Source organism: Microbacterium sp. PM5, from assembly GCF_003293595.1.
GTDB lineage: Bacteria > Actinomycetota > Actinomycetes > Actinomycetales > Microbacteriaceae > Microbacterium.
In genome coordinates, this window is sequence record NZ_CP022162.1 from 281,853 (window position 1) to 337,680 (window position 55,828).

50 protein-coding genes, 1 tRNA gene and 1 pseudogene (2 of these 52 only partly in view) are annotated in these 55,828 nt (G+C 70.3%); 23 read left to right on the plus strand and 29 right to left on the minus strand.

The features are described 5' to 3' along the window. The 3 genes from CEP17_RS01365 to groL all read left to right on the plus strand — a co-directional run. Positions 1-342, plus strand: the 3' portion of a protein-coding gene (locus CEP17_RS01365; protein WP_112930977.1) for a LytR C-terminal domain-containing protein. Its footprint begins 231 nt before the window's first position; 342 of the gene's 573 nt are visible here — the last part of the coding sequence; its start codon lies beyond the left edge, outside the window; the stop codon is at positions 340-342. A 161-nt stretch (positions 343-503) separates the two neighbouring features. After that, positions 504-707: a cold-shock protein gene (locus tag CEP17_RS01370; RefSeq protein WP_005051075.1), complete on the plus strand. Its 204-nt coding sequence runs from the start codon at positions 504-506 to the stop codon at positions 705-707. A 133-nt stretch (positions 708-840) separates the two neighbouring features. Beyond that, positions 841-2,460, plus strand: coding sequence for a chaperonin GroEL (gene groL / locus CEP17_RS01375; protein ID WP_039411874.1), 1,620 nt, complete (start codon positions 841-843; stop codon positions 2,458-2,460). A gap of 71 nt (positions 2,461-2,531) precedes the next feature. Here the strand turns inward: groL and CEP17_RS01380 are convergent, their stop codons facing one another. The 3 genes from CEP17_RS01380 to CEP17_RS01390 form a co-directional block, all read right to left on the minus strand. Further along, on the minus strand, positions 2,532-2,819 hold the full coding sequence (locus CEP17_RS01380) for a WXG100 family type VII secretion target (RefSeq protein WP_036316606.1): 288 nt from the start codon (positions 2,817-2,819) through the stop codon (positions 2,532-2,534). A gap of 139 nt (positions 2,820-2,958) precedes the next feature. Next, a complete protein-coding gene (locus CEP17_RS01385; protein ID WP_112930978.1) occupies positions 2,959-4,686 on the minus strand; it encodes a HAMP domain-containing sensor histidine kinase in 1,728 nt (575 codons plus the stop codon). A 10-nt stretch (positions 4,687-4,696) separates the two neighbouring features. Beyond that, complete coding sequence (locus tag CEP17_RS01390; protein WP_036286419.1) at positions 4,697-5,389, minus strand: response regulator transcription factor; 693 nt, start codon at positions 5,387-5,389, stop codon at positions 4,697-4,699. Positions 5,390-5,446: 57 nt separating this feature from the next. Here CEP17_RS01390 and CEP17_RS01395 point away from each other — a divergent pair, with 57 nt between their 5' ends. After that, positions 5,447-6,475 carry a type II CAAX endopeptidase family protein gene (locus CEP17_RS01395; RefSeq protein WP_239498559.1) on the plus strand — a complete coding sequence of 343 codons (1,029 nt, stop codon included), beginning with the start codon at positions 5,447-5,449 and terminating at the stop codon, positions 6,473-6,475. Between the two features lies 1 nt (position 6,476). On the opposite strand, the gene CEP17_RS01400 is transcribed toward CEP17_RS01395, so the two are convergent. The 3 genes from CEP17_RS01400 to CEP17_RS01410 all read right to left on the minus strand — a co-directional run bounded on the left by CEP17_RS01400 (position 6,477) and on the right by CEP17_RS01410 (position 10,225). Then, the gene (locus CEP17_RS01400) at positions 6,477-8,120 is read right to left on the minus strand and encodes a DNA repair helicase XPB (RefSeq protein WP_112930979.1); all 1,644 of its coding nucleotides are present in this window, start codon (positions 8,118-8,120) and stop codon (positions 6,477-6,479) included. A gap of 70 nt (positions 8,121-8,190) precedes the next feature. Next, a complete protein-coding gene (locus CEP17_RS01405) occupies positions 8,191-9,933 on the minus strand; it encodes a helicase-associated domain-containing protein (protein WP_112930980.1) in 1,743 nt (580 codons plus the stop codon). A gap of 1 nt (position 9,934) precedes the next feature. Next, complete coding sequence (locus CEP17_RS01410; protein ID WP_112930981.1) at positions 9,935-10,225, minus strand: multidrug ABC transporter ATPase; 291 nt, start codon at positions 10,223-10,225, stop codon at positions 9,935-9,937. Positions 10,226-10,363: 138 nt separating this feature from the next. Here CEP17_RS01410 and CEP17_RS01415 point away from each other — a divergent pair, with 138 nt between their 5' ends. Together CEP17_RS01415 and CEP17_RS01420 are read left to right on the plus strand one after the other, a co-directional pair. After that, the gene (locus CEP17_RS01415) at positions 10,364-10,747 is read left to right on the plus strand and encodes a cold shock domain-containing protein (protein WP_005051055.1); all 384 of its coding nucleotides are present in this window, start codon (positions 10,364-10,366) and stop codon (positions 10,745-10,747) included. Next, complete coding sequence (locus CEP17_RS01420; RefSeq protein WP_112930982.1) at positions 10,731-11,330, plus strand: DUF3027 domain-containing protein; 600 nt, start codon at positions 10,731-10,733, stop codon at positions 11,328-11,330. The genes CEP17_RS01415 and CEP17_RS01420 overlap by 17 nt, the downstream gene beginning before the upstream one ends. Positions 11,331-11,375: 45 nt before the next feature. On the opposite strand, the gene CEP17_RS01425 is transcribed toward CEP17_RS01420, so the two are convergent. The 6 genes from CEP17_RS01425 to CEP17_RS01450 form a co-directional block, all read right to left on the minus strand. Beyond that, complete coding sequence (locus CEP17_RS01425) at positions 11,376-13,637, minus strand: glycoside hydrolase family 3 N-terminal domain-containing protein (RefSeq protein WP_112930983.1); 2,262 nt, start codon at positions 13,635-13,637, stop codon at positions 11,376-11,378. Then, positions 13,634-14,656 carry an ABC transporter permease gene (locus CEP17_RS01430; protein ID WP_112930984.1) on the minus strand — a complete coding sequence of 341 codons (1,023 nt, stop codon included), beginning with the start codon at positions 14,654-14,656 and terminating at the stop codon, positions 13,634-13,636. Before CEP17_RS01430 ends, CEP17_RS01425 begins: the two co-directional genes overlap by 4 nt. A gap of 2 nt (positions 14,657-14,658) precedes the next feature. Then, on the minus strand, positions 14,659-15,726 hold the full coding sequence (locus tag CEP17_RS01435; RefSeq protein ID WP_112930985.1) for an ABC transporter permease: 1,068 nt from the start codon (positions 15,724-15,726) through the stop codon (positions 14,659-14,661). Then, positions 15,723-16,535, minus strand: a complete 813-nt coding sequence (locus CEP17_RS01440; RefSeq protein ID WP_112930986.1) for an ATP-binding cassette domain-containing protein — start codon at positions 16,533-16,535, stop codon at positions 15,723-15,725. The genes CEP17_RS01435 and CEP17_RS01440 overlap by 4 nt, the downstream gene beginning before the upstream one ends. Continuing rightward, positions 16,532-17,356 (minus strand): ABC transporter ATP-binding protein, encoded by an 825-nt coding sequence (locus CEP17_RS01445; protein ID WP_112930987.1) that lies wholly within the window; start codon positions 17,354-17,356, stop codon positions 16,532-16,534. The genes CEP17_RS01440 and CEP17_RS01445 overlap by 4 nt, the downstream gene beginning before the upstream one ends. Positions 17,357-17,458: 102 nt before the next feature. Beyond that, positions 17,459-19,132 (minus strand): ABC transporter substrate-binding protein, encoded by a 1,674-nt coding sequence (locus CEP17_RS01450; RefSeq protein ID WP_112930988.1) that lies wholly within the window; start codon positions 19,130-19,132, stop codon positions 17,459-17,461. A 127-nt stretch (positions 19,133-19,259) separates the two neighbouring features. On the opposite strand from CEP17_RS01450, the gene CEP17_RS01455 reads away from it, so the two are divergent. After that, complete coding sequence (locus tag CEP17_RS01455) at positions 19,260-19,892, plus strand: TetR/AcrR family transcriptional regulator (RefSeq protein ID WP_036316557.1); 633 nt, start codon at positions 19,260-19,262, stop codon at positions 19,890-19,892. Between the two features lie 24 nt (positions 19,893-19,916). On the opposite strand, the gene serC is transcribed toward CEP17_RS01455, so the two are convergent. Next, entirely contained in the window at positions 19,917-21,035 is a 1,119-nt protein-coding gene (gene serC, locus CEP17_RS01460; RefSeq protein WP_039411892.1) for a phosphoserine transaminase, read from the minus strand. 99 nt (positions 21,036-21,134) lie between these two features. Between serC and CEP17_RS01465 the strand changes: the two genes are divergently transcribed. From CEP17_RS01465 to CEP17_RS01475, 3 genes are all read left to right on the plus strand, one after another. After that, complete coding sequence (locus tag CEP17_RS01465) at positions 21,135-21,842, plus strand: metal-dependent transcriptional regulator (RefSeq protein WP_036316554.1); 708 nt, start codon at positions 21,135-21,137, stop codon at positions 21,840-21,842. Between the two features lie 228 nt (positions 21,843-22,070). Further along, on the plus strand, positions 22,071-22,973 hold the full coding sequence (locus CEP17_RS01470; RefSeq protein WP_036316553.1) for a M23 family metallopeptidase: 903 nt from the start codon (positions 22,071-22,073) through the stop codon (positions 22,971-22,973). A 330-nt stretch (positions 22,974-23,303) separates the two neighbouring features. Next, positions 23,304-23,801 (plus strand): HNH endonuclease, encoded by a 498-nt coding sequence (locus tag CEP17_RS01475; RefSeq protein WP_036289890.1) that lies wholly within the window; start codon positions 23,304-23,306, stop codon positions 23,799-23,801. 31 nt (positions 23,802-23,832) lie between these two features. On the opposite strand, the gene CEP17_RS01480 is transcribed toward CEP17_RS01475, so the two are convergent. Genes CEP17_RS01480 through CEP17_RS01490 form a run of 3 tightly spaced genes read right to left on the minus strand, consistent with a single transcriptional unit; the run spans position 23,833 to position 26,665 of the window. Then, a complete protein-coding gene (locus CEP17_RS01480; protein ID WP_036316552.1) occupies positions 23,833-24,489 on the minus strand; it encodes a pyridoxamine 5'-phosphate oxidase family protein in 657 nt (218 codons plus the stop codon). Beyond that, on the minus strand, positions 24,486-25,295 hold the full coding sequence (locus CEP17_RS01485; protein ID WP_112930989.1) for a creatininase family protein: 810 nt from the start codon (positions 25,293-25,295) through the stop codon (positions 24,486-24,488). The genes CEP17_RS01480 and CEP17_RS01485 overlap by 4 nt, the downstream gene beginning before the upstream one ends. Beyond that, a complete protein-coding gene (locus CEP17_RS01490) occupies positions 25,292-26,665 on the minus strand; it encodes an FAD-binding oxidoreductase (RefSeq protein WP_112930990.1) in 1,374 nt (457 codons plus the stop codon). Before CEP17_RS01490 ends, CEP17_RS01485 begins: the two co-directional genes overlap by 4 nt. 34 nt (positions 26,666-26,699) lie before the next feature. On the opposite strand from CEP17_RS01490, the gene CEP17_RS01495 reads away from it, so the two are divergent. After that, entirely contained in the window at positions 26,700-27,311 is a 612-nt protein-coding gene (locus tag CEP17_RS01495; RefSeq protein WP_036316547.1) for an XRE family transcriptional regulator, read from the plus strand. Between the two features lie 8 nt (positions 27,312-27,319). On the opposite strand, the gene CEP17_RS01500 is transcribed toward CEP17_RS01495, so the two are convergent. Together CEP17_RS01500 and CEP17_RS01505 are read right to left on the minus strand one after the other, a co-directional pair. Continuing rightward, complete coding sequence (locus CEP17_RS01500) at positions 27,320-28,399, minus strand: methylenetetrahydrofolate reductase C-terminal domain-containing protein (protein WP_239498560.1); 1,080 nt, start codon at positions 28,397-28,399, stop codon at positions 27,320-27,322. A gap of 5 nt (positions 28,400-28,404) precedes the next feature. Then, on the minus strand, positions 28,405-29,559 hold the full coding sequence (locus tag CEP17_RS01505; protein ID WP_112930992.1) for a methylenetetrahydrofolate reductase C-terminal domain-containing protein: 1,155 nt from the start codon (positions 29,557-29,559) through the stop codon (positions 28,405-28,407). A 152-nt stretch (positions 29,560-29,711) separates the two neighbouring features. On the opposite strand from CEP17_RS01505, the gene CEP17_RS01510 reads away from it, so the two are divergent. Beyond that, a complete protein-coding gene (locus CEP17_RS01510) occupies positions 29,712-30,320 on the plus strand; it encodes a cyclodeaminase/cyclohydrolase family protein (RefSeq protein ID WP_112930993.1) in 609 nt (202 codons plus the stop codon). A 57-nt stretch (positions 30,321-30,377) separates the two neighbouring features. Here the strand turns inward: CEP17_RS01510 and CEP17_RS01515 are convergent, their stop codons facing one another. The 4 genes from CEP17_RS01515 to CEP17_RS01530 all read right to left on the minus strand — a co-directional run bounded on the left by CEP17_RS01515 (position 30,378) and on the right by CEP17_RS01530 (position 34,692). Beyond that, on the minus strand, positions 30,378-31,583 hold the full coding sequence (locus CEP17_RS01515) for a hypothetical protein (RefSeq protein ID WP_112930994.1): 1,206 nt from the start codon (positions 31,581-31,583) through the stop codon (positions 30,378-30,380). An 84-nt stretch (positions 31,584-31,667) separates the two neighbouring features. Continuing rightward, positions 31,668-32,612, minus strand: a complete 945-nt coding sequence (locus CEP17_RS01520; RefSeq protein ID WP_112930995.1) for an ABC transporter permease — start codon at positions 32,610-32,612, stop codon at positions 31,668-31,670. After that, positions 32,609-33,403: an ABC transporter ATP-binding protein gene (locus CEP17_RS01525; protein ID WP_112930996.1), complete on the minus strand. Its 795-nt coding sequence runs from the start codon at positions 33,401-33,403 to the stop codon at positions 32,609-32,611. Before CEP17_RS01525 ends, CEP17_RS01520 begins: the two co-directional genes overlap by 4 nt. Next, positions 33,400-34,692, minus strand: a complete 1,293-nt coding sequence (locus tag CEP17_RS01530) for an amidohydrolase family protein (RefSeq protein ID WP_112930997.1) — start codon at positions 34,690-34,692, stop codon at positions 33,400-33,402. Before CEP17_RS01530 ends, CEP17_RS01525 begins: the two co-directional genes overlap by 4 nt. Positions 34,693-34,888: 196 nt before the next feature. Between CEP17_RS01530 and CEP17_RS01535 the strand changes: the two genes are divergently transcribed. Beyond that, positions 34,889-35,890, plus strand: a complete 1,002-nt coding sequence (locus CEP17_RS01535) for a PDR/VanB family oxidoreductase (protein WP_112930998.1) — start codon at positions 34,889-34,891, stop codon at positions 35,888-35,890. Positions 35,891-35,917: 27 nt separating this feature from the next. Here the strand turns inward: CEP17_RS01535 and CEP17_RS01540 are convergent, their stop codons facing one another. Beyond that, positions 35,918-37,273 carry an amidohydrolase family protein gene (locus CEP17_RS01540; RefSeq protein ID WP_112930999.1) on the minus strand — a complete coding sequence of 452 codons (1,356 nt, stop codon included), beginning with the start codon at positions 37,271-37,273 and terminating at the stop codon, positions 35,918-35,920. Positions 37,274-37,409: 136 nt separating this feature from the next. Between CEP17_RS01540 and CEP17_RS01545 the strand changes: the two genes are divergently transcribed. Genes CEP17_RS01545 through CEP17_RS01555 form a run of 3 tightly spaced genes read left to right on the plus strand, consistent with a single transcriptional unit; the run spans position 37,410 to position 43,169 of the window. Beyond that, positions 37,410-38,111 carry a hypothetical protein gene (locus CEP17_RS01545; protein ID WP_036316531.1) on the plus strand — a complete coding sequence of 234 codons (702 nt, stop codon included), beginning with the start codon at positions 37,410-37,412 and terminating at the stop codon, positions 38,109-38,111. 1 nt (position 38,112) lies between these two features. Continuing rightward, positions 38,113-39,711 (plus strand): DNA polymerase Y family protein, encoded by a 1,599-nt coding sequence (locus CEP17_RS01550; RefSeq protein WP_112931000.1) that lies wholly within the window; start codon positions 38,113-38,115, stop codon positions 39,709-39,711. Beyond that, positions 39,711-43,169 (plus strand): error-prone DNA polymerase, encoded by a 3,459-nt coding sequence (locus CEP17_RS01555; protein WP_112931001.1) that lies wholly within the window; start codon positions 39,711-39,713, stop codon positions 43,167-43,169. Before CEP17_RS01550 ends, CEP17_RS01555 begins: the two co-directional genes overlap by 1 nt. Positions 43,170-43,314: 145 nt before the next feature. Here the strand turns inward: CEP17_RS01555 and budA are convergent, their stop codons facing one another. Together budA and alsS are read right to left on the minus strand one after the other, a co-directional pair. Next, positions 43,315-44,046 carry an acetolactate decarboxylase gene (gene budA / locus CEP17_RS01560; RefSeq protein WP_112931002.1) on the minus strand — a complete coding sequence of 244 codons (732 nt, stop codon included), beginning with the start codon at positions 44,044-44,046 and terminating at the stop codon, positions 43,315-43,317. Between the two features lie 52 nt (positions 44,047-44,098). Further along, positions 44,099-45,856 (minus strand): acetolactate synthase AlsS, encoded by a 1,758-nt coding sequence (gene alsS / locus CEP17_RS01565; protein ID WP_112931003.1) that lies wholly within the window; start codon positions 45,854-45,856, stop codon positions 44,099-44,101. Positions 45,857-45,966: 110 nt separating this feature from the next. On the opposite strand from alsS, the gene CEP17_RS01570 reads away from it, so the two are divergent. Together CEP17_RS01570 and poxB are read left to right on the plus strand one after the other, a co-directional pair. Further along, positions 45,967-46,896 carry a LysR family transcriptional regulator gene (locus tag CEP17_RS01570; protein ID WP_239498561.1) on the plus strand — a complete coding sequence of 310 codons (930 nt, stop codon included), beginning with the start codon at positions 45,967-45,969 and terminating at the stop codon, positions 46,894-46,896. A 187-nt stretch (positions 46,897-47,083) separates the two neighbouring features. Next, entirely contained in the window at positions 47,084-48,823 is a 1,740-nt protein-coding gene (poxB, locus tag CEP17_RS01575; RefSeq protein ID WP_112931004.1) for a ubiquinone-dependent pyruvate dehydrogenase, read from the plus strand. Here poxB and CEP17_RS01580 read toward each other — a convergent pair. Then, positions 48,731-49,732: a DMT family transporter gene (locus CEP17_RS01580; RefSeq protein ID WP_112931005.1), complete on the minus strand. Its 1,002-nt coding sequence runs from the start codon at positions 49,730-49,732 to the stop codon at positions 48,731-48,733. The genes poxB and CEP17_RS01580 overlap by 93 nt on opposite strands. A gap of 71 nt (positions 49,733-49,803) precedes the next feature. Between CEP17_RS01580 and CEP17_RS01585 the strand changes: the two genes are divergently transcribed. Beyond that, positions 49,804-50,700: a LysR family transcriptional regulator gene (locus CEP17_RS01585; RefSeq protein WP_112931006.1), complete on the plus strand. Its 897-nt coding sequence runs from the start codon at positions 49,804-49,806 to the stop codon at positions 50,698-50,700. Positions 50,701-50,724: 24 nt separating this feature from the next. Beyond that, positions 50,725-50,943: a PLDc N-terminal domain-containing protein gene (locus CEP17_RS01590; protein ID WP_036317189.1), complete on the plus strand. Its 219-nt coding sequence runs from the start codon at positions 50,725-50,727 to the stop codon at positions 50,941-50,943. Positions 50,944-50,955: 12 nt separating this feature from the next. On the opposite strand, the gene CEP17_RS01595 is transcribed toward CEP17_RS01590, so the two are convergent. Beyond that, a complete protein-coding gene (locus CEP17_RS01595) occupies positions 50,956-51,519 on the minus strand; it encodes a hypothetical protein (RefSeq protein ID WP_112931007.1) in 564 nt (187 codons plus the stop codon). A gap of 173 nt (positions 51,520-51,692) precedes the next feature. Here CEP17_RS01595 and CEP17_RS01600 point away from each other — a divergent pair, with 173 nt between their 5' ends. Next, positions 51,693-54,113, plus strand: coding sequence for an acyltransferase family protein (locus tag CEP17_RS01600; RefSeq protein ID WP_112931008.1), 2,421 nt, complete (start codon positions 51,693-51,695; stop codon positions 54,111-54,113). A gap of 13 nt (positions 54,114-54,126) precedes the next feature. Continuing rightward, positions 54,127-54,198 (plus strand) — tRNA-Arg (locus tag CEP17_RS01605). A gap of 207 nt (positions 54,199-54,405) precedes the next feature. On the opposite strand, the gene CEP17_RS15355 is transcribed toward CEP17_RS01605, so the two are convergent. Further along, on the minus strand, positions 54,406-54,660 hold the full coding sequence (locus CEP17_RS15355) for a tyrosine-type recombinase/integrase (protein WP_343234085.1): 255 nt from the start codon (positions 54,658-54,660) through the stop codon (positions 54,406-54,408). A gap of 577 nt (positions 54,661-55,237) precedes the next feature. After that, a pseudogene (locus CEP17_RS15360) lies at positions 55,238-55,537 on the minus strand (site-specific integrase); the annotation flags it as partial. 249 nt (positions 55,538-55,786) lie between these two features. On the opposite strand from CEP17_RS15360, the gene CEP17_RS01615 reads away from it, so the two are divergent. After that, a protein-coding gene (locus tag CEP17_RS01615) for a hypothetical protein (RefSeq protein WP_112931009.1) crosses the window boundary here: on the plus strand, positions 55,787-55,828 show its 5' end (the start). It continues 276 nt past the right edge of the window; the window shows 42 of its 318 coding nt (coding positions 1-42); its start codon is at positions 55,787-55,789; the stop codon falls past the right edge of the window.

The following is a 55,828-nucleotide window of genomic DNA, read 5'->3' on the forward strand; positions in this document are numbered from 1 at the left end:
GCCGAGCCGGGCATCGACACGTCCTACGCGGTGACGGTCCTCAATGCGACGACGCAGTCGGGTCTGGCCGGCTCCCTCGCGCAGACCATCGTCGCGGCCGGATGGGCGTCCGACAGAGTCACCGCCGGCGACGCCAGCTCCAAGGACTTCCCGACCACGACGGTCTTCTACTCCGACCCCGCCGAAGAAGGGGCGGCGCGCGGCCTCGCCCAGGTGATCGGCGGCGCGGCGGTGACCCTCAGCGACGCCTACGCCTCTCTTGCGGGTGGCGACGGCAGCAAGCTCCTCGTCGTCGTCATCGGCGCGGATCGCACGGATGCCGGAGCCACTCCGGCCGGCTGACCCCACCGCCCGGTGATCACGAGCGTGGTCATGAGCGCCGAGCGTGTTTCGCGCGTGTGAACAGTTCGATGCGCCCGTGTCAACAGTTGCCGGAACGGCGATTTCGCCGCTCTCGCGCTGGTTAGCATTGCGACGTCCCACCGCAGCATCAGGAGATTCGCATGGCCCAAGGCACCGTCAAGTGGTTCAACGCCGAGAAGGGTTTCGGCTTCATCACCGTGACCGACGGCCAGGACGTGTTCGTCCACTACTCCAACATCGACATGTCGGGATTCCGCGTCCTGGAGGAGGGGCAGACGGTCGAGTTCACCGTCGGAGCCGGTCAGAAGGGCCCCCAGGCCGAGTCGGTCCGCGTCGTCGCCTGACGCCGTCCGGCCCTCCCATCGCGCCCGCTCGGCGCGGCTTGCACTCGTCATGCCAGAGTGCCAGAATGAGTTAGCACTCAATCATCGCGAGTGCTAAAGACTCATCCTCACGTCCGGGAGGGACGACACACTTATGGCAAAGATCATCGCTTTCGACGAGGAGGCCCGCCGTGGCCTCGAGCGTGGCCTGAACATCCTGGCCGACGCCGTCAAGGTGACCCTGGGCCCGCGCGGTCGCAACGTCGTGCTCGAGAAGAAGTGGGGCGCCCCCACGATCACGAACGACGGTGTCTCGATCGCCAAGGAGATCGAGCTCGACGACCCGTACGAGAAGATCGGCGCGGAGCTCGTCAAGGAGGTCGCCAAGAAGACGGACGACGTCGCCGGTGACGGCACCACGACGGCCACCGTCCTCGCCCAGGCCCTCGTGCGCGAAGGTCTGCGCAACGTCGCAGCCGGCGCCGACCCCATCTCCCTGAAGAAGGGCATCGAGAAGGCCGTCAAGGCGCTCTCCGACGAGCTGCTCGCGTCCGCCAAGGAGGTCGAGACCAAGGAGGAGATCGCCGCCACGGCATCCATCTCCGCCGCAGACCCCGAGATCGGCGAGCTCATCGCCGAGGCGATCGACAAGGTCGGCAAGGAAGGCGTCGTCACCGTCGAGGAGTCGAACACGTTCGGCACCGAGCTCGAGCTCACCGAGGGCATGCGCTTCGACAAGGGCTACATCAACCCCTACTTCGTCACGGACCCGGAGCGCCAGGAGGCCGTCTTCGAGGACCCGTACATCCTCATCGCGAACCAGAAGATCTCCAACATCAAGGACCTGCTGCCGATCGTCGACAAGGTGATCCAGGAGGGCAAGGAGCTCGTCATCATCGCCGAGGACGTCGAGGGTGAGGCTCTCGCGACCCTCGTGCTCAACAAGATCCGCGGCATCTTCAAGTCGGTGGCCGTCAAGGCTCCCGGCTTCGGCGACCGTCGCAAGGCCCAGCTGCAGGACATCGCGATCCTCACCGGCGGCCAGGTCATCACGGAGGAGGTCGGTCTCAAGCTCGAGAACGCCACCACCGACCTGCTCGGCAAGGCCCGCAAGGTCATCGTCACCAAGGACGAGACCACGATCGTCGAGGGCGCCGGTGAGTCGGCGCAGATCGAGGGTCGCGTGACGCAGATCAAGCGCGAGATCGAGAACACCGACAGCGACTACGACCGCGAGAAGCTCCAGGAGCGTCTCGCCAAGCTCGCCGGCGGCGTCGCCGTCATCAAGGCGGGCGCGGCCACCGAGGTCGAGCTCAAGGAGCGCAAGCACCGCATCGAGGATGCCGTCCGCAACGCCAAGGCGGCCGTCGAGGAAGGCATCGTCCCCGGTGGTGGCGTGGCCCTCATCCAGGCCGGCAAGAACGCGTTCGCCAAGCTCGAGCTCACCGGTGACGAGGCCACGGGTGCGAACATCGTCAAGGTCGCCATCGAGGCGCCCCTGAAGCAGATCGCGCTCAACGCCGGCCTCGAGCCGGGCGTCGTCGCCAACAAGGTGTCGGAGCTCCCCGTCGGCCAGGGCCTGAACGCCGCGACCGGCGAGTACGTCGACATGTTCGCCGCGGGCATCATCGACCCGGCCAAGGTGACGCGCTCGGCTCTGCAGAACGCCGCGTCGATCGCCGGTCTGTTCCTCACGACCGAGGCCGTCGTCGCCGACAAGCCCGAGAAGGTTGCGGCTCCGGCCGGCGACCCCACGGGTGGCATGGACTTCTGAGTCCGGATCTCCACAGAAAGGCCCCTCTTCGGAGGGGCCTTTCTGCGTGACGGAGCACGATGACGACCGCGTCAGCGGAACATGCTCGCGGCGGAGCTCTCGGTCTGCGCGTACTGGGCGCCGGCGTTCCCCAGGGCGGTGCCGATGTCGCCGAGCGCGCTCTCCAGCTCGGTCTGTGCGGCCCGCCACCGATCGACCAACCCCTGGAAAGCAACGGCGGCGCTGCCCGTCCACGCACTCTGCAGCTGGGTGAGCTGGCCGAGCATCGCGGCGGTCTCTGATTGCAGGCGATCGGCGGTCGCGCGAATCGCCCCGGTGGCGCTGAGTACGGCATCCGAATCCACACTGAACGCGGTCATGGTGAGCTCCTTTCGTCGGTGTGGCGCCACGCTACCCAGCGGTGCAAGGGCGCGCGATGACGGCGAGTGCGCGCGTGCAGAATGCGCTCAGGAGAGGCGCTGGGGAGGAGCCGGCGCGCGGCGTCGCCGGCTCGGCGTCTCAGGGCTCGATGTGCAGCCGAGGCAGGGGCTGGGTCTCGATGAAGAGGTGCTCGGCGGCGTCGCGGCTCTGCGCGAGCGGGAAGGCGACGCGGAAGGTGGCACCCCCGCCGGGCGTCTCGCTCACCACGATCGATCCGTGCAGCGCGTCGACCACCGACGCCACGATGGACAGACCGAGACCAGAGCCGCCGGTCTCGCGCGTGCGTGAGGTGTCTGCGCGCCAGAACCGCTGGAAGATCTTCTCCCGCAGTTGCGGAGCGATGCCCTCGCCGTGATCGATGACCGAGATCCATCCCATTCCGCCCGGTTCGTCGACGCCCACGGCGAGCTCGATCGGCGAGCCGTCGGGTGTGTAGCGGCGCGCATTGCCGAGCAGGTTCGCGACGACCTGGCGGATGCGGTTCTCGTCGCCCAGGACGATGGGTTCCCGCTCGGAGGGCAGGGGCACCGCAGGGGCGGGGGAAGGTGCTGTGACCGTCTCGCCGTCGGCGCGCGGCCGGCGTCGCAGCAGTGCACCGATCGCCGCGGTCGGGGGCCGTCGACGCGTCGGGGCGCTGGCCGTGGGCGGCGCGGATGCCGGACGCAGCACCGCCGGGCGTGAGTCGTCGTCGACGAACGAGACGGTCCGTTCCGGCGAGGTCGCGCGCGCATCCAGCACCGCGTCGCGGGCGATCGGGCGCAGGTCTACGGGAGCGACGACGATGTCACGGCGCTCGTCGAGGCGGGCGAGGGCGAGCAGGTCCTCGACGAGGCCGCCCATGCGGATGGCCTCTTTCTCGATGCGTTCCATCGATTGCGCCGTCTGCTCGTCGCCCGAGATGGCGCCCATCCGGTACAGCTCCGCGTATCCGCGCACGGTCACCAGGGGTGTGCGCAGTTCATGACTGGCGTCGCCGATGAAGCGTCGCATCTGCAGCACGGTGGCGTCGCGCTGGCCGAGCGCCTGATCCACGCGGTCGAGCATGGCGTTGATCGCCGTCTTGAGCTTCCCGACTTCGGTGCCGGGAGCGATGTCGCCCATGCGCTGGCCGAAGTCGCCCCGCGCGATGGACATCGCCGTCTGCTCCACCTGCCCGAGGCTCCGGAACGCCAGCGTGACGAGCCAGCGGGTGAGCAGGGCGCTCACCAGGATCGTCATGAGCGCCAGAATCGTGTAGATGCCGACGAAGCTCGCCACCGTCTGATTCACGGGCGTCAACGGCAGGGCGAGCAGCTGGACGTTGTTCTCGCGTGCTCCCGGGATCTGCAGGATGTCGACGGCGGCATGGAAGGTCGTCTTGCCGTCGGCCGAGGTGAGATCGAACGGAGTCGTGCCCTGCATGAGGGTGCTGTCGAGACCGAACGTGGCCGGGAACACCGGTGGGTTGTCGGAGGGCGGGCCTCCGGTGGCCAGCCTCGTGCCGTCGGGCCCGTAGACGGCGATGTAGAAGGATGTCAGCGGCGGATAGTCGGCGGGCTCGAATTTGGCGACCCCGTCGACGACCTCGACGTTGAGCAGGCTGCTGGCCTGATCGAGCGTCACCGTCTGGCTGATCGACTGGTCGCGCTCGGCGATCTGGGCGTTGCGCAGGAACACCGCTGTACCGAACCCGGCGACGAGCAGTCCGCCGGTCAGCACGGCCACGGTGACGCCCGTGACCTTGGCCCGCAGGCTGATGCCGCGCCACCACGAGGTGAGGCGGTCGTTCTTCTTCGCGTGTGCCGCGTACACGCCGTCCGCCGTCATCGCCCCGCGATCAGGCGGTCTTGCCGGCCTTCAGCATGTAGCCGAAGCCGCGCTTGGTCTGGATGAGCGGCTCCGAGGAGTACGGGTCGATCTTGCGGCGCAGGTACGAGATGTAGCTCTCCACGATGCCCGCGTCGCCGTTGAAGTCGTACTCCCAGACGTGATCGAGGATCTGCGCCTTGCTGAGCACCCGGTTGGGGTTGAGCATGAGATAGCGCAGGAGCTTGAACTCGGTGGGGGACAGGTCGATCGAGACGTCTCCCACCGTGACGTCGTGCGTGTCCTGGTCCATGGTCAGCTCGCCGGCGCGGATGGTCGACTCCTCGTCGGCCTGCATGGTGCGTCGGAGAATCGCCTGGAGTCGCGCGACGATCTCGTCGAGGGAGAAGGGCTTGGTGACGTAGTCGTCGCCACCGGCGTTCAGCCCTTCGATCTTGTCCTCGGTCTCGTCCTTCGCCGTGAGGAAGAGGATGGGCGCCGTGTACCCCGCGCCGCGGAGGCGCTTGGTGACGCTGAACCCGTTCATGTCGGGGAGCATCACGTCGAGGATGATGAGGTCTGGTTCCTCTTCGAGCACGGCCGAGATGGTCTGCGCGCCGTTCGCGACGGCGCGCACCTGGTAGCCGGCGAACCTGAGGCTCGTGACCAGCAGGTCCCGGATGTTCGGTTCGTCGTCCACGACGAGGATGCGCGGTGCGGTCATAGCCCCATCCTGGCATCGCAACCCTTCCCTTTGCTGGATATCGGAGAAGATGGATGGATGACGACGCCCGCGCCGCAGGTCCCCGTCCCCCCGTCGGCACCGCTGTTCGCACCCCCGACGCCGCCCGTCCCGCCCACGATCGTCCGCACGGCCCGCGCCCTCCCGGTCGACGCCGTGATCGGTGGTCTCGCCTTCCACCGGCTGAACTTCGCGCGCCGTCGGTCGGGATGGTGGACCCCGCTGGTGACCGGCATCCTGGGCCTCGCGATCTACCTCGGGTTCCTCGTGTTCGTCATGGTCGTCATCGGGATCGCGCTCTTCCGCGACCCGGAGCGCCTGGACGACCTCGCACGCCTCGGTCAGTCGGGCGGCGTCGACATGGGCGACCCCCTCATGGTCGCGATCCTGCTCGGGACGATCGCCCTCATGCTTCCGGCCTACATCCTCGCGTCACTGATCGTGAACGGACGCCGGGTCGGGCTCGTCTCCTCGGCCGCGGGACGGCTGCGCTGGCGCTGGATGCTGCTGTGCGGTGCGCTCGCCGTCGGCGTGTCCGCCGTGCTGACCGTGGTCGGTCTCCTCCTCCCCGGCGGCACGGAGGAGCCCGCGACGGGCGGCCCGGCCCCGACCTGGCCGATCACGCTCGTGGTCGTGCTGCTGCTCGTTCCCGTGCAGGCGGCGGCGGAGGAGTACATCTTCCGCGGGTACCTCATGCAGAGCATCGGGCGCTGGCTGCGGCATCCGGCGTTCGCGATCCTCCTGCCCGTGCCGCTGTTCGTCCTCGGGCACGGCTACGACCTGCTCGGTCAGATCGGCGTCGGCCTGTTTGCCGTCGCTGCCGGCTGGCTCACGTGGCGCACCGGAGGACTGGAGGCGGCGATCGCCCTGCACGTCGTGAACAACCTCTCGGCGTTCCTGCTCTCGCTCGCCTCCGGCTCCAGCCCCACCGAGAGTTCGACGGGACTGGTCAGTTTTCTGTGGTCGTTCCTGCTGATCGCCGGATACGTCGCGATCGTCGAGTGGATGCTGGCGCGTCGTCCGCTGCCGCGCACGCTCGTCCTGCCGCCACCGGCTCCCGTGTGGTGAGCTACGCGGCGGCGATGCCCTCGGCATCCAGGATCGTGTAGCTGTAGCCCTGCTCGGCGAGGAAGCGCTGCCGGTTCTGCGCGAAGTCCTGGTCGACCGTGTCGCGCGCGATGAGCGTGTAGAAGCTCGCCGTGTGCCCGTTCGACTTCGGACGCAGCAGTCGTCCGAGCCGCTGCGCCTCCTCCTGGCGCGAGCCGAATGATCCCGACACCTGGATCGCGACCGAGGCGTCGGGCAGATCGATCGAGAAGTTCGCGACCTTCGAGACGACGAGGACAGGCAGGCGCGCCTCACGGAAGGCGGCGAACAGCTCCTCGCGCTCGTCCACGGGCGTCGCTCCGGTGATCTTCGGTGCGTCCAGAGCCTCGGACAGCACGTCGATCTGATCGAGATACTGGCCGATGACGAGGATCTGCTCTCCCGCGTGGCGGGCGACGAGATCCTTCACCACGCCGATCTTCGCGTGGGCCGTGGCGGCGAGACGGTAGCGCTCGTCGTCGGCGGATGCCGCGTACTCCATGCGGTCGGACGGCGGGAGGTCGACGCGCACCTCGTAGCAGACGGCCGGAGAGATGAAGCCCTGGGCCTCGATCTCCTTCCACGGAGCATCGAAGCGCTTGGGGCCGATGAGGCTGAAGACGTCCCCTTCGCGCCCGTCCTCTCGGACGAGCGTCGCGGTGAGTCCGAGTCGGCGACGCGCCTGCAGGTCGGCGGTGAGCTTGAAGACCGGTGCGGGAAGCAGATGCACCTCGTCGTAGACGATGAGGCCCCAGTCCAGCGCATCCAGGAGCGCGAGGTGCGCGTACTGGCCCTTTCGCTTCGCCGTGAGGATCTGATAGGTCGCGATGGTGACCGGCTTGATCTCCTTGGTCTGTCCCGAGTACTCGCCGATCTCCTCGGGGGTCAGCGTCGTGCGCTTGAGCAGCTCGTCGCGCCACTGGCGCGCGCTGACGGTGTTGGTGACGAGGATGAGGGTCGTCGTCTTCGTCTCGGCCATCGCCGCGGCCCCCACGAGCGTCTTGCCGGCGCCGCAGGGAAGCACGACGACACCCGAGCCGCCCTCGCTGAAGATGTCGACGGCCTGGCGCTGATACGGACGCAGGGTCCAGCCGTCCTCGTGCAGATCGATCTCGTGCGGGGTGCCGGGGGTGTAGCCGGCGTGATCCTCCGCCGGCCAGCCGATCTTCAGCAGTTCCTGCTTGATGTGCCCGCGCGCCCACGCGTCGATCACGTACGTGTCGGGGGAGGGGTGGCCGATCAGCAGGGGCTGGATGCGCTTGTTCTTCGCCATCTCGGCGAGAACCGCGGGGTCGGAGCCTCGCAGCACGAGTGCGCCCTCGGCATCCCGTTCGATGACCAGACGTCCGTAGCGGTTCACCGTCTCACGGATGTCGATCGACACCGATGCGGGCACGGGGAAGCGCGACCAGCGGTCGAGGGTGGCCAGCATGTCGTCGGCGCTGTGCCCCGCGGCGCGCGCGTTCCAGAGCCCCAGTCGGGTGACCCGGTAGGTGTGGATGTGCTCGGGTGCGCGCTCGAGCTCGGCGAAGATGGCGAGCTCGTGGCGCGCCGTCTCCGCGTGGGGGTGCGCGACTTCGAGCAGCACGGTGCGGTCGCTTTGCACGATGAGGGGGCCGTCAGCCATAGCGTCCCAGTCTACCGACCTCGCAGCGGCGGGGGCTCGCGTCACCAGCCGTGCGTGCGCGTGCGGACGGTCAGAGGGGGCGGATGCCGCTGATGCTGGATACCGGCAGGGTGCGCTCCACATCGACCGCCCGGTCGAGTCCCCGCAGGCGTCCGCCGCCGAGGCCGGTCGCCTCGATCGTGAACTCGCGCTCGGTGCCGTCGGGCATGCGGACGGCGACGACGATGGTGGCGCGCGCCTTGACCGCGTGATCCAGTTCGCGGCCGAGCCAGGCCGCGTCGGCATCGTCAGCGGGCGCGGCGCGCAGTCGTGCGAGGAGCGCGGCATACGTGTCGCGCGCGGGCGCGGGCTGCGACGGCGACGGCGCCAGGCGGTGGCGGTCGAGTCGTCGGCGCTCGCCGTCGGCATCCACCGCGACGACCGGGTAGCGGGCGTCGGCGATCATCCAGAACGCGGTGTCGACTCCGCTGCGGGTCACCAGTGCGTCGGCATCCGGTACCAGCCCGAGGGGACGCAGCGCCTGGTCGACGGCGAGGGTGCGCAGCAGGGCCTCGTCGTCGCTCGAGACCCGGGTGCGACCCTCCTGGTCGGGGCCGACGCGAACCATCCCGTGCGTGCGAGCCGTGCGTTCGATCTCGTACGCCAGCGGCTGGGGCACACCGGTGAGTGACAGGTCGGAGAGGAAGGCCCGCAGCGACTCGGCGCTCTCGCCCGCCGTGAGTGCATCGGCGATGCTCTCGGCGGTGAAGCGGTAGCTCGACGCCTGTGCGCGCGACTCCCGCCGCGCCATGGAGCGCAGTCGCATGTCGAGGTGCGGCGAGAGAGGTCCGGGCGCAATCGCGGTCAGATCGTTCTGCAGGTACACCCTGTCGACCTCGCTGGGCAGCAGCCGCGCGAGGGTGTCGAGGGCGGCGGCTGGGAACGGCGATCCCGCGCCGTCGAGGAATGCACCCCGCGCCCACGAGGTGGGGCGCCCAGCGTCGTCGAGGACGCCCCAGCGTCGCAGGAGCCCACGAAGATCCGCCGCTGTCTCCGGCCAGAGCACGTCCCACGGGTAGGCCTGCGCCCACGCGGCGGGCGCGATCCAGCCGCCGGTCGGTCGCCGCAGTCCGCGCGGCAGCGTTTCGAGGAACGCGGTGGCGACGGCGCTCCACCGTGCGATCGTGTCGGAGTGCAGCCACTGAGCACCCGCGGGCGTCACGAGCCAGCTCTTGTCCTGACCCGACAGCAGACCCGTCCGCTCGGCGATCTCGACGAGGTCATCGGCGGTGGCGCCGTCGTCGACGATCCCGTCCTCCATCAGCCGGCGGCGGTCGGCGGCCCCGAGCGCTCCGGAACCGATGCGGCCGAACGGGTGCGTGAGCGCAGCATGCAGGAAGTCGCCGAGTGAGCCGAGCGAGGAGAACGCCCGCTCGGCGGCAGCGGCGTCGTCCGGCCGTGCCGCGGCATCCGTGTCCTCGGCTTCGTCGACGTCGGCCGCGGGCGTGGATGCCGCGGTGAGGGCCGTCAGTGCGGACGACACCGCCTCGTACATCATTCCCTGCTCGTCGACGAGCGCCAGCTGCTGCAGCCGCGAGCGGGCAGCGTCGTCCGTGTCGACGGCGGCGTCGGCGAGGGCGGAGATCTCGCCCGAGGTCAGGCCCCGCAGGGCGCGCTCGATCGACGAGGGCTCCAGAAGCGCCTCGGCGGCGTCGAAGGCGTCGTTCCAGCTGGCGGTCGGGGATACGTGGCGTGCCGCGAACAGGGCCGCCAGTGCGTCGTCGCTGCGCTGCACGAGGTGCTGTGCGAGAGCGCGCGCGTCCGACCCGGTCACGTCAGCGGCCCTTGCCGACCCGGGCCTTCCGCACGAAGGTCATGATGAGCACTGCCATGAGGAGGATGAACGCGACGATCGGCGCGATGTACACCAGCGTGCCGACCAGCGGCCACGCGCCCTGTCCGAAGTCGTCGTGCTTCATGCCCGCGGCCGAGCCGATCATGATCGCGACGAAGCAGATCACGGACAGCAGCAGCAGACCCAGGGACATGAACGCGAGGACGCGGTCGATGCGGCGGACGGGGAGATCGTCGGCCGAGTCGGGTGTGCGAGAAGACGAAGAGGGCATCGGGATCACCCTACTGCGTCCCCGCGCCGGGCGTGGGGGTGTCGTAGGCTGGAGTGGGCATGATGCCCACCCTCGTGCCCTCACGGCACGGGTCACGATGTCACCGCGCGCGAAGGCGCCGACGAGCGAGGTTTTGCGATGCCCACCGGCAAGGTCAGGTTCTACGACGACGAGAAGGGGTTCGGCTTCATCACCACCGATGACGGTCAGGACGTCTTCCTGCACGCCACGGCCCTCCCCGCGGGCACCGAGGGGCTGAAGGCCGGGACGCGCCTCGATTTCGGCGTCGCCGACGGCAAGCGCGGGCTGCAGGCGCTTGCGGTGCGGGTGCTCGACGCTCCCGTCAGCCTCGCCAAGCGCAACCGGATGAAGCCGGATGACATGGCGATCGTGGTCGAGGATCTCGTCAAGCTGCTCGACAAGGTCGGCGGCGACCTGCGTCACGGTCACTATCCGAACGCGGGACAGGGCAAGAAGGTCGCCGCGATCCTGCGCAAGGTCGCCGATGAACTCGACGCCTGAGTCGGTCGACTCCGGCGCGGATGCCGAGGGCGAGGCGCCGGCGCTCGTCGCCGACGACCGCCTGCTCGCGGCCCACGACCTGGCACTGTCCGCGCTGCGGGAGATCACGCCGGCGGCGACGATCGGCGAGCCCGCCGGATACACGGTCGAGGCGGACGGTGTCGTGTCGTTGCGCTTCGCCACCACGATGGAGGGCTACCCCGGCTGGTTCTGGACGGTGAGCCTGGCCGTCGTCGACGACGCCGAGCCGACGGTGCTCGAGGCCGAGCTCCTACCGGGCGAGGGTGCGCTCTTGGCTCCGGAGTGGGTGCCGTGGGCGGTTCGTCTGGCGGAGTATCAGGCCGCGCAGGCGGCGCTGGCCGCCGAACGCGGTGTCGAGGCCGAAGACGCCGAGGGCGTCGACGACGATGAGTCCGACGAGGAACTCGACGACGACGACCTCGACGACGTGGATGATCTGGATGCCGCCGACTTCGACGACGACGGATCGCCGATCCTGCACGCCGGTGACGTCGACGGCGTCGACATCGACGTGCTGGACGACGATTCCGACGAGGACGAGGACGAGGACGAGGAGGACTAGCGGCGTTTCGTCTCGTGCCGGGGGCGCTCGCTCAATGACCGGGCGTCAGAGCACGACGTGGAACCGTGCGCTCTGCAGGACCTCGTCGCGCGATGACGGACCGACCAGCAGGTCGAAGGCGCCGGGCTCGACGATCCGCTCACCACGGGCATCGACGATGGTGCAGGCGCGCACGGCGACGGCGAGTTCGACGGTGCGCTCCTCACCCGCCGCCAGCGTCACTCGTCGATATGCCTTCAGCTCCTTGTCCGCCCAGCTGGCGGACGTCACCGCATCCCGCACGTAGACCTGCACGAGTTCGTCGACCGGTCGCATCCCTGTGTTGCGGACGGTCACGTGCGCACGCACCGTGTCGTCCAGTCCCACCTGTGAGGCCTCGAGCGCGGGAGGCCCGTATTCGACCGTCGAGTACGACAACCCTTCGCCGAAGACGTGTGCAGGGCGCTGTGTGAGGTCGGCGTAGCGATCGCCGTGCTGCCCGCGGAGCTGGTTGTAGTAGGTGGGCTGCTGCCCCACGTGCTCGGCGAACGAGATCGGCAGGCGTCCGCAGGGCTCGATACGGCCGAGCAGGAGTTCCGCGATGGCGCGTCCGCCTTGCATCCCGGGGTTCGCGACCCAGAGCAGGCAGCAATCGCGCACCGCCTCGGGGAGCACGAGCGGTTTGGAGGCCATGAGGACGACCACCACCGGCGTACCGGTCGCGACAAGGGCCTCCAGAAGTGCCGTCTGGGCGCCGATCAGCTCGAGCGTTGCGGTCGAGCGACCTTCGCCGACCAGTTCGATCCGATCGCCGACCACCGCCACGACGACGTCGGACGCGTGCGCGGCAGCGACGGCCTCGGCGATCAGCTCCTCGTCGGGCCGGGCGGCAACGACGACACGCGGTCGGGGCTGTCCGTCGGGGAAGTGGGAGCCCGCAGGGTCGTCCTCCCACGTCAGAATGTCCGCGCCCCGCGCGTGCGCGAGTTCCCAGTCGGAGGGCAGCAGCTCGCGCAGGCCGTCGATCACGGTGGTGATCTGCGAGCGCGGCTGACCATCCGGCATCCAGTCCACCTGGCCCGAGGAGCCGGCCCAGTCGCCCAGCTGCGTCTGCGCGTCGTCGGCGAGCGGGCCGACGACGGCGATTCTGCGCGCCGGGGATCCGGCGCGCTCCAACGGGAGGGTGCCGTCGTTGCGGAGCAGGACGAGCGAGCGGCGCGCGACGTCGAGGTTGAGGGCCGTGTGCGCGGCGGTCGCTATGTTGTCGCTGATGCGCACCGCCTCGGGCAGGCGTGGATTCTCGAACAGCCCGAGCTCGAACTTCAGGGTGAGAATCCGCCGGACGGCCCGATCGAGGTCTCCTTCCGACAGGAGGCCGGCATCGATCGCCGCCAGCGCCCCGTCGAAGAAGCCCGGTGTGGTCATGACCATGTCGTTGCCGGCGCGAATGGCCGCCGCGGCGGCGTGAGCGTAGTCGGGCTGTATCTTCTGCTCCCACACCATGCGGCCGACGTTGTCCCAGTCGGTGATGAGTGTGCCCGTGTAGCCCCACTCGCCACGCAGCACGTCGTCCAGCAGCCAGTCGTTGACGGTGATCGGAACCCCGTCGGTGGTCTGGTAGCCGAGCATGAACGTCGCGCAGCCCTCGCGCGCGACGCGTTCGAACGGAGGGAGGAACCACGAGCGGAGCTTGCGGCGCGAGATGTCCGCTTCGCTCGCATCGCGCCCGCCCTGCGTCTCGGAGTAGCCGGCGAAGTGCTTCGCGGTCGCGAGGATCGCGGTCTCGTCGCGCAGTCCGCGTCCTTGGTAGCCACGGACCATGGCGCTGGCGAGCTCGCCGATCAGGAACGGGTCTTCACCGAAGGTCTCGCCCACCCGCCCCCAGCGCAGATCGCGTGCGATGCAGAGCACCGGTGAGAAGGTCCAATGGATGCCGGTCGCCGCCACCTCCGTCGCCGTCGCGCGGGCGACGCGCTCAAGGAGGTCGGGGTCCCACGTCGCGGCCATGCCCAGCTGCGTCGGGTAGATGGTGGCGCCCTCCCAGAACGAGTGGCCGTGGATGCAGTCCTCGGCGACGATCAGGGGGATGCGAAGACGCGTCTGGGCGGTCAACTCCGCGGCGCGCAGGACCTTCTCGGGAGAGGTGTGCAGGATCGAGCCGGCATGGCGCTCGAGGATGATGTGGTCCAGATCCTCGCGGGCGTCCCACTGCATCATCTGGCCGACCTTCTCGGCGACCGTCATCCGGCCGACGAGGTCGGCGACCCGGTGCGATACGGCAAGGGACGCGTCCAGGTAGGCGGCGGTGTCGCGGTCGATGAGGCTCATTCGGCATCCTTCGTATTCGGCGCTGCCGTCGTCGGCGTCGCCGTGCGGACCGCGGTGACGGCGCTCGTCGCCTTCAGGCCCTTCTTCCTCAGCGCGCGAGCACGCTCGCCGGCCGAGCGCAGTCGCGGGTTGACGTACTCGTCGATCCCGAAATTGATCAGGGCGAGTGCGACCCCCAGCAGGGCGATGCACAGACCCGCCGGCACGTACCACCACCAGTAGTCGGGAAAGGCCGAGTTCTGCTGGGCCCAAAACAGGATCGTGCCCCAGTTGAGATTCGACACCGGGATCACTCCGATGAAGGCCAGCGTCGTCAGACCGAGCACCGCGGCGGTCATGGTGCCCACGAAGCTGGAGGCGATGATCGCCAGGAGGTTCGGCAGCATCTCGACCAGGATGATCCGGTGCAGCGGTTCGCCGTTCGCCCGCGCCGCCTGCACGAAGTCGCGGTTGCGCAGCGACATGGTCTGCGCGCGCAGCACGCGGGCGCCCCATGCCCACCCGGTCAATCCCAGGACGGCGGCGATGAGCACGAGCGGGGGGTCCTGGAACTGTGAGGCGATGATGATCATCAGCGGCAGCGCCGGAAGCACCAGGAACACGTTCGACAGCGCCGAGAGCGACTCGCTCTTCCAGCCGCGGAGGTAGCCCGCCGTCACCCCCACCAGGATGGCGACGACCGTGGCCATGATGGTCGCGAGGAAGCCGACGATCAGCACGCCGCGGGTGCCGTAGACGATCTGGCTGAACACGTCCTCGCCGATGTGCGTCGTGCCCAGCAGATGTTGAGCGGACGGAGGCTGCAGGGTCGCACTCAGATTCTGCGCCGTCGGATCGTAGGGAGCGATCACGGGCGCGAAGATCGCGACGAGCACGAAGACGGCGAGGATCACGAGGCCGGTCGCCGACTTCGGGTTCGCGAACATCGCCACCGACGCTCGGAGCTGGCGCAGAAACGTGCGTCTGGGCGGCGCGGACGGCGACGCGGTGAGCACCGCGGCGGTTTCGGGGATCGACATGGTCAGGCCTCCGTCTCTCGGACGCGGGGGTCGAGGATGGCGTACGCGACGTCCGCCAGGATGTTCGCGATCAGCACCGCGAGAACCAGCACCAGGAAGATCCCCTGCATGAGGGCGTAGTCCTTCGCGTTGGTGGCGTTGAGCAGCAGCAAGCCGATACCCGGATAGGAGAAGACCATCTCCATCACCAGCGTGCCGCCGACGATGAAGCCGAGCGCCAACGCGAAGCTCTGGATCTGGGGGAGTACCGCGTTGCGTGCCGCGTAGCGCCAGAGCACGCGGCGGTCGGGCAGGCCCTTCGCCTGGGCGACGGTGATGTAGTCCTCGTCGAGCACCGTCAGCATCATGTTGCGCATACCGAGCACCCAACCGCCCAGAGAGGCGATGACGATCGTCAACGCCGGAAGAGCAGCATGCGAGACCACCTGGCCGATGAACTCCGCATTCCAGCCCGGCTCCACGCCCAACTCGTAGGCGTGCCCGGCGGGGAACCACCCGAGAAGCGTCGAGAACACAGCGATGAAGATGAGGCCCAGCCAGAAGTACGGCACCGTTCCGAGGAACGTCGTGATCGGCACGAGCACGTCGAGCCGTCCTCCTCGTCGCCATCCGATGACCGCGCCGAGCACGGTTCCCACGACGAAGGAGAGGATGGTCGCCGTGCCGACCAGGCCCAGCGTCCAGGGCAGTGCCGAGCCGATCACGTCGCCGACGGGAGCCATGCCGCTGGAGATGGAGATTCCCAGGTCGCCCCGCAGCAGCATCCCCCAGTAGTTGACGTACTGAACCCACAGCGTCGTGGACGAGTCGAGGCCGAACATCAACCGCAGCGCCTTCTCGGCCTCGGGCTGCAACTGTCCACGGGCCTGCGCCATGTACGCGGTGACCGCATCGCCGCGCATCATGCGCGGGATGAAGAAGTTGATCGTGATGGCCGCCCACGCCGTGAACGCGTAGAACAGCACTCTGCCGCCGATGAAACGCCACGGAACCCGCATGCGTCCCCGTTCGGCACGGGTCGCGGTCGTGCCCACGAGCGTGGGATCGACGGTCGAGATGTCGCTGATCATCGTTCACCTCCGGCGGCCGCAGCCGCTCGTCTGCGGAAGAACTTCTCCGGATCGGGAGATGCCGCACGCAACTCCTGCGTGTAGGGATCGCGCGGCCGGAGGATGACGTCGTCCGCGGTTCCCCGCTCGACGACGCGGCCCTGATTGAGCACCATGATCTCGTCGCTGAAGTGGCGCGCCGTCGCCAGGTCGTGCGTGATGTACAGCACCCCCAGACCCTCCTCGCGCTGGAGATCGGCGAGGAGGTTCAGCACACCGAGACGAATCGACACGTCGAGCATCGACACCGGCTCATCGGCGATGAGCAGGGCCGGACGCGAGGCCAGGGCGCGCGCGATGGCGACGCGCTGACGCTGGCCGCCGGACAACTCGTGGGGACGCCGCTCCATGACGACGTCGGGGTCGAGGCGCACACGCTCCAGCAGGCGGCGCACCTCGGCATCCGTCTCGCCGCGCGCCACCACGCGGTCAAGCCGCAACGGGCGCTCGATGTGGTGACGGATCGTGTGCGACGGGTTCAGGGAGGCGAAGGGGTCTTGGAAGACCATCCGCAGCTTCTGCCGATAGGCGCGCAGGCCCGCGCCGCGGCGGGGGATGGGACGCCCGTCCAGCAGCACCTCGCCGCGCGTGGGCACTTCGAGCTGGGTGAGGATCTTCGCGATGGTGGACTTGCCGCTGCCGGACTGACCGACGAGTCCGATCGTCTGGCCGGCGCTCAGGCGAAAGCTGACATCGTCGAGCGCGGTGATGTGTCCCGCGCCGCGCACGTTGTAGATCTTCGTGACACCGGCGACGTCGAGCGTCGTCATCGTGCCACCACCCCCTTGTCTCCGGTGAGGCGCGGGAAGGAGCGCAGCAGCGTGCGTGTGTAGTCGTGGTGCGGATCGGACCAGATCTGCTCTGCCGTGGCGAGCTCGACGATCTCGCCTTCCCGCATGATCGCGATCCGGTCGCTGATCTCCAGCAGGAGCGGGAGGTCGTGGGTGATGAAGATCACGGAGAAGCCGAACTCGTGGCGCAGCTGGGAGATCTGCCGAAGGATCTCACGCTGCACGAGAACGTCGAGAGCCGTCGTGGGCTCATCCATGACCATCAGCTGGGGGCGCAGTGCGAGGGCCATGGCGATCATGACGCGCTGTCGCATGCCTCCGGACAGCTCGTGCGGGTACGACCGCAGTCGCTGGGCGCCGACCTTGACCGTCTCGAGGAGGTCGATCACCGCGGCACGCCGCTCGGCCCGACTCATCGACGGCCGGTGCACCACGAAGACGTCGTCGAGCTGCGCACCGATAGTGCTGACCGGGTTCAGCGCGTTCATCGCGCCCTGGAAGACCATCGAGATCTTGTCCCACCGGAAGCGACGCATCTGCTCGGCGTCGAGCGTGTTGACGTCGATGTCGATTCCGGACTCGTCGTGGAAGACGACACGGCCGCTCGTGATGACGGCGGGCGGCTTCAGCAGTCGCTGGATGCCGTAGGCAAGGGTCGTCTTGCCGCTACCGCTCTCGCCGGCCAGGCCCACGATCTCGCCGCGGCGGATCTCGAGACTCACGTTCGCGACGGCGGTGACGGCCGGGTCCACGTCGTAGACGACCGAGAAGTCGTCGATGGTCAGAAGGGTGTCTGTCATCTGCTCGTGCTTTCGGGTTCTCCTGAGGCTCGAGCGGACGGTCGCCGCGATGGCGTGCCGTCCGCCCGAGCGTGAGGCAGGAATGCTGATCGGAGCCCGCGCCTACTTGGCCGGTGTGAGCTTCATCACGACCTGCACGGCGGACGGCGCCGTCGGGTCCGCCGTCGCGTACTGGTCGTCTTCGCTCGGCCATCCGACGAAGCTGCGCGTGTTGTACTCGCCGAGGGTCGGGTGGGTTCCGATCGGGATGGCAGGCACGTCCTCGACGAAGATCTTCTGGATCTGGTTCAACGTGTCGGTTCGGGTCGCGTCATCCGAGGCGCTCGCGTACTTCTGCAGGAGCGCCGTCGCCGTCGGGTTGTCGTAGCGCCCGAAGTTGTCCGAGACCTGACCGCCCGAGGCCTGCTGCAGGTACGCGCCGTTCATGACGTCGTCGTAGATGTGCCACGGGTTGGAGCCCGATCCGCTCCAGTGCAGTGCCGCGTCGAAGTTGCCCGAGGAGAGGTTGCCGAACCAGGTGTTGGCATCGGGGGTGGCGACTTTCGCGTCCGCGCCGAGCGTGTTCTTGACCTGCGTCGCCACGAGCTGGATGCCGGTGACGTAGTCGTTCCATCCCTGCGGGTCTTGCAGCGTGAAGGACACGGGCGCGCCCGACGGGTCCATCAGGGCGCCGTCCTTCCACGTGTAGCCGGCGTCCGTCAGCACCTTCTTCGCGCCGTCGACGTCGATCGTGAAGTTCTGGTCCTTGTACTCGGGGGCGATGTACTGGTCGCCGGTGGGCTGCGGGATGCCGGTGACGTTCGTCAGTTCGGGGCCCGCATTGCTGCGTGCTTTCTCGGCGTGGGCCTTGCGGTCGATGACCATGTTGACGGCCTTGCGGAAGGCGACGTCGTTGAACGGGGCCTTCGTCGTGTTGACGACGATCATGTCGGGGCTCAGCACGTTGGCGCCCCAGAACACGTTGTGCTGCGGGTCCTTGTCGACGTAGTTCGTCTGGTAGTCGGTGATGAAGATCTGCGCCCAGTCGACCTCCTTGGTCTGCAGCGCACGCAGCAGACCGGTGTTGTCGTTGTACTCCAGGTACTTCAGTTCGGCCACGGGGACGGTCCCGCCCCAGTAGTCCGTGCGGGCGGAGAGGACGACACCCTGCGACGAGAAGCTCTTGACCGTGTAGGGGCCGGTGCCGATCGCGTCTTTGACGGCGTCCTTCGACGGGTCCGCGATGCCCTTCCACTGGTGCTCGGGAACGATCGCGGTCTGCAGGACGTCACCCTGCTTGACGAACTTCGACTCGCTGAAGGAGAGCACGACGTTATCGCCGTCCTTCGCGATGCTCGACAGCTTGAGTCCGGCGAGGTCGAGAGCCGGTGTGTTCTTGATCATCGTGAAGGTGAAGATGATGTCGTCGGCGGTGAAGTCCTGGCCGTCGCTCCACTTCACGCCCGCGCGGGGGTGCACGGTCAGCTGGGTGTAGTCGGCGTTCCATTCCACCTTGTCGGCGAGCCAGGGTGTGGTCTCGTTCTTGCCGACGGGGTTCACCAAGGCGAGGGGCTCGTAGATCATGCGGTCGTAGCCGAGCGACATGCCGGAGCCCGTGGTGATGAACGGGTTGTTGATCTGGGTGGCCAGCACGGCGGCGCCGTCGGGCTTGGCGATCGTGAGCGAACCGGTGCTCGCGCTGCTGCCGCCGGACGTCCCGCCCGCGCAGCCGCTGAGCACGAGAGCTCCGAGGAGGACAGCGGTGGCGCCCGCGATCACATGCTTTTTGAACCTCATTGTTTCTCCTTGTGATGGACGTCCTCGCCTTCGAGGTCGACGATGGGTAACTTACTTGTCAGTAAGTAAAACTGCAAACGCCCCATAGGCTACGGTTCGATAACGGAAGAACGGAGACCGGACGCGCATGCCCGTCGACAAGCGCCAGACGCGCAATCGCCCCGAGACGCTGACGCGACGTCGCGAAATCCTCGACGCCGCGGTGGAGATCTTCGGCAGCAAGGGCTTCGCGAGCGGGACGCTCGGCGACATCGCGGAGCAGGTCGGAATGACCCACGCCGGCATCCTGCACCACTTCGGCTCGAAGGATCAGCTGCTGCTCGAAGTGCTCAAGCATCGCGACGCCTCGGATGTCGCACATCTGGACGATCAGCACATCCCCGATGGGATGCCGCTGTTTCGCCATCTCGTGCGCACGGCGTTCCTGAACGCCCAGCGTGCCGGCATCGTGCAGGCCTACGCCGTGCTCTCCGCGGAATCGGTCACCGACGATCACCCGGGTCGCGAGTTCTTCGAGCGCCGTTACCGCACGCTCCGGGCCGAGGTCGCGCACGCGTTCGCCGTCGTCTGCGCGGAGCGCGGTGTGACCGCCCCGCACCGGATCGCCGACGCCTCCGCCGCCATCCTCGCCGTCATGGACGGACTGCAGGTGCAGTGGCTGCTCGAGCCCGATGCGCTCGATCTCGGGACGGCATCCGAATTCGCGATCGAGGCCATCGTCGCGGCCGTGCTCGATCCGCGGCCCTCACCGCTGGCCTGAGCCGGCGGCGCGGCCCTGCGGGCCTCAGGCCTGCATGTGCTCGATGGTGTAGTCGATCGCCTTGATGAGCTGGCGGACATCGTCGGGCTCGATCGAGACGAACGTCGCGATGCGCAGCTGGTTGCGTCCGAGCTTGCGGTACGGCTCGGTGTCGACGATGCCGTTGGCGCGCAGGCTGGCGGCGACGGCCGCGGCATCCACGCTCTCATCGAAGTCGATGGTGACAACGACGGGGGAGCGGTCGGCGGGATCGGCGACGAACGGGGTGGCCACCGGCGAGCTCTCGGCCCACTGGTAGAGAGCCTGCGAGGACTGCGCCGTGCGGGCCGCGGCCCAGCCGAGGCCCCCGTTGCCGTTGATCCATTCGAGCTGCTTGTCCAGAAGGACGAGGGTGGCGACCGCGGGGGTGTTCAGCGTCTGGTTGAGTCGCGAGTTGTCGAGAGCGTTCTTCAGGCTGAGGAACTCGGGGATGTAGCGACCGGATGCCGCGACGCGCTCGATGCGCTCGATCGCGGCGGGGGAGACCGCCGCGAACCACAGTCCGCCGTCGGAGCCGAGGTTCTTCTGCGGGGCGAAGTAGTAGACATCGGTCTGCGAGACGGCGAAGTTGATGCCGCCGGCCGCGCTCGTCGCATCGATCACCGTGAGGGCACCCTCGTCACCGGAGACACGGGAGATGGGTGCCGCGACGCCGGTGGAGGTCTCGTTGTGCGGCCAGGCGTACACGTCGACGCCCTCGACCGCCTCGGCGACCGTGCGCGTTCCGGCATCCGCCTTGCGCACGTCGGGCGCGTCGAGCCACGGGGCCGCGGCCGCCGCGGCGAACTTGCCGCCGAACTCGCCGAAGACGAGGTTCTGCGCTCGACGTTCGATGAGACCGAACGCGGCCGCGTCCCAGAACGCCGTCGAGCCGCCGTTGCCGAGGATGATCTCGTAGCCGTCGGGAAGACGCAGCAGGTCGCTGAGTCCCATGCGAACCTGGCCGACGAGGTTCTTGATCGGAGCCTGCCGGTGCGAGGTCCCCATCAGCACCGCGCCGGGGCCTGCCAGGGCAGCGAGCTGCTCCGGCCGGATCTTGGACGGGCCGCAACCGAAGCGACCGTCGGCGGGCAGGATCTCGCGGGGCAGCGTGACGTGGGCCATGCTCCCGATTCTAGGGTCAGCGCCGCCGGCGCCCCGCCGCGTCGCCGTAAGAAACGGATAGGCTGAGAAGACACCCACGAACGTGCGCGAGGCCTGCCCATGACCGATCTGATCGACACCACCGAGATGTACCTGCGTACCATCCTCGAGCTCGAGGAGGAGGGCATCGTCCCCCTGCGCGCGCGCATCTCGGAGCGTCTCGGACATTCCGGTCCGACCGTGTCGCAGACGATCGGGCGGATGGAGCGCGACGGTCTCGTCGTGGTCTCCGACGACCGTTCGCTCGAGCTCACGACGCCCGGGCGGCAGAAGGCCGTCGACGTCATGCGCAAGCATCGCCTGGCGGAGCGTCTGCTCAGCGACGTGATCGGTCTGGACTGGGCGTACGTGCACGAAGAGGCCTGCCGCTGGGAGCACGTGATGAGCGAGCTCGTCGAGCGTCGCCTGATCGAGCTGCTCGGTCATCCCACCGAGTCGCCCTACGGCAACCCGATCCCCGGGCTCGACCAGCTGGGCGACGTTCCGGCCCGCACCTTCGACGACGGCGTGGTGGGCCTGGTGCGCCTGCTCAACCAGACGGGCGGTCCCGTGCGCGGCACCGTCCGGCGCCTTGCCGAGCCGGTGCAGGTCGACCCCGAACTCCTCGAGCAGCTCCGCGACGCCGGCGTCGTGCCGGGAGGCGTCGGCGACTTCCGCTTCAGCGAGGGCTACGTGCTGGTGCAGATGGCTGACAAGGCGGATGGCCTGGAGCTGCCGGTCGAGGTCGCCTCGCACATCTTCCTCGTCGATGCCGTGCCCCACGCCTGAGCGTCACCCGGGAAGCGCCTGGGCATGAACACCTGTGCGTGACTTATTCGTTACCTTCCGGTAGCCTCGAAAAGTCCACGTGGCGAGAAGCCCGCCACGGACCTCCGCACGGATTGCCTCATCGGTTCGTCGTTCGCGCGGTGACACCCGTACATCTGTGCCCTGACACCGAGTGCCGACGAACCAGCGAGCCGTCCCGAGCGGGATCGCAGAGGCGCCGGAGGACAATTGGCTGAACAGTACGACCCGTCGCAGGAGATTCCCGAGTCCGAAGCGACGACACCCACCCGCCGCAGTCGCGCGCAGCGCGCCGCCGTGACCCGCGCTGCGGGCTCCGCCCCCGCCGTGCGCGAGGCGGCCGTCGCCAGGTCCGCGACGCCGCGACGAGCGCGCCGCAAAGGCCATCCCGTCCGCAGCTTCATCACGGTCGCCGCCGTCGGCGGTCTGATCGCCACGGTCGCGATCGCTCCCGCCTTCGCCGCCTCGAGCTCTAATTCCGCCGAAGCGGTCACGCTCCAGCAGGTCGCCGCGGAGAACGCGCAGGCGCTCGTCATCGCGTCCGAGGCGACGCCGGCCGCGCTGGCACGCGACAGCTACTCGGCGACGACGCCCGAGGAGATCCAGACCAAGAAGAACGAGGATGCCGCGAAGGCTGCCGCGGCGGCCCGCATCGCGGCGGCATCCACCGCCTCGGCCGATGCCTCCGTCTACTCCGGCTCGCTCGCCGAGACCATCGCTCCGGCCGGCTCCGTCGTTCGTCCGCTGCCGTTCTTCAACCACTTCGGTGAGCCGTACCCGGGTCACAAGGGCACGGACTACATGGTCGACCGGTACACCCCGATCTATGCGATCGCCGACGGCGTCGTGGTCGAGTCGAGCGAGGACGGTCCCGGATGGGGCGTCTACGTCAAGATCGCCCACAACATCGGCGGCAACACGGTGACCTCGCTGTACGCCCACATGTCGTACGGCACCCGCCGCGTCGTCGTCGGCGACACCGTGCGCGCCGGACAGATCATCGGTCAGGTCGGTGACACGGGCCGCGCGTTCGGTACCCACCTGCACCTCGAGATCTACGTCAACGGGTCGTGGACCAACGCCGAGGACTTCCTCGTCGCCAACGTCCACTGACGCCGTTCGCTCCGTCCGCCCCCTTCGGGAGACACGCGGCATCCGTTCACCTCTGATTCGCCCTGGCGGCTTCTGCGTGCGTTAGCCTGATCCCGACGCTCGCACAGCCGAGGGGGAGCCGCATGGACACAGGACCTCGCATTCGAACCGTGAATGCGCTGGGCCGCTATGTCCTTCGGCATCGTGTGCACGACTGCCACGACATTCGTCGTGGGTTCAAGGCGCTGTCTTCATGACAGCGCCTTTTTTCGTGCCCGCGCCGCCGCGCCTGTGCGACGTCGACAACGGAGAGCCGTCGAAGCCATCGACGGCCGTTCGAGAGGAACGCGCATGCGCACACTGGTGCTGAACGCCGGATACGAACCCCTGGCCGTCGTCTCGTTCAAGAGAGCCCTCGTGCTCGTCATGAACGAGAAGGCGACCGTCATCGAACGCATGGACGGCAATCCCGTCTGGGGCATCCGGGGGGCGTGCGACCGGCCGGCGGTGATCGTCCTCACCCGGTACGTGCGCGTGCCCGGGGCGCGCCGAGTGCCGGTCACCCGCCGCGGGGTTCTCCGCCGCGACGCCCACCGCTGCGCCTACTGCGGCAAGGGCGCCACGACCATCGATCACGTCCTGCCGCGTTCGCGCGGTGGTGCCGACTCGTGGGAGAACCTGGTGGCCGCCTGTCTGCGCTGCAACAACATGAAGGGCGATCGGACCCCGCAGGAGATGGGGTGGGAGCTGCGATGGGCGCCGCAGCCGCCGCGCGGACCGCAGTGGACGGTGCGCGGCACCGAGCGCTCGGAGCCGGCATGGGAGCCCTACCTGTCGCTCGCCGCGTGACAGGCGAACGCCCGCCCGCCACGCGGCGGGTTCAGCCGGGCAGCGCCGCGAGAATCCAGCTGTCGGCGTCGCGCGTGTAGGCGATGCGGCGGCTGGCGGCGAGTGGGTTCGAGACCCAGAACACCAGGCGGTGCGGCGTGACGGCGAATCCGGCCCACGACGCGGGCGGGGTGAAGGAAGGGTCGCCGGCACCGCCGTGCGCCCGCAGGAACTCGTCCCAGCGTGCGCGCCGTTCGGCGAGCGGCAGCTGCGCGAAAGCGGGAGTGTTCTGCCACGCGAGCTGCTGGAGGTAGGGCGAGCGCCGCCGATACGCCTCGTCGGACTCGGCGCGCGAGGAGCGTGACGCCGTGCCCTGCACGACCAGCTGGCGGGTGAACCCGGGCCACAGGATCGTGAGCGCGACGCCGGGGTCGGCGGCGAGTTCGGCGGCCTTGCGGCTGTCGGCGTCGGTGTGGAAGAAGAATCGTTCCCCGTCGAAGTCGCTCAGCATCGTCGTGCGTGCGTCGGGCAGTCCGTCGAGGCCGATGGTGGACACCGTCATCAGCAGGCGATCCTCGCCCGGACCCGGAAGCCATTCGCGGGCGAGGGCGAGGGGGTCGGCGAGGGGCGTGTCGGATTGCACCGGGTCGCTGTCGTGATCGATCACCACGGGCGCGGGTGGGATGCCGGGAGCGTAGGAAGCCGTCACCCGAACACGAACCCGTCGATCTCGGCGAGCGCTTCGCACACGAAGTCGACCCCGCGCTCGTAGAGCTCCTTGCCGTGCGCGGCGTTCGCGCCGGTCGCGTCTCCGATCACTCCTTCCGGGCCGAAGTCGTCGCTCGTCCAGCCGAACATCACCGGCTTGCGGTTGAAGCCGATGTGGGTGAGACCCGCGATGTGTTCGGGGATGTTCCGCGCCGGCATCTCGGGGGCGACGAGGTGAGGGGCGAGGTGCATGACCAGCGAGGTCTCCGAGAAGCCGCCGTGGATGCCCTGGCCCTTCTCGTCGGGCCGGCCGTCGAGACCGTCGCCGGCTCCGGCGGCGGTCGCCGGCATCGAGAACGTGCGCAGGCCGAAACGCCGGCGCAGTTCGCGATTGGCCCAGCCGAGCAGCATCACGTTGCCGCCGTGTCCGTTGACGAACACGACGGTCGTGGCCGGTGTCATCGAGATGGAGCGGCCGATGTCGACCAGCGTCTCCAGCACCGTCGTGCCTTCGAGCCAGACGGTGCCGGGCGCCCAGTGGTGTTCGTCGGACTTGGCGTAGCTGATCGTCGGCAGCACCCACGCGTCGATGCCGTCGGCGGCGACCCGTTCGACCGCGGCGGTGGCGATCGCCTCGGCGACGAGGGCGTCGGTGCGCAGAGGCAGATGCGGGCCGTGGTGCTCGATCGCGCCGATCGGCACGACGGCGATCGACCTTTCCGTGAGCGCCGCCGTGAGCGCAGGCCCGGACAGGTCGGCCCAGTGGCGGGATCTCGGGGTGAACGGAGGCGTGAACGCGGCGGTCATCGGATGGATCCCTTCACCGGACCGGCGTAGTCCGGGTTGAGCTTGCCGGGGTTGAGCAGGCCCCGCGGGTCGGTGCTGCGGGCGAGTGCGACCGTCTCGGGCAGGCGGAAGTCCACGTTCCACTGGTGCGGGCTGTGGACGCCCACGCCGAGGGCGGTGAGCGCGGCGATGCCGTCGGCGACCTGTTCCGGGCTCTCGTAGACACCGGCGAGCATGCCGATCGGACGCAGCGCCGTCGCCTCGATGTGCAGGTGCGCGCCGGGGTAGACGGCCATGACCTCGTCGTGGCGATCGATGAGCGCGTCGCCGCCCACCTCGACGTGGAAGTAGACGCCGGGCTCGGACTTCTGCAGCCATTCGATCGGGTGGTTGTAGCTGAGCACCGAGATCGCGGCCGAGACCTGGGGGCCTTCGCGCACGTCTTCGATGCGGCCGCCGGCGGCCGTGATGATGTGCGAGGCCTCCTCGACCAGGCTCGCGTCGATGATCGTGCGCAGCGAGCTGCGCCCCTCCGGGAAGGCCGGGTCCGGCGGAAGCTGGGCCGACACGTGCGGATCATCGGCGGAGACGAGCCGCGGGGTCGGGCTCAGCGCCGCCAGACGCTGGAGAACCGACATCGAGCCGGCGAAGTCCTCGAAAGACGCGTAGAGCCCGCGCCAGTCGTTCATCGGCTCGAGGCGCACCGTGGCACGCGCGATGATGCCCGCGGTGCCGTAGTTGTGCACGTAGCCGAGCGCGTCGTCGCCCTCGACGTGCACGAGCGCGCCTTCGGATGCCGGGGTCACGACGTCCAGTGCCACGACGAAGCCCTCGTGGTTGCTGCCGTGCGCGATCGAACCGGTGCCGCCGGAGCCGCCGGAGAGGAACCCTCCGAGCGTCGAGTGCACTGTCGAGGGATACATCCACAGCTGCTGGCCGTGCTGGCGGGCGGCGAGCTCGAGGGTAGCCATCGGAGCGCCCGCCTCGGCCGTGATCCACCCGTCGCCGACCTCGACGATCGCGCGGGCGCGGGAGGTGTCGAGCACGAGTCCGCCGGGCATGGGGATCGCCTGGCCGTAGTTGCCGGTGCCCTTTCCGCGCGGCGTCACCGGCGCACCGTACGCCACGGCGATGCGGACGGTCTCCGCGATCTGCTCGGCATCCGCGGGGAAGGCGACGAGGTCGGCGACGCCGAGCGGAAGCTGCTCGGCGATGATCGGCGACATGCGCGCGCCGTCGACCGATGCCTTCTCGCGCTGACGCGGGTCGCTGGAGATGCCGCGGGGTCCGAGCGCGGCGGCCAGGTCCGCCTCGAGGGCGGCGTAGTCGGGGGTCGGCGCGGCGACAGTCGCCGCGGGATCGAGGACGTCGGTGGGAATCGCGCCGGTCATCTCGGTTTCCTTTCGTGTGTCATAGTCTTCAGTCATGTCGGATGCCGCCTCCTCGCGCCGTGGCGCCCCGGGTGACGACGGGCCCGCATCCGCGTCGCGGGCGCTGGGTGCCCGGATCCGGGCGCTGCGCCAGAGTCGCGGGATGACGCTCACCCAGGTCGCGGTGCAGGCCGAGCTGTCGCACTCGTTCCTGAGCCAGGTCGAGCGCGGGCTGGAACGGATGAGCATGACGTCGCTGTTCCGCGTCGCGCAGGCGCTGGGCACCACGCAGCAGGCGCTGCTGACCGACGACGCCGACGCGGCGCCGAGAGGCGCGGGCAGCTTCCACGTCTTCCGGGCGAGCGAAGCGACCCCCCTGGACGCCGGGGGCAGCCCGATGCGGGTGCTCGCCCGCGACCACCCGCGCTTCGTGCCGATGGTGATGTCGGGGACTTTCACCGAGGACCTGTGGTGGGTGCACGACGAGGAGGAGTTCGTCTACGTGCTCCAGGGACGACTCGTGGTGGTGCTGGAGGCCGAGGAGTTCGCTCTGGAAGCGGGGGATGCCGTGTATTACCAAGGCGGCATACGTCACCGCTGGCGCACCGATCCGGGTGAGAGCGTGCAGGTCCTCACCGTCAAGGAAGGCAGCGCCGGCGCGCACTGAGAGACGGATCACGACCCGCCTCCGAGCTCGCGTGCGACGGTGGCGAGGTCTGCGGCATACGCGGCCTCATCCCCGGGTCGGGCACCTCCCGCGATGACCACGCCGCCGACCTCGCCCGTGGCGATCAGCGCCTGCCCGTAAGCGACGGCGAGGCGGATGCCCTCTGCACGCACGTCGCGCGCGGCGAAGAGGCGATCGATGAAGCCGGACGGCAGCTTCGCGGCGTGGAAGGAGGCGAGCAGCTCAGCGCCCTCGCGATCGACCACGAGAGGAACGCCGGGAAGCACCGGCACGTCGGAGCCCGCCGCGCGGCAGAGCGCCACGAAGGCGGCGACCTCCTCGGCATCCCCGGCGTACTGCGTGAGGCACATCCTCCCTCCGGCGCGCTGCTTCTCGGCGACGCGTGCGCCGCGTTCGGCGATGGGCGGGGCGGCGGGCGACTCGGCGAACGAGGTGAGAAGCCCGAGGGCGGCCGCGCGCGGGAGCGTCGTAGTCGATTCGAGGTCGAACACGGGGCGTGCGTCGGGGCGGTCGCCCGTCTGCGTGTGATCGCCCGTGACGCAGTGCACCCCGGCGACCCCCAGGGCTCGCAGCGAGAGCAGTTCGCGCTCCAAAGCGGTGCGGTTGCGGTCGCGGGTGTTGAACCCCATCCACAGTCGCAGCCCGGTCGCGCCGATCAGCGCCGCACGGTAGGACGGAGGAAACTGCACGCGGGAGCGTCCGGCGTCGCCGGACAGGACGGCGTCGACGCTGCCGAGGAGAGCCTCGGCCGTCGCGCCCACGGCGTCGGCGCGCAAGGCACGCACGGGAAAGCCCGTGAACACGAGTGGTCGCCGCGCCGCGATCGCGACCAGCTCGCGCCCGGCGAGTGTCGATGCCGTCGACGGGTCACCGGAGCCGGCCTCCGGATCCGTCGCACGCGCCGCAGCGCCCGTCCAGCGTACGGGCAGCTCGCGAGCGAGGAACACGCACGGGGTCGGGTGCACCTCGCACGTGCCGTCGGCGTTCACACCGCCGCAGGGACCGTAGGCCATCGACTTCGGGCACCCGGCGACGCGGCTGGCGAGTGCCGCGGGTGTCGGCGTCATGACGCTCATGCGTCGCCCGCCGTTTCGGCGACGATCGCATCCGCGGCGATCACGGCCCGCAGTCGCGCCGCTGCCGACGCCAGAGCATCGACCGCGGCGAGTTCGGCGGCGTCCGCCCGATCGGGCGGCTCGGTGGCCCCAGCCGCGATCGCCGACAGGTGGACGCCCACGACCCCGGGGATCGCGAGTGCACGGTGCGCCCAGGCGACGGCGGCGGCGATGCCCGACTCCACCGGGTCGTCGGCGCCGGCCACCGCCCTGACGAGTTCGTCCGGCAGTCCGACCCCGGGAAGCGCGGCCAGCCGTCGGGTCGTCGCGGCCGACGTGAGCACCGGAACCGACACGAGAACCGGCACGGGAGTCGCCGTGGTTGCCAGAGCGGCGGTGAAGCGGCGGATCTCGGCGAGGTCGCCGCAGAGGTTCAGGATGCCGAGTTCCGCCCCGGCGTGCGCTTTGCGCGCGAGACGGGTGGGACGGTAGTCGACCGGCGGCGCGGAGGGCTGTTCGGCCACGGCCACGAAGAGCCCGGCCCGGCGGGCGAGCGCCGCGAGACGTGTCGCGTCGAGGTCGAAGACCGGCTGCGCCTGCGGGAGGGCGGTGGAGGCAGGGTGATCGCCGGTCACGGCGAGCACGCCGGACACGCCCAGGTCGGCGAGGGCGGCGAGCTCACCCTCGATCGCGACGCGGTTGCGGTCGCGGCAGGTGAGACCGGCCACCACGCGAGATCCGGCGGCGGCGAGCAGGAGCGCCTTGTGGGTCGGGCTGAGCGCCTCCCGCAGCCCGGGCGGCTCACCGGCGATGACGGCGGTCAGCTCTCGCAGTCGCACGCCCGCCTCGGTGATGACGGCCGGGTCGACGGAACGCACCGGAAGGTCGGCCGTGATGACCGCACCCGCCTCGACCAGGGCCGCGAACGCCGTCGACGCCTCTCCTCGCGGCAGGACCGGCAGTGCGTCGCCGCTGTCGCGGGCGGCGACCGGAGCGTCCACCTCTGCGGTGGAGAACTCCAGATGACGCAGCACCGCGGCGTCATCGACGAACGAGCATCGGATGCCGGGCACTTCGCAGCCGCCGTCGACCGTGACACCGCCGCAGGGTCCGTGGACCATGCGTTTCGGGCAGCGCCGTGTCGCCTCATGCAGGCGCAGAGAAGCGGTCACGGGTGCTCCTCTCGCGGTCGCGGGCCGGTCCGACGATGTTGGTGTCGCCAACAATGCCACTGTAGAAGCCCGCCGTTTCGCCGGTGTTACGGTCGCGTGTGCGTCGATGTCGGCGCGAAATCACGCGGTGCACGGGCCCTAGAGTGAGGCCCATGCCGATGTCCGAGCTTGCCGCCTCCCGCTTCGACGACTGGCTGGAGAAGCTGTCCGCGCCCGTGCCCGATCCCGGTGGGGGCGCCGCTGCCGGAATCGTGATCGCCACCGGTGCCGCCCTGGTCGCCATGGCGGCCGGGTACGTCCGGGCAGACGCGGCGGCGGAGCTCGTCGCCACGGCGACCCGGGTGCGCGGCGAAGCGCTCGCCGCCGCGGAGCACGACGGGCGGATGTCGGGCCTGCTCGTCGACGCCTTCCGGCGCCCGACCGACGACCCCGGGCGCGAGGAGGCGCTGCGCACCGCCACCGTCGCCGCTGCGGATGCCGGTGCCGATCTGGTCGCGCTCGCGGCATCCCTGGACGGCACCCTCCTCTGGCTGGAGCGCTTCGGCGAGGCGCGCCTGGCCCCCGATGTCGCCGTCGCGGCGCGAATGCTCGCCTGCGGCATCCGCTCGACCGCCGTCAACATCCGTGGGAACACCACGAGCGCCGCCGGTGCGGGAGTCGATGCTCCGACCCTGCAGCGACTGCGCGCCGCGGGGGAGCGGGCGGAGCAGGCCGCTGCCCGCCTGGACGCGGTGGCAGAGCGGGTGACCGCGACGCTCTGAGAACACGCCGATGCCCTGACCCCGCGGAGGGAGTCAGGGCATCGGCCGTGAGGACGGTCAGTTCATCTTGATCGACGTGTCGATGAACTGGTTCGTGTAGAGCTCGGACGGATCGATCGCCGATGCGGCGGCCTGCGTGATGCTACCGGCGGTGACGAGGAAGGGCGTGAAGTCCTTCACGATCGACGCCATACGGTCGGGGTCGAACTGGCCGAACACGCCCGATGCCTTGTCGTTGGCGACGAGCCCCAGCTTCTTCTGCTGCTCGACGGAGAACTGCGCGACGCCCTCGGAGTAGGTCCAGCCCGTGTCGTACTTCTCGACGAGGTCGAGGATCACGGCGTTGCCGTGCTCGGGCGCGTTGAGGAAGTCGATCTGCGACTGCTGCATGATCGGGACGAGCTTCTTCAGGCAGTCGGCCTTGTCGGTGACGTCGGCCTTTCGCACCGCGAGCGGCTCGGGGTAGATGTTGTAGCCGAGCTCGGACAGCAGCTGGTAGCCGACGTCCTTGCCCCACTGCGAGATCTCGTTCTTGTAGATGTAGGGCTCGGCGGTCGCGAAGCCCTGCTGCAGGATCTTCGGATCGGAGACGAAGCGCTGCGGGGTGCCCTCGTAGCTCGTGTCGATCTGCGACTTCGTGATGATGCCCTGCGAGAGCAGGAGGTTCGGGATCACGTCGCCGGAGGTGACGATCGGGTCGCCGCCGGACGCGGCCTCCTTGATCGTCGTCGCGCCGTTGTGGCTCGCCGGGTCCCACATGAGGATCTGCGGGCTGAAGGTCAGCTGCGAGGTCACCGCGACGGTGGGCTGGTCGGCGTTCGCGACGATCGCGGCGTCGGTGTTGACCGCACCGATGAGGATGTCGGTGTCGAGGTACATCAGGGCGGGGACGGGCTGGAAGTTGACCGCGGGGCCGCCGGAGCGCACCTCGATCTTGACACCGGTGTCGGTGCCGTTGACGACCAGGGGGCCGGTGACCGTCTTCTTGTCGGTGTCGACGGTGTAGCCGTCGCCGACGAGGTTGTACATGGCGCCGTGCTCGGACTCGGGCTGCCAGTCCTGCTGCATGACGACGGTCGCCGGGCAGACGCTGGCGAGGTCGAGCGGGCCGCCCTTCTCGGCGACGTTCGCCGCCGAGGAGGTCGCCGGAGCCGCGGCGTCGGTGCTGGAACATCCCGCGACGGCGGCGACGGTGGCGGCGAGCGCTCCGATCGCGACGGTGCGTGCGATCACGCGGCGGGAGAGAAAGGCGGGCTGTGACACGGTGTCCTCCTGGAAGGCTTCGGGTGCGGTGTGGACAGACGGGTGGTGCGTGTTCGTGGTGCAGGGAGGGAAAGAAGAGGTGCGTCAGCGCGTGGCGACGCCGAACAGCCGACCGACGACGACGCGGTCCAGCGCGGCGAAGATCGAGAAGACGATCACACCGAACAGAGCCGTGAAGATGATCGCGAGGAACAGCGGCTCCATGTTCAGGCGCAGCGTGTAGGTGCGCAGCAGCCCACCGATGCCCTGGCTGCCCTGCTGGAAGAAGAAGTCTCCGACGATGGCGCCGATGACGGCGAGGCCGGCCGATTGGCGCAGGCCCGTGAAGATCGACGGGATGGCCGCGGGCAGCATGAGCTTCGTCATCCGCTGCCACTTCGTGGCCTTCTGCAGCGTGAACAGGTCGTGGGCGGCGGGCGTGGCCGACTGCAGGCCGAACAGCGTGTTGGAGATCATCGGGAACACCGCGATGATGACGCAGACCACGATGCGGGCGGGAAGCCCGTAGCCCATCCAGATGCCGATCAGCGGCGTGAGCGCGAGGATCGGGATCGTCTGCAGGATCACGGCGTACGGGTAGAGGATCTTCTCGGCGAGGGTCCACTGCGACATGACGATCGCCCACCCCATGCCGATGAGGACGGCGATCGCGAGGCCGATGAGGGCGACCGTGATGGTCTGACCGAGTGCGGCGATCATCGGGCCGATCACCTTGTCGTTGCCGATCGTCTCGGCCAGCACCTGGTGGGGAGGTGGCAGCAGGAAGCGGCGGCTCTCGCTGAGCAGCAGGTACGACACCGCGTACCAGATCGCGATGATGCCGATCAGCGCCGCGACGATCGGCATGGCCCGCGACCAGGCGCCGCGGGCGACCGACCCGGCGCTGCGGGCGCGGGGGCGACGGGCGGCCATCGAGGCGGTCGTCGTCTCGGCGGATGCCGCGGCATCCGCCGCCGATGAAGCGGGCGAGCCGGACGCGGACGTGTCGGCGAGCGAGGCCGGGGCCTTCAGGGCGAGGTTCTGGCTCACGAGTGCGCCTCCAAAGCGTGCGAGAGGTGTCCGACGATGCGTCCGAACTCGGGTTCGTAGCGCAACTCGGGGGATCGGGGGTAGGACCAGGGCAGCTCGATGTCGTCGACGATGCGGCCGGGGCGACCGCTCATCACGAGCACGCGGCTGGAGAGGTAGACGGCTTCGGAGATCGAGTGCGTGATGAACATCGCGGCGAACCCTTTGAGCTGGAACAGGCGTTGCAGCTCGGTCTGCATCTTCAGACGGGTGATCTCGTCGAGGGCGCCGAACGGCTCGTCGAACAGGGCGAGTTGCGGCTCGGCGACCAGCGCGCGCGCGATCGAGACGCGCATGCGCATGCCGCCGGACAGCGCCCGCGGGTGCTGGTTCTCGAAGCCCTTCAGGCCGACCAGATCGAGGGCCTCCGCGGCGCGACGGCGGCGCTCGGCCGCCCCGACACCGGCGAGCTCGCCGACCAGCTCGACGTTGCGCTGGGCCGTCCGCCACTCGAGCAGGGTCGCCTCCTGGAAGACGAAGCTCGTCGTGTCGGCGCGGACGTCGACCACGCCCTCGGTGGCGTCGTCGAGGCCGGCGGCCAGGCGCAGCAGGGTCGACTTTCCGCAGCCGGAGGGGCCGACCACCGACACGAACTCGCCGGGACGGACGTCGATCGACACGCCCTCCAGGGCGCGCGTCCCGGTGGCGAAGACCTTGGCGACGTCGGTGAAGGCGAGCGTCGGCGCGGTGGTGGCGTCCACCGCTGTCGCGGCGGTGGACGGGGCGGCGGTCGAGTCGATGGTGGTGCTCATAGCAGTGCTCCCTCGGAGGTCGGGGCGGAGGGCGGAGTCGGCACGGCGCGCAGGTCGAGCACGCTGCTGACCACGCGGCGGCGGACGGCGATCACGCGCCCGTCGCGGATGACGATGCGGTCGGGCGCGCGCTCGGCGAGGGCCTCGGCGGTGTGCGCGGCGCGTACGAGCACGACGTCGGCGACGTCGCCGACGCGTCCTCGCGCCGGGGGCAGTCCGAATGCGGCGCGGCCGCCGTGCGAGCTGACGTGCCAGGCTTCGGCGGGCGTGAGGTGACCGGCGACGACGAGCTCGGAGGCGACATCGACCATGTCGGCGTTGCCGAGCGGGTTGAACGGGTCCTGCACGTTGTCGCCGCCGGCGGCCAGCGTGATGCCGGCGGCGAGGATCTCGCGCAGCGGCGGGATGCCGCGGGGCGTCGCGACCGGGTGCTGCCAGCCCTGCAGGTAGAGGTTGGTCAGCGGGTTGGTGATGATCGAGACGCCGGCCTCGGCGACGGCGGCGAGGGTGCGGGCGCGGGTCTCGGCATCCTGCATGGACAGGCTCACGCAGTGCCCCGCCGAGCGGATCACGCCGGCAGGCCAGTGCCGCGTGCGGGCGGCGAGCTCGGCGAGACCCGTGGATGCCGCGTCGAGCGTCTCGTCGGTGTGCAGGTCCATGCCGAGGCCGAACTCTTCGGCGAAGGCGGCGTTGCGCTCCAGATCGGCGCGGGGGTCCTCGGCGAGGTGGGGAAAACCGCCGATGAGGTCGATGCCGAGGGCCACCGCGGCGCGTCCGAGGTCGTCGGGGCCGTCGGACGCGCCGGGGCTGGCGACGATCTGCAGGTCGACGATGCCGGCGAACTCGTCGCGCAGCTCGATGAGGGCGCGCACTCCGCGGAGGGGGTCGTCGCCCAGGTGGTAGTTCGTGTGCGAGCGCACGGCCGTGACACCGGCGTGCAGCGCGGCCACCAGGTGCCGCCGGGCGCCGGTCTTGATGTCGTCGGAGGAGTGGTGCTCGCCGTGGTCGATCCAGCACGCGATCGCGTCGTCGAGCGATCCCTCGGGCTGGCCGAACGAGGTCCAGGTGTAGCCCTTGTCGAGGTGGGCGTGCAGATCCGCCAGGGGCGGCAGGGCGATCCAGCCCGTCGCATCGACCGTCTCGCCGCCGGCGCCGCCCGCGAGCTGGGACGCATCGGCGTCGACCACGACGCCGCCCGAGAAGGCCAGGCGGTCGCCGATCTCGCCGCAGGCAGTGAGGCCGGTCAGGGCGGCGATGCGCTGGCCCGGCTGCAGGAGTTCGGCGTCCATCTGATCGTCCTCCTCGGGGTCTGCGGTGTCGTGCGGTGTTGTTGGTATGGCCAACATCGGGTGAGAATCAGTAAACGCTCGACGTGTTTCCTGCCAGGCCTGTCGGGATTGCGGCCGTGTTAAATCCGCGCGAAGAGTGCGGCCGGTCGCCGCCCTCGCGCACGGGGGCGTTGCGCGAGCGGAGAGAGTGGGAGCCATGAGCTACTTCAGTGACGTCGAACGCGACCTCGTGGTCGCCGCCCGCACCGTGCTGGCCGATGGGATCGTGGCGCTGGACCTCGTCGCGCACAACGGTCGCGATCTGCCGGTCTGGGAGCCGGGGTCGCACGTCGATCTGATCTTCTCCGACGCGCGCGTGCCCGCGGCCGAGCGCGTCGAACGGCAGTACTCGCTCTGCGGCGACGCGGCCGACCGCTCCACCTGGCGGGTCGCGGTGCTGCGCGAAGACGAGGGACGGGGCGGATCGGTGCGGGTGCACGAGGAGGTGCAGGTGGGGCAGCGCCTGCGCGTGCGCGGACCGCGCAACCACTTCGCGTACGAGATCGTTCCCGCCGTCACCCACCGCTTCGTCGCCGGGGGCATCGGGATCACGCCGCTTCTCGGCATGGTCCGGGCGGCGGCGCGGGCCGGAGCGGAGTGGACCCTCGACTACGCCGGACGGTCGCTGTCGACGATGGCATTCGTCGACGAGCTGCGCGCGCTCGACGGCGGCGCGGGGCGGGTGCGTCTGTACCCCGCCGACAGCGGGGCACGTCTGGATGTGGCCGGGCTGGTGGATGCCGCGGGTGACGGCGGTCCGGTCTACGCGTGCGGACCCGCCCGGCTGATCGCCGCCCTCGAGGACGGTTTCGAAGCCGCCGGCCGCGCCGCAGCGCTGCACGTCGAGCGGTTCGAGGCGATCGAGTACGGCGAGCCCGTCTGGCCGGACCCGTTCGAGGTCGAGCTCGCCCTGTCGGGCGACATCGTGACCGTGCAGCCCGGGCAGTCGGTGCTGGAGGCGATCGAGGAGCAGAGCCCCACGACGATGGTGCTCTCCAGCTGCCGTCGCGGGACGTGCGGCACCTGCGAGGTGCCCGTCCTGGAGGGCGAGATCGAGCACCGCGACTCCGTGCTCACGCCGCTCGAGCGCGAGCAGAGCGCGGTCATGATGGTGTGCGTCTCGCGCGCAGCGTGCCCGCGGATCGTGCTCGACGCCTGACGCGATGCCGGAACGGCGCCGCGACGCTCACCGGCCGACGCGCTCCCGGAGGGCCCCGGTGAGGGCGTCTTCGTCGGCGGTGACCAGCCGGTAGTCGCGGACGACGACGCGTCCCGCGACCACGACATGGCGAGGGCGGCGTCCCGGATGGGCCCAGAGCAGGCCCGCGACCGGGTCGGCCACTCCGGCGTCGGCGACCCCGGAGACATCCCAGACGCAGAGATCGCCCGCCGCTCCCGGAGTCAGAATGCCGAGGTCGGCGCGTCCGAGGCCGCTCGCGCCACCCGAGGTGGCCATGGCGAGCACGTCACGGGCCGGGAGGGCGGTGCCGACCATGCCCGACACCTGCATCGCCAGACGCGCATCGGCGAGCAGGTGCCCGGCGTCGTTGGAGCCGCCGCCGGAGGTGCCCAGTCCCACCGTGATGCCGGCCTCCTGCAGGCGGCGCACCGGAGCGATGCCCCAGCCCATCGGCACGTCGCAGCCCGGAGCGTGGGTCGCGGTGATGCCGGCGGCGGCGAGTCGCACGATCTCGTCGTCGGTGACGTCGCACAGGTGCGCGATCGTCACCCCCGGCTCGAGCCAGCCCCATTCCTCGAGGAGGTCCAGGGGGCGCCGGCCGTAGCGGGCCAGGGCGATCTCGGTGTCGACCTGCTCGTTCGCCTGGGTGCGCCGGCGCAGCCCGTGGCGTCGGGCGACGTCGCCCAACGCGCGGAAGGTCTCCTCGCTGTCGGAGTGCACGCCGGCGGGACCGACGGCGAGCTGCAGCATGCCGTCGGCGCTCGTGCCGCCCGGAGAGGATGCCGCACCCTCGGGGAGCAGGGCGCGCACGATGGCGTCTGCGCTCGCCGCCGCGGCATCCGGCGCGTCGCGCGCCGAGCCGCGGACGAACACGAGCCGGGCGCCGAGTGCCGCGGCGGCATCGGCGATCGCCCGCGCGATGGCCACGGTGTCGCCGACGGGGTCGTCGCTGCGCGCCGGGTCGGGCCAGTTGAGCTGATGGTCGGCGACCGTCGTCACCCCGCTCAGCAGCGACTCGGCCACGCCGACCCCGGCGGTCGCACCGACCAGGGACGCATTGATGCGGGCGTCGGCGTAGGCGGCGGCCATGGCCGGCAGCCACTCGCGCATCGGCACGCCGCGGGTGCCGGGAAGGGTGCGAAAGCCCGACTGCAGCAGGTGGTGATGCGCGTTGACGAGGCCGGGGGTGACGATGCCGCCGTCCGCGTCGAGGGTGTCGACGCTTTCGTCCGGTGACGGTGCGGATGCCGCGGTGGTGACCCGTCCGCCTCGGATCACGAGGTCGCCGCCGCGGTCGCGGGCGGGGTCGTCGAAGCGTTCCACGATGCGGGCGGCGCCGGTGAGGGTGAGTGATCCGGTCATGCCGTCCGTCCTATCAGCCGCATGTTTCGGGCAGATGTGCGCGCCGGCGCGCAATGTCCGAACCCGTTCCTATCTTCGAGGAAAGCACATTGAAGTACTCGAATACATGTTCTAATCTGTCGAAGTGAGGCCGATCGTGGGGACCGTTGCTGCCGCGGATGTCGCGGGCACCGTGAGCACCCTGCGCGCTCAGATGGAGCGTATGCAGGGGCGTCGCCTCGACACGCCCGTGCTCCCCGTCGCCCCGGCGCTGGCGGAGCTGCTGCCCGGCGGCGGACTGCGAACAGGGGGAGCCTACGCGCTCGGACGGTCGATGGCGCTGCTGTTCGCCCTGCTCGCAGAGCCCTCGCAGGCCGGGTCGTGGTGCGCCGTCGTCGGCATGCCGCACGTGGGCGTCGAAGCGGCCCGCGCTGCCGGGGTCGACCTGTCGCGGCTCGTGCTGGTGCCCGACCCCGGAGAGCGGTGGTTGGCCGTCACCTCGACCCTCGCCGACGTGCTGTCGGTGGTCGCGGTGCGCCCGCCGTCGCGGGCGAAGGACAGCGAGGTGGCCCGGCTGGCCGCCCGCATGCGCGAGCGCGAGGCGGTGCTGCTCGTCCAGGGGCCGTGGCCGCAGACGGAGGCCATGATCGATGTGTCCGATCCGTCGTGGTCGGGCCTCGGCGCAGGGCACGGCATCCTGTCGGGCCGTGAGCTCACGGTCACCGTGACCAGCCGCCGGGCGCCGGTGCCGCGCTCACGGCGCCTGATGCTGCCCGACGACCGGGGCCGCCTGGGCGGCGAATCGCAGCCCACCCGCACGCGCCTGCCCGAACCCGTGCCGATGCGACGGGCGGTATGAGATGACTGTCCTCCCTGCGGGCACCCCGCCGCGGAGCCTGGTGGTCTGGGTGCCCGACTGGCCGATCGTGGCGACCACCCGCGACGGCGACGACCCCCTCGACGCCGCGGAGCCGATCGCCGTGTTCGAGAAGGGGGCGGTCGTCGCCTGCTCGGCCGCGGCGCGCGCCGCGGGTGTGCGACGGCGCATGCGCCGCCGCGATGCCCAGGCGCGCTGCCCGCAGCTGGCCGTGGTGGATGCCGACGCCGTGCGCGATCACCGCGCGTTCGCCCCTCTGATCGCGGCGATCGAAGAGGTCGCGCCGAACGTGCAGGTGATGCAGCCCGGACTGTGCGCGCTGCGCGCCCGGGGGCCGGCGCGCTACTTCGGCGGCGAGGCGGCCGCCGCCACCGTGCTGGCCGGAGCGATCGCCGCGCTGGGCATCGACGACGTGCGCGTGGGCATCGCCGACGGCACCTTCACGGCCGAACAGGCGGCGCGCTCCGGCACCCGCCGCGAGGATCCGGTGCGGATCGTGCCCGCCGGCACCGCGGCGGACTTCCTCGCCCCCTTGCCGGTCGTCGTGCTCGATGAGGAGCTGGCCTCGCTGTTCGGCCGGCTCGGGGTGCAGACGGTGGGGGAGGTCGCCGCGCTGGGCGCCGACCGTCTGGTGGAGCGCTTCGGCACCCGTGGCCAGTGGTTGTACGCGCTGTCCTCCGGCCGCGATCCCCGACCGGTCACCGCCCGCACACCGCCGCCCGAACTGCACCGCGAGGTGGCGTTCGAGCCGCCCGTGGAGACCGCCGATCAGATCGCCTTCGCCCTGCGGGTTCCCGCCGCGGAGTTCGTCTCCCGTCTGGGTGCGCAAGGGCTGGTCTGCACCGAGCTGCGTGTCGTGCTGACCGGTGATCGCGGCGAGCGCAGTGAACGGGTCTGGCTGCACCCGGGGGCTTTCGATGCGGCAGCCGTCGTCGACCGGGTGCGCTGGCAGCTCGCCGAGCAGAGCCCGGGCGGGGGAAAGAACGGTGCGCTGCCGAATCACCTGCCCGGACAGCTGCGTAGTGCCGTGGGTCGTGTGCGGATCGAGCCCGAGGCGGTGGATGCCGCCGCCCACCACACCGCACGTCTGTTCGGGTCGGGACCCGAGGAGCGCGTGCACCGCGCACTCTCCCGCGTACAGGCGATGCTCGGCCATCAGGGCGTGCTGACCCCGGCGGTCGGCGGAGGGCGCTGGCTGAGCGAGCGGCAGCGCCTCGTGCCGTGGGGCGATGTCGCGGGCGACCTGCAGGCCGGCGAGCGGCCCTGGCCGGGGAGCCTTCCCGATCCGCTGCCCTCGGCGGTGTTCGCCGAGGGCGTGCCGGTGGCGGTGCTCGACGACGACGGCGACATGATCGCGGTCGATGCGCGGGGCGAGCCCACGGCGATGCCGACCGTGATCGAGCTCGGGGGCAGACGCCGCGGCATCCGCACCTGGGCCGGGCCGTGGCCGGTCATCGAACGCGAGTGGGATCCCGCCCGAGCGCGACGAGCGCATCGCTTCCAGATGGTCGACGATGCCCAGGGGGCATGGCTGCTGGTGTGCGAGGAGGGCGTCTGGCAGATCGAGGGGAGGTACGACTGATGGGCTTCAACAATCCGTCGGTGCGCTGGTCGGAGATGGCGCGGCTGCTGGGCTCTCCCGACATCGGCGGCGACAAACAACCCGACGGCGGCGACGGCCCGGCTTTCTCGCGCAAGCGCGGAAAGTACGAGCCGCCCCCGATCGAACGCCCCGCGGATGCCGTTCCCTACGCCGAGTTGCACGCGCACTCGTCGTTCTCCTTTCTCGACGGGGCGTCGTCGCCGGCCGAGCTCGCCGAGGAGGCGGAGCGATTGGGACTGCACGCCCTCGCGATCACCGACCACGACGGGTTCTACGGCATCGCCCGCTTCGCCGAGGCGGCGGAGCAGCTGCAGCTGAAGACCGTCTTCGGCGCGGAGTTGACGCTCGGCGACGGCGCGGGTGGCGGTGCGGGTGGCCGTGCGGACCTGGGGGCGCCGCCGGCCGGATTGCTGAGTGCACCGAGCCCCGCCCGGTCGGGCGCCGCCGATCCGCTCGGATCGCACCTGCTCGTGCTGGCCCGCGGCGAAGAGGGGTATCACCGTCTCGCCGCCGCGATCACGCATGCCCAGCTCGCCGGCGGTGAGAAGGGGCGTCCCTGGTACGACCTCGATGATCTCGCCGATCGCGGCGGCGGGCACTGGGCGGTGCTCACCGGATGCCGCAAGGGCGCCGTGCGGCAGGCGCTCGCCGCCGGAGGTGCGGATGCGGCCGCATCGGCGCTCGACCGGCTCGTCAGCCTGTTCGGCCGCGAGGCGGTCTTCGTCGAGCTGATCGACCACGGCGCCCCCACCGACACCCGCGACAACGATGTGCTGGCCGCTCTGGCCGCCGCACGCGGCCTTCCGGTGCTGGCCAGCAACAACGTGCACTACGCGGTTCCCGAACGTGTGCATCTGGCGGCGGCGGTCGCGGCGGTGCGGGCGAATCGAGGGCTGGACGAGCTCGACGGGTGGCTGCCGTCGCATGCGAGCGCACACCTGCGCTCGGGCGCCGAGATGACGCGGCGGTTCCGGCGCTATCCCGGTGCGATCGCCCGCACGGTCGCCCTCGCCGACGAACTCGCCTTCCCGCTGCGCCGCGCCAAGCCCGCGCTGCCGAAGCTCCCCGTCCCCGAAGGGCATACGCCGATGTCGTGGCTGCGCCGGCTCGTCTGGGACGCGGTGCCACACATGTACCCCGACCTCGACGGCGACGGGCGGGCCCGCATCGAGAAGGAACTCGGCGTCATCGAGCAGAAGGACTTCCCCGGCTACTTCCTGATCGTGCACGGCATCGTGGCCGAGGCACGTCGGCGCGGCATCCTCTGCCAGGGGCGGGGATCGGCCGCCAACAGTGCGGTGTGTTACCTGCTCGGCATCACCGCGATCGATTCGATCTTCTACAACCTGCCCTTCGAGCGCTTCCTGTCGGCGATGCGGGAGGAAGAGCCCGACATCGACGTCGACTTCGACTCTGATCGGCGTGAGGAGATCATCCAGTGGGTCTTCGACGAGTACGGACGTGAGCGCGCGGCGCAGGTCGCGAACGTCATCCAGTACCGACCGAAGAACGCGGTGCGCGACATGGCCAAGGCGCTCGGGCACTCGCCCGGGCAGCAGGACGCCTGGTCGAAGCAGGTGGAGCGGTGGGACGGCGCCGTCGCCGGCGCGCACGACATCCCCGACCGGGTGCTCGCGTACGCCGGTGAGCTGCTGAAGGCACCCCGCCATCTCGGCATCCACTCCGGGGGCATGGTGCTCACCGAGCGGCCGGTGGGGGAGGTGGTGCCCATCGAGCACGCGCGGATGGAGAATCGCACCGTCATCCAGTGGGACAAGGACGACGCCGCCTGGATGGGGCTCGTGAAGTTCGATCTGCTCGGACTCGGCATGCTCGCCGCGCTGCAGTACTGCTTCGACCTCATCGCGGAGGCGACGGGCGAGACCTGGACGCTGCAGAGCATTCCGAAGGAGGAGGCGGCCGTCTACGACATGCTGTGCCGCGCGGATTCGATCGGCGTGTTCCAGGTCGAATCGCGCGCGCAGATGGGGCTGTTGCCGAGACTGCAGCCACGGCGGTTCTACGACCTGGTGATCGAGATCGCGCTGATCCGGCCCGGACCCATCCAGGGCGGGGCGGTGCACCCGTACGTGCGGCGCAAGCTCGGGCTGGAGGAGCCGACGTATGCGCACGAGAAGCTCATCCCGGTGTTGGAGCGCACCCTCGGGGTGCCGGTGTTCCAAGAGCAGCTGATGCAGATGGGCATGGCCGTCGGCGACCTCACCGGAGAGGATGCCGATGTGCTGCGCCGGGCCATGGGCTCCAAGCGCGGCATCGAGCGCATCGAGTCGGTGCGCCAGAAGCTCTACGACGGCATGGCGCGCAACGGTCTGGTGGGAGCCGTCGCCGACGACATCTACGCGAAGATCCAGGCGTTCGCGAACTTCGGCTTCGCCGAGAGCCACTCCCTGTCGTTCGCGCTGCTCGTCTACGCCTCGTCATGGCTGAAGCTGCACTACCCCGGGGCGTTCTTGGCGGCTCTGCTGCGTGCGCAGCCGATGGGGTTCTACTCGCCGGCGACCCTCACCGCCGACGCCCGCCGCCACGGTGTCGTCGTGCGTCGTCCCGACCTGCACGCCTCCGGGGTGGATGCCGGGCTCGAGCCCCTCGATGCCGACGGCAGCGGCGCTCCCACCGGCATCCCCTCCTGCACCGATCGTCACCAGCCTCCCGTACCCCTGTTCGACATCACCGCTCCCGACGTCTCGGCCGCCCACCGTCGCGACGCCGGCCACGCGGTGCGGCTGGGACTTGCGGCGGTCACCGGGGTGGGAGAGCGGCTCGCGGAACGCATCGTCGCCACCCGCGACGCCGAAGGGCCGTTCCGTGACCTGCGCGACCTCGTGCGGCGGACGGGCGCCACCGCCGCACAGGTGGAGGCGTTGGCGACGGCGGGCGCCTTCGAGAGCATGGGCATCAGCCGTCGCGAGGGCATCTGGTTGGCCGGCGACGCGGCACAGGATCTGCCCGAGTTCCTGCCCGACTCGCTCGTCGCTGTTCAGCCGCCGCTGTTCGGCGACCCCTCGACGTACGACGTGCTGGCCGCGGACCTGTGGGCCACGGGCATCTCGACCGACGATCACCCCCTCACGCACTACCGCGCGCCGCTGGATGCCCGCGGCGTGCTCACCTCGCGAGAGCTCCGCACGCACGAGGTCGGCCGCCGGGTCGAGGTCGCGGGCCTGGTCACGCACCGGCAGCGGCCGGCGACGGCATCCGGCATCACCTTCATCAACCTCGAAGATGAGCACGGCCTCGTCAACGTCATCTGCTCGAAAGGCGTCTGGGACCGCTATCGCCGCGTGCTGCGCGATGCGCCCGCTCTCATCGCCCGCGGCATGCTCGAGCGGTCGCCCGAGGGCGTCACCAACCTCGTCGCCGACGCCTTCGAAGACCTGCGCGTCGGCGTGCGCCACCGCTCCCGCGACTTCCGCTGACCCTCCCCACCGCCCCACCTCACCCCCGCCGAGCCGCCATCTTTTCGCCGAACCGCCATGATCTTGCGCGCAGCATCATGGCGGATCGGCGCGTTCGTAGCGGCTCGCGGGAGGGGGAGAGAGGGAGAGGGGGAGGGGGAGGAGGTCAGGCGCGGCCGGCGTGCTGCTCGGTCTTGGCGAGCTGGTCGGCCAGGTCGTCGGGGGCGAGGGCCGCCTCGCGGAACTCCGTCGTCAGCGGCAGGCGCAGGTGCAGGTCGGTGCACAGGCACAGCTCGACCGTGCCGTGATCCAGCACGAAGTCGAGCACGTGGCCGCCGCGCGTGCGTCCGTCGTCGATGAAGTGCGCGTGGCATCCGGGAACGCCGATTCCCTGCTCGTACAGCGGGGTGCGGAAGGCGACGATCGTGCCGTCGACCTCGTCGAACTGCAGCACGGCATCGTCATCGGTGGCCTCGGTCATCGGTCGGTACGGCTTCTGCTGGCGGGTGACCGTTCGGGCGGTCACGCGCCGGAAGCGCCCCGTGATGCGCAGCGCGTACATGTAATTGGCCGACGCGGTGATCGCATCGATTGCGGCCGAGGCCTCGGCGCGCGTGACGCCGTCGGGCAGCGTCCGCGTGAGGGTGGGCACGAAGTCGGTCACCACCGCGTACGGCGTCGCCGAGTCGGCGGATGCCGCGGCGGCGGTGCCGTCGCCGCGCAGGCGGTAGGCGACGCCGTCGACGACGACCATCTCGCCGTCGAGGGCGTTGAACGTGCCGATGCCGAAATCGCCGTGCTCGAGCAGTTCGCCGACCGTCATGTCGTCTTCGTAGATGCCGTCCAGCAGCGCGGCCATGAGGCTCGTCTGGAACAGGGTGTGACGTTCGGCGCTCATGCGCGGTCCTTTCGGGAAGAGGGAAGGTGGATGCCGAGAGGCCGGAGTCTGCTCACAGCAGCACGTCGGCGAGCAGGTCGCCGCCCAGGCGGCGCAGGTTGTCGCGGTAGTCGACGGGCACGTCGATCACCGAGGGGCCGGGTTCGGCGATCGCGGCGAGGATCGTCGGAACGAGGTCGTCGATGCGGGTGACCCGGTGGCCGTGGGCGCCGAACGACTGAGCGAAGGCGACCACGTCGTAGGCGCCGAGTTCGACCGCCGCGGTGCGTCCGTATTTCTCGACCTGCTGGAAGGCGACCATGTCGTAGGCGGAGTCGTTGAACACGATGTGCGTGAAGCTCGCCCCGACGCGCACGGCGGTCTCCAGCTCGACGGCGGAGTAGAGGAACCCCCCGTCGCCCGACACGGACACGACTGGCGCGCCCGCGTCGGCGAGGCTGGCCGCGATGGCCCAGGGCAGGGCGACGCCGAGGGTCTGCTGCCCGTTGGAGAACAGGAGCGAGCGCGGTCGGTAGGTGCGGAAGTGGCGCGCCATGTAGAGGTAGTTCGAACCGACGTCGCAGAGCACGGTGGCGGCGTCGGGGAGGGCGGCGCGGATGCCGGCGACGACCGCGACGGGGTCGAGGCCGAACGCGTCGTCGTGGTCGGGGTCGCCGAGGTCGGTGTTCTCGGCGAGGCGGGTGCGCTCACGGTCGACGATGCGGGCGGTCTCGGCATCGTGCTCGAGGGGAAGGCCCGCGCCGTCCACGGCGAGGAGTAGGTCGACGAGGCTCGTGGCGAGATCGCCGACGAGTTCGACCGTCGGTCGATAGTCGTTGTCGATGTCGGCCGGGATGGTGTCGATGTGGACGATGCGGCGGTCCTTGCCGGCGTTCCATTCCGCGGGCACGAACTCGACGGGGTCGTAGCCGACGGTGAGCACGAGGTCGGCGTGGTGCAGCAGCACGTCGCCGGGCTGATTGCGGGCGAAGCCCACACGTCCGAGGTAGTGGTGTTCGAGCTCGCGCGAGATGATGCCGGCGGCCTGGAAGGTCTCCACGACCGGCAGTCCGGTGGCGCGCAGCAGCGCGTGAAGGGCGTCGACGGTGCGGGGATCACCGCTGCGGGCCCCGGCGAGGATCACGGGGAACCGGGCCTCGCGCAGCAGCGCGGCGGCGCGATCGACGGATGCCGAGGCCGCCCCGCCGGTGACGGCGGGCACGATCGCATCGCGGAAGCCGATCGCCGTCGTCGCGGTCGACACGTCGTAGGGGAGCACCACGGCGGCGGCGCCGCGGGGTTCGCGCGTCGCGGCGCGGAACGCGTTCACGATCGCCTCGGCGACGTTGTCGGCGGCGGTGACCTCGGCGGCCGAGACCGTGACGGTCTGCAGCATGCCGACGGCATCCATCGCCTGGTGTGCCCGCTTCAGGTGCTGTGTGCGCGACACCGCGCCGCAGATCGCCACCACCGGGTCGCCCTCGGTCGTCGCGGTGAGCAGCCCCGTCGCAAGGTTCGCGGTGCCGGGGCCGCTGGTGACCAGCACGACACCCGGGATGCCGGTGAGCCGGCCGACCGCAGCGGCCATGAAGACCGCGTTCTGCTCGGTGCGGCACGTGATCAGCTGCGGCGCCCCGGCGACCCCCTGCACCGCCGCGAGCGCGTCGAAGACGGGGTCGATCTTCGCCCCGGGCACGCCGAACACCCACCGCACGCCGTGCGCCATGAGCACGTCGACGACGCGGTCGGCAGCGCGACGTCCCGTGGGCGGCGTCGGCACGTGCGTGTCGGAGGGCGACGGAGATGCGGTGGCGACGGCGGCGATACTCATGACTCCATGCTCCGTCGCCCAAGGACGGCGAGGAAGACGGCGTCGGCGATGCGAATCATCTGATTCGCAGATGATTTCCGTCGCGTCGGGGAGCGCGGCATGATCGAGGCATGGATGTGCGCCACCTCTCCGTCTTCGTCGCCGTTGCCCGAGAGATGAGCTTCACGCGGGCGGCCGACAGCCTGCTGCTCGCGCAGTCGGCGGTGTCGACCACCGTGCGCGAGTTGGAACGTGAACTGGGCGTCGAGCTGTTCGACCGTTCTCATCGGCAGATTCGACTCACCGGTGCTGGGGAGGAGTTGCTGACGCGCGCTCAGGCGGTGCTCGAGCAGATGCGCGAGATCGGCGAGGCGGTCGCCTCCGCGGCGACCGAGCTGCGAGGAGCCGTCACGATGGGGCTCATGACGGGCGTCGATCTTGTCGACGTGCCGGGGCTGCTGGGCCGCTATCACGCGCGGCACCCCGCCGTCGCGGTGCAGCTGCGCGCGACGGGGCTGGGATCGTCGGGCCTGGTCGCGCAGCTCGAACGCGGCGAGATCGACCTGGCGCTGCTCGCGGTCGTCGATGCGCTGCCCGCGAGCCTGCGGGGAGAGGCCGTCGCCGCGTCGCCCTACGTGCTCGTCGTGCCCGGCACGCATCCCCTCGCGGATGCCGAGGGGATCACCCTCGCGATGCTCGAGGGGGAGAGCTTCGTGGACCTGCCGCCGGGTTACGGGTCGCGGCGCATCGTCGACGATGCCTTCGCCCACGCCGGGGTGTCGCGCCGTGTGCTCATCGAGGTCGCCGATCTTTCCACCGCCGCCGCGTACGTCCCGCAGGGACTGGGCCTGGCGATCGTGCCGCGTTTCGCGGCGCTGGCGGCCTCGTCGGGCTCGGGGCGTCCGTTCGCCGACCCCGCCCCGCGGATGCCGGTGCGCATCGTGTCGCTCGACGACGCCGTTCCCGCCTTCGAGGTGTCGCTCGCGTGGTCGCGTCGCCGCCCCTTGACCGCCGCCGCGCAGGGCCTCATCGACCTCTTGCGCACAGAGCTGCTGCCGTAGCGCCCGCAACCTCCCCGGTCGTTGAGCGAGTGAGCGGAGCGAGCGAGTCGAAACGGGGTTTCGCAGGGTGGGGCGATTCGACTCGGGCCGGTGGCCCTCGCTCAACGACCGGGGGTTGAGCGGGACGGAACAGGACTCGACGATCGTCCAACCCCGTGACGCGCACAAGCGGCGTAGCGTCGAACCCATGGCGAACGTTGCAGACTTCTTCATCGACACCCTCAAGCGCGCCGGCGTCACCCGCATCTGGGGTCTTCCCGGCGACTCGCTCAACGCCTTCACCGATGCGCTGCGGCGCGACAGCGGCGACGACGCGATCCGCTGGATGCACATGCGGCACGAGGAGGCCGCCGCCTTCGCCGCCGGCGCCGAGGCGGAGCTGACGGGCGAGCTCGCCGTCGTCGCGGGCTCGTGCGGCCCCGGCAATCTGCACTTCATCAACGGTCTGTTCGACGCCAACCGCAACCGCGTGCCGCTGCTGGCGATCGCCTCGCACATCCCGTCGGCCGAGATCGGCAGCACCTACTTCCAGGAGACGCACCCCCAGGAGCTCTTCCGCGAGTGCAGCGTCTACACCGAGCTGGTGAGCGATCCGGCCCAGCTGCCGTGGGTGCTGGAGATCGCCATGCGCACCGCGGTCGAGAAGCGCGGCGTCGCGGTCGTCGTCGTGCCCGGCGACGTGTTCTTCGCCGACGCGCCCGACCGGCGGCCGACGGCACCGATCCGGGCGGCCGGCTCGACGGTGCTGCCGTCGGCATCCGCTCTGGCCGCCGCCGCGACCGCGCTCAACGATGCCAAGAAGGTGACGATCCTCGCCGGGTCGGGCGTCGCGGGCGCGCATGATGAGGTGCTCGCCCTCGCTGAGACGCTGCAGGCGCCGATCGTCCACGCCCTGCGCGGCAAGGAGCACATCGAGTGGGACAACCCCTACGACGTCGGCATGACGGGACTGCTGGGCTTCTCGTCGGGGTACAAGGCGATGGAGTCGTGCGACACCCTGCTCATGCTCGGCACCGATTTTCCGTACCGTCAGTTCTTCCCCTCGAAGGCGACGGTGATCCAGGTCGACATCCGCGGCGAGCAGCTGGGGCGGCGCACGCCCATCGACGTGGGATTGGTCGGCGGTGTGAAAGAGACCGCGAACGCGCTGCTGCCGCTGCTGCAGGGCGACCGCTCGTCGAAGCATCTGGACGACAGCGTCGCCCACTACCGCACGACGCGTGAGCGGCTCGACGATCTGGCCGTCGACGACGGCAAGGCTCCGGTGCGGCCGGAGTACGTCGCGCGCGTGCTGGACGAGCTCGCCGACCAGGATGCCGTGTTCACCGCCGACGTCGGAAGCCCCGTGATCTGGGCCGCCCGCTACCTGCACATGAACGGAAAGCGCCGGCTGATCGGCTCGTTCGCGCACGGGTCGATGGCCAACGCGATGCCGCAGGCGCTCGGGGTGCAGGGCGTCGACCGCTCGCGCCAGGTGATCGCGCTCGCCGGCGACGGCGGGCTGGCGATGCTCCTCGGCGATCTGCTGTCGATTCGCCAGAACGACCTGCCCGTGAAGATCGTCGTGTTCAACAACTCGTCGCTCAACTTCGTCGAGCTCGAGATGAAGGCGGCGGGCATCGTCAACTTCGGCACGGGGCTCGACAATCCGAGCTTCGCGGCGATCGCCGAGGCGATGGGCATCACCGGCATCCGGGTGGAGAAGGGCAGCGAGCTGCGCGGAGCGATCGCGCAGGCGCTCGCGACCGACGGGCCGGTGCTCGTCGACGTGGTCACGGCGCGTCAGGAGCTGGCGATGCCGCCGTCGATCACGCTCGCCCAGGCGAAGGGGTTCTCACTCTGGGCGCTGCGCACCGTGCTGTCGGGGCGCGGCGACGAGCTGATCGACCTCGCCGACACGAACGTCTGGCGTCGCCTGTTCCACTGACGCGGCCTGCTCCGTCGCACGTCGGGCCAGGCGGTGGCGACGCTCGATCGCCTGCCCGGCGTAGCTCGCGCCGACGATGAGTGCCGCCCCCGCGACGCCGACAGGCCCGATCGCCTCGCCGCCGATGGCGACGCCGACCACGAGTGCCCAGACGGGTTCGGTGCCCATGAGGATGCTCGCGCGTGCGGCCGACGTGCGCCGCACCGCCCAGAGCTGCACCGCGAAGGCGAACACCGAGCACAGCAGTCCGAGGAACAGCACGTCGGCGAGGGCCGCGGCATCCAGTCGCGCGACCGCGACCGGCAGGGAAGGCCCGGCGATCGCGCTGAACACGACGCTGCCGACCGTCAGCTGCACGAAGACCACGCCGAGCGAGCTGTCGCGGCGCCCGCGGGTGAGGTGGCCGCTGGCGGTCACGTGCACGGCGCGCACCACCGCGGCGGCGATGACGAGGGCGTCGCCGGCGGTCGGCAGGCGGATGCCGTCGCCGGAGACGAGCAGCGCGACGCCGACGACGGCGGCCACCGCGGCGACGAAGTACGAGCGCGGCAGCCACACGCGCGACGCGATGCCCTCCAGTGCCGGCGTCATGACGAGGGCGAGGCTGATGAGCAGGCCCGCGTTGGTGGCGGAGGTGAGGCTCACGCCGCAGGTCTCCAGCCCGATGACGGCGGCCTGCGTGCCCCCGAGCGCCACCGCGATCACGAGCCCGCGCCCCCGGGGGAGGCGCTGTCGGGTGAGGGTGCACAGGATGCCGGCGCCGGCGGCGGCGACAAGGAACCGCAGCGCGTTGGCCGAGGCGACGCCCGTGAGGGCGATGAGATCCTTCGCGACGAGGAAGCTCGCCCCCCAGACGGCGGCGACCGCGAGGAGGGCGAGGTCGACGAGCAGGTCGGAGCGGCGGGTCATGCGCCCAGCGTGACAGCCACGGTCGTGAAGAGCATCGGGCAATGTCTTCATCGATGTGTTAGAGATTGCTTATGGATCCGATGCGCCTGCGGCTGCTGCGCGAGCTGGATGATCGCGGCAGCGTCTCGGCGGTCGCGGCGGCGCTGCACGTGAGCGCATCGGCGGTGTCTCAGCAGCTGGCGATTTTGCAGGCGGACGTTCCCGTGCCGCTCACCGTGAAGCAGGGGCGTCGGCTGGTGCTGACCGATGCCGGGCGCGCGCTCGCGGCGGCCGCCGCTCGCGTCGACGAGGCGCTCGTGCTCGCCCGAGAGAGCGTCGGAGCGTTCCTCGCCCACGATGCCGCGCCAGTGCGCGTGTCGGCGTTCCACAGTGCGGGCGTCGCGCTGTTCGGCCCCCTGTTGGCCGCGCTCGACGGCGTACCCGTCGCCCTGACCGACGAGGACGTCGCGCGCGAGGAGTTTCCCGGACTCGTGGCCGCGCACGACCTCGTCATCGCGCACCGGCTGGCCCACGACCCGGACTGGCCGCGGGAGCGGATGGTGATGACGCCGCTGTTCGTCGAACCGCTGGACGTCGCGCTGCCGGCGGCGCACCCCCTGGCATCCGCCGATCGGATCGATCCCGCGGCCCTCCGCGGACAGACGTGGATCTCGACGCACGAGGGCTTTCCGCTCACCGGCGTGCTGCAGGCGATCGCTGCGCTGAGCGGAGAGCCGCCGGTCATCGCCCACCGGGTGAACGAGTTCTTCGTCGCCGCGCAGATCGTCCGCGCCGGGGCGGCGATCGCCGTCATGCCGAGGTTCACGGCGCGCTCCCTGGCGACCGACGGCATGGTGCTGCGACCGCTGGCCGGGGTCACCCTCAACCGTCACGTGGACGTGCTGGCCCGCCCCGACGCGCTGGCACGTTCGGCGGTGCGCCGCGTGCGGGCTGCGCTGGGGGATGTCGCCGCCGACCTCGCGCGGTGACGACCGCCGGGGCATGCTGGTGGCATGGAGTTCTCCGGCTGGCACGTCCTGATCTTGATCGTGGTGCTTGCGGGCATCGCGCTGTTCGTCGGTGCGGTGGTCAGCATCGCGTCGTCGGCGGCGACGAGCCTGGAGAAGACGCTCTGGATTCTCGTCACGCTGATGTTCCCGCTGATGGGGCCCATCGTCTGGTTCGCCGTCGGTCGGCGTTCGATCGTGGTCAATCCGGCAGATCGCCGCTGACGCGGCCGACGGTCAGCCGGCGAGCGCGAGACCGCAGGTCTCGATCGTCCACCCGATGAACGCCTGATAGTTCGGGTCGCTGCCGACCGCCTGCATCGCTCGCGTGTTGGTGAAGGTCTCGACCGGCACGTCGGCGATCTGCGTCTGCGGAGCAAGCCCCTCGAGCACGCCGATGAGCTCATCGGTCGACGCCGCGAACACCTCGGCGCCCGCGGCGACCTCGGCGGGCACGCCGGTCATCGGAAGCAGCGCGCGGATCGCCGCCGACTGGCGACGCGTCGCGGCGAGGTCGTCGGCGACGGTGCCCTGCTTCGCCTGCGCCGCGGCTCCGTTGGCATCGCAGAGCTCGCGGTAGTCGGTGCTCGCGGTCGACGGTGCGGATGCCGAGGACGTCGGCGTCGGGGTGGGCTCCGCTGAGGCGGCGGCCGGGGTCGTCCCCGCGGCATCCTGCGTGCCGCTGGAGTTCCAGACGACGGCCAACCCCACGATCACGCAGACGGCGACGATGATCGCCGCGATCGCGATGCCGGGCACGAGGAAGCGCGGTCGCGGCGCGGGGGGTGTGGAGGCGTGCATGGGTTCCTCTTCCTCGATCGTCTGTCGCCGGTCGCTGCCTGCCAGCCTATAAAACACGCCCGGAGTCGCGGGGGGCGGCGAGCGTCGGGCGACCCCCGGATGACCTGGGGCTGAGAGCGCTCCCGTAGGCTGGAGTCGACCTCTTCCTTCCCCTTGAGAACGACTGCGTTCCCGTGCCACTTCGTCGCGATATCCAGGGTCTGCGCGCGCTCGCCGTGCTGGCCGTCATCGGCGCGCACGCCGCCGGCTGGCCGCGGGGAGGCTTTGCCGGTGTCGACGTGTTCTTCGTCATCTCGGGGTTCGTGATCACCGGAATGCTGCTGCGCGAGCAGCAGGAGGCGGGACGCATCCGCCTGTCGCGGTTCTACGCGCGGCGTGCCCGTCGGCTGCTGCCGGCGGCGCTCGTCACGGTCGGTGCCGTGGTCGGGGCCGCGTTCGCTCTGTTCGGTCGGGCGCGGGCCGAGCAGGTGATGTGGGACGGTGCCTCGGCGTTGCTGCTGGTGTCGAACTGGCGATTCACACAGCAGGGCACCGACTACTTCCATGCCGGCGACGCGTTGTCGCCGCTGCAGAACTTCTGGTCGCTGTCGGTGGAGGAGCAGTTCTATCTCGTCTGGCCGGGGCTGCTGATCGTGTCGCTGCTGTTCGTTCCCGCCGTGGCGCGTCGCGGTCGGGCGGCGGCCGCGGTCGCCGCCGGGTGGGCGGTCGTCGTGATCGCGGCATCCTTCGGCTGGGCGCTGCTGCAGGGGTCGTCGGCGCCGACGGCGGCGTACTTTTCGACGGCGACGCGCGCGTGGGAGTTCGCGCTGGGCGCGCTGCTCGCGGCAGGCGTGCCGCTGCTGCGTCGGCTTCCCGCGGCGCTCGGGGCGCTGCTCGCGTGGATCGGGGTCGCGGGCATCGTGGCGTCGCTGGTGCTCATCGACATGACCGCTGTGGGCTTTCCGGGGCCGTGGGCGGCGGCGCCGACGCTCGCGACCGCGCTCGCGCTGGCCGGCGGCGTGACCGCGCCGCCGCGGACACTGTTCCTGTGGACGAACCCGGTCGCGGTGGTCGTGGGCAACGCGTCGTACTCGCTGTATCTGTGGCACTTCCCGGTGGTCGTGTTCGCCGCCGCGCTGCTGCCCGCGTCGCCGTGGTCGCTGCCGCTGACCCTGGCGATCGTCGCCGTCGTCGGCTTCGCGTCGTACGCGATCATCGAGCAGCCGCTGCGCTACGCGCCGTTCCTGGGCGGGCGGGTGCCGGCGATTGCGGCGGCCGATGCCGAGGAGCCGGCGGTCGAGGCATCGGATGCCGCGGAGCCCACACCGCCCGCGGTCGCGCCTGCGGTGCCGGTCGTGCGGACTCCCGAGATTGCGACGCGGCGTCCCGCGGGGTGGCAGCCGGGCACGCGCTACTTCCCAGGCAGTCCGCGGACGGCGGCGCAGAGTGCGGCGGCGGGGCCGGTCGAGGTGGTAGCGGCATCCGTTCCGGAGGTCGCGCCCGTCGAGCCTGTGAGCGCTGCACCGCCGGTGGAGGCGCCGCGGGTGCCGTCGGTCGCGATCGCGGATAGTGTGGCCGGGGCGATCGCGGCTCCGATGGCCGCATGGCGGGAGCGCTTTCGCACGCAGGTCGCGTTGGCCGCCGCCGGTCTCGTCGCCGCCGCGTTGCTGGTCGTGCTCGTCGTGCAGGTGCAGCAGCCGCGTCCCTTGCCGCCGACGGCCGGGGGAACGGGCCAGGCGGCGCCCGCGATCGAAGATCCCACGGCGGCGCTGCAGGCCGATCTCGCGGCGGCGGTGTCGGCGACCGCGTGGCCCGATCTGCATCCGTCGATCGACGAGGTGATGGCGCAGTCGTCGGGAGCCAATCCCGCGCACGACTGCTTCGCGCCGACGCCGCAGCCGGACGCCGCCGCGTGCACGTGGGGCAGCGCCGATGCTCCGCGGCACCTGTACCTCGTGGGCGACTCGACCGCGATGGCCTACGCACCGGCCCTGAAGGCGCTCGCCGAGCAGAGCGGGGGAGCGATCCGCGTCACCACGGTCGGGCTCTACGGATGCCGGTTCACCGACGTGCTGGTGCAGAACGACGACCCCGCGGTGATGCAGGCGTGCACGCAGCGCAAGAACGACGTCGCCGCGATGATCGCCGCCGACCACCCCGAGCAGGTGCTGGTCTCCAACGCGTACACGCTGGGCCGTACGGCGGACGGGCGCGACCTGAGCGCGGCAGATCTGATCGCCGCGGAGGCAGCAGAGATGGCGCGGTACGGGATGCCGGGGCGCATCGTCTTCCTCGAGGCGCCGCCGGAGGGCGCGCCGCTCGGCAATTGCTACACGCGGGTCGGGTCGCCGTACGCGTGCGCGACGAGCATCACGCCGGTGTGGCGCGACATGCAGGCGGCGACGGCGGCCGCCGCGGCGGCGTCGGGCGATCGCCTGGTGGGTGCGCTGGCCTTCACATGTTGGCAGGAGGTCTGCCCGGCGTTCGCGGGGACACTGCCGATCCGCTACGACCAGACACACCTCACGGTCGCGTACTCCGAGCACCTCGCGCCGTACCTGCGGTGGGCGCTGGACGGCGCCGTCGCGGCGGGCGCCCCGGCGCCGCCCGGCTAGAATCGATGCGCCAGCCTCTGTAGCTCAGTGGAAGAGCCACTCCGTCCTAAGGAGCGGGTCGGGGGTTCGAATCCCTCCAGGGGCACATCTATTTTTTGCGCTTGACCAGGTTTTTCTTCCGATGTCAGACCTCACAGATTTCGTTTTTGGCCGCTATTTGGCCGCATTTGAGGAACCTATGAGCTGAGAACGAGGCCCTCCAATGGGCTTCGTTCGACGTCCTAGAACGACGAAATCGGGCAGATTCGACGTCGCGAGCCTTGCCCGAAACTGAGCAATCTGCGCTCGGCGGTCACTGCGGACGGCGGTAACGGGTCTGCGGACCCGTCGGCGACGCGAGCAGCGGCATGGCGTCGTTGAGGCGAGATGCGACGGCATCCAGATCGTCGTCGAAGAGGTCGGCATAGGTGTCGAGCGTCATCGCAGCCGACGCGTGGCCGAGCATCCGCTGCACGGCCTTCACGTTGGCGCCGGAGCTGATCGCGAGCGATGCGGCCGTATGGCCGAGGTCGTGAGGCGTGAGCCGGGGGATGGACGGATCGATCATCTGCGCACGCTTCACCGCGTTCGCGAACCCATCCCTGCGCGCCCGAGTTGCGCATGTGATGGACCCCGTCGCCAAAGGGCAGCCCTTCCGGGCCCTTGCCGGCGCAGGCCAGCTCGATCATGGGCGCGAGGCGATCGGGGTAGGGGACCGAGCGCTTCTCGTGCGTCTTCGGAGTGCCGACGTGGATTTCGTAGCCGGTCATCACCGCGTTCTCTTCGATGACGAAGCGCTTGCGCAGCCGGTTCACGCTGCGCACGCGCAGCCCGGTTGCCTCGCCCCAGCGCAATCCGGTGTACGCCAGCGTCAGGACCATGGTCGGGTGCGCCGAGCACGCCGCGAGTGTCGCCACCTGGTCGCGCGAGAGGTACACGCGGCGCTTGCCAGGCCCTGTCCGCGGCAGATTGCGAATGTTTCGAGCAGGGTTGGTTGCGAGGCGACGATCGTCGATGGCGACGTCGAGGATGCCGGCAAGGACGCCCAGGGCGCGAAGAACGACGGTGCGCGACCTCAGTGTCGAGAGCTCGGACACCCACTCTTGAACCTCAGAGTGCCGGATCGACCAGATCTCCCGGTCCGCCCAGACCGGAGCGACGTGGTTGTTCCACGCCCGCTCGAGCGTCATGTAGTACGAGGGTTTTGACATCGGCGGCTGCTTGAAACGCAACCAGCTGTCCGCGAACATCCGAACCGTAACGCGCGAGGCGTTCGGGTCGATGTACTCGCCCCTCGACTTCGACACCGTGACCATCGAGAGGTAGAGCTGTGCTTCGCGCATCGTCGTGAAGCCGCGCTTCTGCGCCTCGCTGAGATCCGGCTTGCGGTAGCGCACGCGATAGCGGCGGCCCTTTGCCGTCTCGTATGGCGTGATGGTGCCCATCTCGACCTCCGCTCAATCCGGCTCGGCCATCAGTATCGGCCCAGTGTCGGACACTCGCCGGGCGCCGTCAACGCCACTGGCGACGGATGTGGATAGATGGCGGAAGACGTCGTCAATTGGCGAGGCTCAGCAGCCGTTCGACGACGAGCACTGCGCCGCGCCCGAACGCTAGGCCGCCCAACTGAAGGCGGGGCGGATCCATTGACGCACGCTCAACATAGGCTTGGCGCTGCAACAGCGGGAGTCGAGATGAAGGTCTTCATCTCCACCTCGAGCCATCTCGATCAGAGA

Bases quoted from the DNA above. Each gene is read 5' to 3' on its own strand.
- groL (WP_039411874.1), top strand. From the start codon at position 841: ATGGCAAAGATCATCGCTTTCGACGAGGAGGCCCGCCGTGGCCTCGAG.
- CEP17_RS01595 (WP_112931007.1), bottom strand. From the start codon at position 51,519: ATGCACGCCTCCACACCCCCCGCGCCGCGACCGCGCTTCCTCGTGCCC.
- CEP17_RS01415 (WP_005051055.1), top strand. From the start codon at position 10,364: ATGCCCACCGGCAAGGTCAGGTTCTACGACGACGAGAAGGGGTTCGGC.
- CEP17_RS01465 (WP_036316554.1), top strand. From the start codon at position 21,135: ATGACCGATCTGATCGACACCACCGAGATGTACCTGCGTACCATCCTC.
- CEP17_RS01475 (WP_036289890.1), top strand. From the start codon at position 23,304: ATGCGCACACTGGTGCTGAACGCCGGATACGAACCCCTGGCCGTCGTC.
- CEP17_RS01495 (WP_036316547.1), top strand. From the start codon at position 26,700: ATGTCGGATGCCGCCTCCTCGCGCCGTGGCGCCCCGGGTGACGACGGG.
- CEP17_RS01485 (WP_112930989.1), bottom strand. From the start codon at position 25,295: ATGACCGCCGCGTTCACGCCTCCGTTCACCCCGAGATCCCGCCACTGG.
- CEP17_RS01500 (WP_239498560.1), bottom strand. From the start codon at position 28,399: ATGACGCCGACACCCGCGGCACTCGCCAGCCGCGTCGCCGGGTGCCCG.
- alsS (WP_112931003.1), bottom strand. From the start codon at position 45,856: ATGAGTATCGCCGCCGTCGCCACCGCATCTCCGTCGCCCTCCGACACG.
- CEP17_RS01440 (WP_112930986.1), bottom strand. From the start codon at position 16,535: ATGACGACGCTCGACGTCGCCGGTGTCACGAAGATCTACAACGTGCGC.
- CEP17_RS01535 (WP_112930998.1), top strand. From the start codon at position 34,889: ATGAGCTACTTCAGTGACGTCGAACGCGACCTCGTGGTCGCCGCCCGC.
- serC (WP_039411892.1), bottom strand. From the start codon at position 21,035: ATGGCCCACGTCACGCTGCCCCGCGAGATCCTGCCCGCCGACGGTCGC.
- CEP17_RS01510 (WP_112930993.1), top strand. From the start codon at position 29,712: ATGCCGATGTCCGAGCTTGCCGCCTCCCGCTTCGACGACTGGCTGGAG.
- CEP17_RS01420 (WP_112930982.1), top strand. From the start codon at position 10,731: ATGAACTCGACGCCTGAGTCGGTCGACTCCGGCGCGGATGCCGAGGGC.
- CEP17_RS15355 (WP_343234085.1), bottom strand. From the start codon at position 54,660: ATGATCGATCCGTCCATCCCCCGGCTCACGCCTCACGACCTCGGCCAT.
- CEP17_RS01395 (WP_239498559.1), top strand. From the start codon at position 5,447: ATGACGACGCCCGCGCCGCAGGTCCCCGTCCCCCCGTCGGCACCGCTG.
- CEP17_RS01385 (WP_112930978.1), bottom strand. From the start codon at position 4,686: ATGACGGCGGACGGCGTGTACGCGGCACACGCGAAGAAGAACGACCGC.
- CEP17_RS01525 (WP_112930996.1), bottom strand. From the start codon at position 33,403: ATGAGCACCACCATCGACTCGACCGCCGCCCCGTCCACCGCCGCGACA.
- CEP17_RS01540 (WP_112930999.1), bottom strand. From the start codon at position 37,273: ATGACCGGATCACTCACCCTCACCGGCGCCGCCCGCATCGTGGAACGC.
- CEP17_RS01430 (WP_112930984.1), bottom strand. From the start codon at position 14,656: ATGTCGATCCCCGAAACCGCCGCGGTGCTCACCGCGTCGCCGTCCGCG.
- CEP17_RS01455 (WP_036316557.1), top strand. From the start codon at position 19,260: ATGCCCGTCGACAAGCGCCAGACGCGCAATCGCCCCGAGACGCTGACG.
- CEP17_RS01550 (WP_112931000.1), top strand. From the start codon at position 38,113: ATGACTGTCCTCCCTGCGGGCACCCCGCCGCGGAGCCTGGTGGTCTGG.
- CEP17_RS01380 (WP_036316606.1), bottom strand. From the start codon at position 2,819: ATGACCGCGTTCAGTGTGGATTCGGATGCCGTACTCAGCGCCACCGGG.
- CEP17_RS01450 (WP_112930988.1), bottom strand. From the start codon at position 19,132: ATGAGGTTCAAAAAGCATGTGATCGCGGGCGCCACCGCTGTCCTCCTC.
- poxB (WP_112931004.1), top strand. From the start codon at position 47,084: ATGGCGAACGTTGCAGACTTCTTCATCGACACCCTCAAGCGCGCCGGC.
- CEP17_RS01590 (WP_036317189.1), top strand. From the start codon at position 50,725: ATGGAGTTCTCCGGCTGGCACGTCCTGATCTTGATCGTGGTGCTTGCG.
- CEP17_RS01530 (WP_112930997.1), bottom strand. From the start codon at position 34,692: ATGGACGCCGAACTCCTGCAGCCGGGCCAGCGCATCGCCGCCCTGACC.
- CEP17_RS01555 (WP_112931001.1), top strand. From the start codon at position 39,711: ATGGGCTTCAACAATCCGTCGGTGCGCTGGTCGGAGATGGCGCGGCTG.
- CEP17_RS01445 (WP_112930987.1), bottom strand. From the start codon at position 17,356: ATGACAGACACCCTTCTGACCATCGACGACTTCTCGGTCGTCTACGAC.
- CEP17_RS01490 (WP_112930990.1), bottom strand. From the start codon at position 26,665: ATGACCGGCGCGATTCCCACCGACGTCCTCGATCCCGCGGCGACTGTC.
- CEP17_RS01435 (WP_112930985.1), bottom strand. From the start codon at position 15,726: ATGATCAGCGACATCTCGACCGTCGATCCCACGCTCGTGGGCACGACC.
- CEP17_RS01370 (WP_005051075.1), top strand. From the start codon at position 504: ATGGCCCAAGGCACCGTCAAGTGGTTCAACGCCGAGAAGGGTTTCGGC.
- budA (WP_112931002.1), bottom strand. From the start codon at position 44,046: ATGAGCGCCGAACGTCACACCCTGTTCCAGACGAGCCTCATGGCCGCG.
- CEP17_RS01580 (WP_112931005.1), bottom strand. From the start codon at position 49,732: ATGACCCGCCGCTCCGACCTGCTCGTCGACCTCGCCCTCCTCGCGGTC.
- CEP17_RS01585 (WP_112931006.1), top strand. From the start codon at position 49,804: ATGGATCCGATGCGCCTGCGGCTGCTGCGCGAGCTGGATGATCGCGGC.
- CEP17_RS01570 (WP_239498561.1), top strand. From the start codon at position 45,967: ATGGATGTGCGCCACCTCTCCGTCTTCGTCGCCGTTGCCCGAGAGATG.
- CEP17_RS01400 (WP_112930979.1), bottom strand. From the start codon at position 8,120: ATGGCTGACGGCCCCCTCATCGTGCAAAGCGACCGCACCGTGCTGCTC.
- CEP17_RS01425 (WP_112930983.1), bottom strand. From the start codon at position 13,637: ATGAGCCTCATCGACCGCGACACCGCCGCCTACCTGGACGCGTCCCTT.
- CEP17_RS01390 (WP_036286419.1), bottom strand. From the start codon at position 5,389: ATGACCGCACCGCGCATCCTCGTCGTGGACGACGAACCGAACATCCGG.
- CEP17_RS01410 (WP_112930981.1), bottom strand. From the start codon at position 10,225: ATGCCCTCTTCGTCTTCTCGCACACCCGACTCGGCCGACGATCTCCCC.